This is a genomic window from Cerasibacillus quisquiliarum, assembly GCF_014202495.1.
GTDB classification, from domain to species: Bacteria; Bacillota; Bacilli; order Bacillales; family Amphibacillaceae; genus Cerasibacillus; species Cerasibacillus quisquiliarum.
Genome location: NZ_JACHHA010000005.1, coordinates 1 through 57,671 on the forward strand (window position 1 = coordinate 1; position 57,671 = coordinate 57,671).

General features: G+C 34.5%; 58 protein-coding genes and 2 pseudogenes (1 of these 60 running past the window's edge). 25 read left to right on the top strand and 35 right to left on the bottom strand.

Annotated elements, in window-relative coordinates; all coding sequences use genetic code 11:
* Window positions 1-216: 216 nt before the first annotated feature.
* From HNQ35_RS07115 to HNQ35_RS07145, 7 genes are all read right to left on the bottom strand, one after another.
* Window positions 217-951, bottom strand: a complete 735-nt coding sequence (locus HNQ35_RS07115; protein ID WP_146935989.1) for an AAA family ATPase — start codon at window positions 949-951, stop codon at window positions 217-219.
* Window positions 952-966: 15 nt separating this feature from the next.
* Window positions 967-1,683: a hypothetical protein gene (locus HNQ35_RS07120; RefSeq protein WP_146935991.1), complete on the bottom strand. Its 717-nt coding sequence runs from the start codon at window positions 1,681-1,683 to the stop codon at window positions 967-969.
* 164 nt (window positions 1,684-1,847) lie between these two features.
* On the bottom strand, window positions 1,848-3,254 hold the full coding sequence (gene lpdA, locus HNQ35_RS07125; protein WP_146935993.1) for a dihydrolipoyl dehydrogenase: 1,407 nt from the start codon (window positions 3,252-3,254) through the stop codon (window positions 1,848-1,850).
* A 4-nt stretch (window positions 3,255-3,258) separates the two neighbouring features.
* Entirely contained in the window at window positions 3,259-4,527 is a 1,269-nt protein-coding gene (locus HNQ35_RS07130) for a dihydrolipoamide acetyltransferase family protein (RefSeq protein ID WP_146935995.1), read from the bottom strand.
* A 26-nt stretch (window positions 4,528-4,553) separates the two neighbouring features.
* Window positions 4,554-5,531 (bottom strand): alpha-ketoacid dehydrogenase subunit beta, encoded by a 978-nt coding sequence (locus HNQ35_RS07135; protein WP_146935997.1) that lies wholly within the window; start codon window positions 5,529-5,531, stop codon window positions 4,554-4,556.
* Between the two features lie 3 nt (window positions 5,532-5,534).
* Window positions 5,535-6,578, bottom strand: a complete 1,044-nt coding sequence (pdhA, locus tag HNQ35_RS07140; protein WP_146936372.1) for a pyruvate dehydrogenase (acetyl-transferring) E1 component subunit alpha — start codon at window positions 6,576-6,578, stop codon at window positions 5,535-5,537.
* Window positions 6,579-6,942: 364 nt separating this feature from the next.
* Window positions 6,943-7,605, bottom strand: coding sequence for a YkyA family protein (locus HNQ35_RS07145; RefSeq protein WP_170226603.1), 663 nt, complete (start codon window positions 7,603-7,605; stop codon window positions 6,943-6,945).
* Window positions 7,606-7,782: 177 nt separating this feature from the next.
* On the opposite strand from HNQ35_RS07145, the gene def reads away from it, so the two are divergent.
* From def to rnjA, 3 genes are all read left to right on the top strand, one after another.
* The gene (def, locus tag HNQ35_RS07150; RefSeq protein WP_146936001.1) at window positions 7,783-8,334 is read left to right on the top strand and encodes a peptide deformylase; all 552 of its coding nucleotides are present in this window, start codon (window positions 7,783-7,785) and stop codon (window positions 8,332-8,334) included.
* 583 nt (window positions 8,335-8,917) lie between these two features.
* Window positions 8,918-9,127, top strand: a complete 210-nt coding sequence (locus tag HNQ35_RS07155; protein WP_146936003.1) for a DNA-dependent RNA polymerase subunit epsilon — start codon at window positions 8,918-8,920, stop codon at window positions 9,125-9,127.
* A gap of 4 nt (window positions 9,128-9,131) precedes the next feature.
* On the top strand, window positions 9,132-10,799 hold the full coding sequence (gene rnjA / locus HNQ35_RS07160) for a ribonuclease J1 (protein ID WP_146936005.1): 1,668 nt from the start codon (window positions 9,132-9,134) through the stop codon (window positions 10,797-10,799).
* 114 nt (window positions 10,800-10,913) lie between these two features.
* On the opposite strand, the gene HNQ35_RS07165 is transcribed toward rnjA, so the two are convergent.
* From HNQ35_RS07165 to cbpB, 5 genes are all read right to left on the bottom strand, one after another.
* Window positions 10,914-11,582, bottom strand: a complete 669-nt coding sequence (locus tag HNQ35_RS07165; RefSeq protein WP_146936007.1) for a potassium channel family protein — start codon at window positions 11,580-11,582, stop codon at window positions 10,914-10,916.
* A 100-nt stretch (window positions 11,583-11,682) separates the two neighbouring features.
* Window positions 11,683-13,506, bottom strand: coding sequence for an ABC transporter ATP-binding protein (locus HNQ35_RS07170; RefSeq protein WP_246118045.1), 1,824 nt, complete (start codon window positions 13,504-13,506; stop codon window positions 11,683-11,685).
* A gap of 16 nt (window positions 13,507-13,522) precedes the next feature.
* Window positions 13,523-15,274, bottom strand: a complete 1,752-nt coding sequence (locus HNQ35_RS07175) for an ABC transporter ATP-binding protein (protein WP_146936011.1) — start codon at window positions 15,272-15,274, stop codon at window positions 13,523-13,525.
* 351 nt (window positions 15,275-15,625) lie between these two features.
* Window positions 15,626-17,113: an MDR family MFS transporter gene (locus HNQ35_RS07180; RefSeq protein WP_307724216.1), complete on the bottom strand. Its 1,488-nt coding sequence runs from the start codon at window positions 17,111-17,113 to the stop codon at window positions 15,626-15,628.
* A gap of 76 nt (window positions 17,114-17,189) precedes the next feature.
* Window positions 17,190-17,645 (bottom strand): cyclic-di-AMP-binding protein CbpB, encoded by a 456-nt coding sequence (gene cbpB / locus HNQ35_RS07185; protein ID WP_146936013.1) that lies wholly within the window; start codon window positions 17,643-17,645, stop codon window positions 17,190-17,192.
* A 236-nt stretch (window positions 17,646-17,881) separates the two neighbouring features.
* Here cbpB and HNQ35_RS07190 point away from each other — a divergent pair, with 236 nt between their 5' ends.
* Together HNQ35_RS07190 and HNQ35_RS07195 are read left to right on the top strand one after the other, a co-directional pair.
* On the top strand, window positions 17,882-18,736 hold the full coding sequence (locus HNQ35_RS07190; protein ID WP_146936015.1) for a metallophosphoesterase: 855 nt from the start codon (window positions 17,882-17,884) through the stop codon (window positions 18,734-18,736).
* A 104-nt stretch (window positions 18,737-18,840) separates the two neighbouring features.
* Window positions 18,841-19,308 carry a YkyB family protein gene (locus HNQ35_RS07195; RefSeq protein WP_146936017.1) on the top strand — a complete coding sequence of 156 codons (468 nt, stop codon included), beginning with the start codon at window positions 18,841-18,843 and terminating at the stop codon, window positions 19,306-19,308.
* Between the two features lie 81 nt (window positions 19,309-19,389).
* Here HNQ35_RS07195 and HNQ35_RS07200 read toward each other — a convergent pair whose 3' ends face one another.
* Entirely contained in the window at window positions 19,390-19,701 is a 312-nt protein-coding gene (locus HNQ35_RS07200) for a hypothetical protein (protein ID WP_146936019.1), read from the bottom strand.
* 125 nt (window positions 19,702-19,826) lie between these two features.
* Here HNQ35_RS07200 and HNQ35_RS07205 point away from each other — a divergent pair, with 125 nt between their 5' ends.
* Window positions 19,827-20,723 (top strand): DMT family transporter, encoded by an 897-nt coding sequence (locus HNQ35_RS07205; RefSeq protein ID WP_146936021.1) that lies wholly within the window; start codon window positions 19,827-19,829, stop codon window positions 20,721-20,723.
* A 42-nt stretch (window positions 20,724-20,765) separates the two neighbouring features.
* Here HNQ35_RS07205 and HNQ35_RS07210 read toward each other — a convergent pair whose 3' ends face one another.
* Window positions 20,766-20,903: an FbpB family small basic protein gene (locus HNQ35_RS07210; protein WP_146936023.1), complete on the bottom strand. Its 138-nt coding sequence runs from the start codon at window positions 20,901-20,903 to the stop codon at window positions 20,766-20,768.
* Between the two features lie 77 nt (window positions 20,904-20,980).
* A complete protein-coding gene (locus HNQ35_RS07215) occupies window positions 20,981-21,175 on the bottom strand; it encodes an aspartyl-phosphate phosphatase Spo0E family protein (RefSeq protein WP_146936026.1) in 195 nt (64 codons plus the stop codon).
* A 215-nt stretch (window positions 21,176-21,390) separates the two neighbouring features.
* Here HNQ35_RS07215 and lepB point away from each other — a divergent pair, with 215 nt between their 5' ends.
* On the top strand, window positions 21,391-21,906 hold the full coding sequence (gene lepB, locus HNQ35_RS07220) for a signal peptidase I (RefSeq protein ID WP_371862297.1): 516 nt from the start codon (window positions 21,391-21,393) through the stop codon (window positions 21,904-21,906).
* Window positions 21,907-22,122: 216 nt separating this feature from the next.
* On the opposite strand, the gene HNQ35_RS07225 is transcribed toward lepB, so the two are convergent.
* The 5 genes and pseudogenes from HNQ35_RS07225 to HNQ35_RS07245 form a co-directional block, all read right to left on the bottom strand.
* Window positions 22,123-22,275, bottom strand: a complete 153-nt coding sequence (locus HNQ35_RS07225; protein ID WP_146936030.1) for an EAL domain-containing protein — start codon at window positions 22,273-22,275, stop codon at window positions 22,123-22,125.
* A pseudogene (locus HNQ35_RS14495) lies at window positions 22,250-22,390 on the bottom strand (EAL domain-containing protein); the annotation flags it as partial. The gene HNQ35_RS07225 and the pseudogene HNQ35_RS14495, both read right to left, overlap by 26 nt.
* Window positions 22,391-22,602: 212 nt before the next feature.
* Entirely contained in the window at window positions 22,603-22,746 is a 144-nt protein-coding gene (locus HNQ35_RS07235; protein WP_170226605.1) for a hypothetical protein, read from the bottom strand.
* Window positions 22,747-22,765: 19 nt separating this feature from the next.
* Window positions 22,766-24,130 (bottom strand): TrkH family potassium uptake protein, encoded by a 1,365-nt coding sequence (locus HNQ35_RS07240; protein WP_146936032.1) that lies wholly within the window; start codon window positions 24,128-24,130, stop codon window positions 22,766-22,768.
* Window positions 24,131-24,230: 100 nt separating this feature from the next.
* Window positions 24,231-24,638: a YwpF family protein gene (locus HNQ35_RS07245; RefSeq protein WP_146936034.1), complete on the bottom strand. Its 408-nt coding sequence runs from the start codon at window positions 24,636-24,638 to the stop codon at window positions 24,231-24,233.
* A 164-nt stretch (window positions 24,639-24,802) separates the two neighbouring features.
* Here HNQ35_RS07245 and HNQ35_RS07250 point away from each other — a divergent pair, with 164 nt between their 5' ends.
* From HNQ35_RS07250 to spoVAE, 4 genes are read left to right on the top strand one after another with little or no spacing between them, the layout of a single operon-like run.
* Window positions 24,803-25,249, top strand: coding sequence for a YhcN/YlaJ family sporulation lipoprotein (locus tag HNQ35_RS07250; protein WP_146936036.1), 447 nt, complete (start codon window positions 24,803-24,805; stop codon window positions 25,247-25,249).
* 14 nt (window positions 25,250-25,263) lie between these two features.
* Window positions 25,264-25,737 carry a stage V sporulation protein AC gene (gene spoVAC / locus HNQ35_RS07255; RefSeq protein ID WP_146936038.1) on the top strand — a complete coding sequence of 158 codons (474 nt, stop codon included), beginning with the start codon at window positions 25,264-25,266 and terminating at the stop codon, window positions 25,735-25,737.
* A gap of 3 nt (window positions 25,738-25,740) precedes the next feature.
* Window positions 25,741-26,757: a stage V sporulation protein AD gene (spoVAD, locus tag HNQ35_RS07260; protein ID WP_146936040.1), complete on the top strand. Its 1,017-nt coding sequence runs from the start codon at window positions 25,741-25,743 to the stop codon at window positions 26,755-26,757.
* Entirely contained in the window at window positions 26,754-27,104 is a 351-nt protein-coding gene (gene spoVAE / locus HNQ35_RS07265; protein WP_146936042.1) for a stage V sporulation protein AE, read from the top strand. The genes spoVAD and spoVAE overlap by 4 nt, the downstream gene beginning before the upstream one ends.
* Before the next feature lie 27 nt (window positions 27,105-27,131).
* On the opposite strand, the gene HNQ35_RS07270 is transcribed toward spoVAE, so the two are convergent.
* The gene (locus tag HNQ35_RS07270; protein ID WP_146936044.1) at window positions 27,132-28,949 is read right to left on the bottom strand and encodes a M3 family oligoendopeptidase; all 1,818 of its coding nucleotides are present in this window, start codon (window positions 28,947-28,949) and stop codon (window positions 27,132-27,134) included.
* A 145-nt stretch (window positions 28,950-29,094) separates the two neighbouring features.
* Between HNQ35_RS07270 and HNQ35_RS07275 the strand changes: the two genes are divergently transcribed.
* Complete coding sequence (locus HNQ35_RS07275; RefSeq protein WP_146936046.1) at window positions 29,095-29,631, top strand: YceI family protein; 537 nt, start codon at window positions 29,095-29,097, stop codon at window positions 29,629-29,631.
* A gap of 42 nt (window positions 29,632-29,673) precedes the next feature.
* Here the strand turns inward: HNQ35_RS07275 and HNQ35_RS07280 are convergent, their stop codons facing one another.
* Window positions 29,674-30,519 carry a VanW family protein gene (locus HNQ35_RS07280; RefSeq protein ID WP_246118047.1) on the bottom strand — a complete coding sequence of 282 codons (846 nt, stop codon included), beginning with the start codon at window positions 30,517-30,519 and terminating at the stop codon, window positions 29,674-29,676.
* 249 nt (window positions 30,520-30,768) lie between these two features.
* The gene (locus HNQ35_RS07285) at window positions 30,769-31,977 is read right to left on the bottom strand and encodes an NAD(P)/FAD-dependent oxidoreductase (RefSeq protein ID WP_146936048.1); all 1,209 of its coding nucleotides are present in this window, start codon (window positions 31,975-31,977) and stop codon (window positions 30,769-30,771) included.
* Between the two features lie 888 nt (window positions 31,978-32,865).
* Between HNQ35_RS07285 and uraA the strand changes: the two genes are divergently transcribed.
* Window positions 32,866-34,161 (top strand): uracil permease, encoded by a 1,296-nt coding sequence (gene uraA, locus HNQ35_RS07290; protein ID WP_146936050.1) that lies wholly within the window; start codon window positions 32,866-32,868, stop codon window positions 34,159-34,161.
* Window positions 34,162-34,206: 45 nt separating this feature from the next.
* Here uraA and HNQ35_RS07295 read toward each other — a convergent pair whose 3' ends face one another.
* The 3 genes from HNQ35_RS07295 to dacB form a co-directional block, all read right to left on the bottom strand.
* Window positions 34,207-36,807 carry a YhgE/Pip domain-containing protein gene (locus HNQ35_RS07295; protein WP_146936052.1) on the bottom strand — a complete coding sequence of 867 codons (2,601 nt, stop codon included), beginning with the start codon at window positions 36,805-36,807 and terminating at the stop codon, window positions 34,207-34,209.
* A gap of 146 nt (window positions 36,808-36,953) precedes the next feature.
* Window positions 36,954-37,526, bottom strand: a complete 573-nt coding sequence (locus HNQ35_RS07300; RefSeq protein ID WP_174771660.1) for a TetR/AcrR family transcriptional regulator — start codon at window positions 37,524-37,526, stop codon at window positions 36,954-36,956.
* Window positions 37,527-37,635: 109 nt separating this feature from the next.
* Entirely contained in the window at window positions 37,636-39,057 is a 1,422-nt protein-coding gene (gene dacB / locus HNQ35_RS07305; RefSeq protein WP_246118048.1) for a D-alanyl-D-alanine carboxypeptidase/D-alanyl-D-alanine endopeptidase, read from the bottom strand.
* 146 nt (window positions 39,058-39,203) lie between these two features.
* Between dacB and HNQ35_RS07310 the strand changes: the two genes are divergently transcribed.
* The 7 genes from HNQ35_RS07310 to HNQ35_RS07340 all read left to right on the top strand — a co-directional run bounded on the left by HNQ35_RS07310 (window position 39,204) and on the right by HNQ35_RS07340 (window position 46,964).
* Complete coding sequence (locus HNQ35_RS07310; protein ID WP_146936054.1) at window positions 39,204-39,725, top strand: NfeD family protein; 522 nt, start codon at window positions 39,204-39,206, stop codon at window positions 39,723-39,725.
* A 48-nt stretch (window positions 39,726-39,773) separates the two neighbouring features.
* Window positions 39,774-41,330 carry a flotillin lipid rafts scaffold protein FloT gene (gene floT / locus HNQ35_RS07315; RefSeq protein WP_146936055.1) on the top strand — a complete coding sequence of 519 codons (1,557 nt, stop codon included), beginning with the start codon at window positions 39,774-39,776 and terminating at the stop codon, window positions 41,328-41,330.
* 163 nt (window positions 41,331-41,493) lie between these two features.
* Window positions 41,494-43,458: an acetate--CoA ligase gene (gene acs, locus HNQ35_RS07320; protein WP_146936056.1), complete on the top strand. Its 1,965-nt coding sequence runs from the start codon at window positions 41,494-41,496 to the stop codon at window positions 43,456-43,458.
* 136 nt (window positions 43,459-43,594) lie between these two features.
* Window positions 43,595-44,086 (top strand): DUF3231 family protein, encoded by a 492-nt coding sequence (locus HNQ35_RS07325; protein WP_246118049.1) that lies wholly within the window; start codon window positions 43,595-43,597, stop codon window positions 44,084-44,086.
* Window positions 44,087-44,124: 38 nt separating this feature from the next.
* A complete protein-coding gene (locus HNQ35_RS07330) occupies window positions 44,125-45,330 on the top strand; it encodes an MFS transporter (protein WP_146936387.1) in 1,206 nt (401 codons plus the stop codon).
* Window positions 45,331-45,459: 129 nt separating this feature from the next.
* The gene (locus HNQ35_RS07335) at window positions 45,460-46,197 is read left to right on the top strand and encodes an ABC transporter ATP-binding protein (RefSeq protein WP_246118051.1); all 738 of its coding nucleotides are present in this window, start codon (window positions 45,460-45,462) and stop codon (window positions 46,195-46,197) included.
* Window positions 46,194-46,964: an ABC transporter permease gene (locus HNQ35_RS07340; protein WP_146936058.1), complete on the top strand. Its 771-nt coding sequence runs from the start codon at window positions 46,194-46,196 to the stop codon at window positions 46,962-46,964. Before HNQ35_RS07335 ends, HNQ35_RS07340 begins: the two co-directional genes overlap by 4 nt.
* Window positions 46,965-47,020: 56 nt before the next feature.
* On the opposite strand, the gene HNQ35_RS07345 is transcribed toward HNQ35_RS07340, so the two are convergent.
* From HNQ35_RS07345 to HNQ35_RS07355, 3 genes are all read right to left on the bottom strand, one after another.
* Window positions 47,021-47,125 (bottom strand): YjcZ family sporulation protein, encoded by a 105-nt coding sequence (locus tag HNQ35_RS07345; RefSeq protein ID WP_146936059.1) that lies wholly within the window; start codon window positions 47,123-47,125, stop codon window positions 47,021-47,023.
* A gap of 115 nt (window positions 47,126-47,240) precedes the next feature.
* Window positions 47,241-47,606, bottom strand: coding sequence for a DUF4363 family protein (locus HNQ35_RS07350; RefSeq protein WP_170226607.1), 366 nt, complete (start codon window positions 47,604-47,606; stop codon window positions 47,241-47,243).
* 10 nt (window positions 47,607-47,616) lie between these two features.
* On the bottom strand, window positions 47,617-48,345 hold the full coding sequence (locus HNQ35_RS07355) for a DUF421 domain-containing protein (RefSeq protein ID WP_146936061.1): 729 nt from the start codon (window positions 48,343-48,345) through the stop codon (window positions 47,617-47,619).
* Window positions 48,346-48,465: 120 nt separating this feature from the next.
* Between HNQ35_RS07355 and HNQ35_RS07360 the strand changes: the two genes are divergently transcribed.
* Window positions 48,466-49,251: a DUF2268 domain-containing putative Zn-dependent protease gene (locus HNQ35_RS07360; protein ID WP_146936062.1), complete on the top strand. Its 786-nt coding sequence runs from the start codon at window positions 48,466-48,468 to the stop codon at window positions 49,249-49,251.
* Window positions 49,252-49,298: 47 nt separating this feature from the next.
* Here the strand turns inward: HNQ35_RS07360 and HNQ35_RS07365 are convergent, their stop codons facing one another.
* Window positions 49,299-49,559, bottom strand: coding sequence for an LSm family protein (locus HNQ35_RS07365; protein ID WP_146936063.1), 261 nt, complete (start codon window positions 49,557-49,559; stop codon window positions 49,299-49,301).
* A gap of 181 nt (window positions 49,560-49,740) precedes the next feature.
* On the opposite strand from HNQ35_RS07365, the gene HNQ35_RS07370 reads away from it, so the two are divergent.
* From HNQ35_RS07370 to HNQ35_RS07385, 4 genes and pseudogenes are all read left to right on the top strand, one after another.
* On the top strand, window positions 49,741-49,857 hold the full coding sequence (locus tag HNQ35_RS07370) for a YjcZ family sporulation protein (RefSeq protein WP_146936065.1): 117 nt from the start codon (window positions 49,741-49,743) through the stop codon (window positions 49,855-49,857).
* Between the two features lie 21 nt (window positions 49,858-49,878).
* Entirely contained in the window at window positions 49,879-50,013 is a 135-nt protein-coding gene (locus HNQ35_RS07375) for a YjcZ family sporulation protein (protein WP_146936067.1), read from the top strand.
* 82 nt (window positions 50,014-50,095) lie between these two features.
* Window positions 50,096-50,179: pseudogene (locus HNQ35_RS14500) on the top strand (YjcZ family sporulation protein); the annotation flags it as partial.
* 187 nt (window positions 50,180-50,366) lie between these two features.
* Entirely contained in the window at window positions 50,367-51,311 is a 945-nt protein-coding gene (locus HNQ35_RS07385; RefSeq protein WP_146936071.1) for a c-type cytochrome, read from the top strand.
* 39 nt (window positions 51,312-51,350) lie between these two features.
* Here HNQ35_RS07385 and HNQ35_RS07390 read toward each other — a convergent pair whose 3' ends face one another.
* The 5 genes from HNQ35_RS07390 to HNQ35_RS07410 form a co-directional block, all read right to left on the bottom strand.
* Complete coding sequence (locus tag HNQ35_RS07390) at window positions 51,351-51,797, bottom strand: CBS domain-containing protein (RefSeq protein ID WP_146936073.1); 447 nt, start codon at window positions 51,795-51,797, stop codon at window positions 51,351-51,353.
* Between the two features lie 75 nt (window positions 51,798-51,872).
* Entirely contained in the window at window positions 51,873-53,093 is a 1,221-nt protein-coding gene (locus HNQ35_RS07395) for an MFS transporter (RefSeq protein ID WP_260173510.1), read from the bottom strand.
* A 29-nt stretch (window positions 53,094-53,122) separates the two neighbouring features.
* Window positions 53,123-54,364 (bottom strand): metal-dependent hydrolase family protein, encoded by a 1,242-nt coding sequence (locus tag HNQ35_RS07400; protein WP_146936077.1) that lies wholly within the window; start codon window positions 54,362-54,364, stop codon window positions 53,123-53,125.
* A gap of 38 nt (window positions 54,365-54,402) precedes the next feature.
* A complete protein-coding gene (locus tag HNQ35_RS07405; RefSeq protein ID WP_146936078.1) occupies window positions 54,403-55,575 on the bottom strand; it encodes a hypothetical protein in 1,173 nt (390 codons plus the stop codon).
* A gap of 277 nt (window positions 55,576-55,852) precedes the next feature.
* Window positions 55,853-57,671: the 3' portion of a UPF0182 family membrane protein gene (locus tag HNQ35_RS07410; protein WP_146936080.1), read on the bottom strand. The gene runs 923 nt beyond the window's last position; the window shows 1,819 of its 2,742 coding nt (coding positions 924-2,742); the start codon falls outside the window, past its right edge — the gene reads right to left on this strand; its stop codon occupies window positions 55,853-55,855.

Here is a 57,671-nt window from a genome sequence, read left to right on the forward strand (position 1 = left end):
TTATTTTATTAGTTTAACTGATTAGGAGGCTATTTTAATAGAAAAGTGTTCAATTCTATCAAGCAGAAACTGTTGATTCTATTCTAGCAGTTACAAATAATTAATATAAACCAACTATGTCGAATCAAACTTTATTGTTTTTGATATGTAAAAAGCTATTTAAACAAAAAGTGCTTGTGAAACTTGAGGTATTTTTATTTATAGCTAGATTATTCATTACAGTACATCCTGCTCAACCTCCCCTAGATAATTATCTATAAAATTACGGAAAGCTTTATCCGGATTTGAATGATTGAACTTCTTCAGGAACTCATCATATGTACCAACAAAATTTATCTTTCCCCTATGAAGTAGATGAATCTTACAATTCATTTCACTTAAATCATGCAAAACATGTGTTGACATAATAACTACTTTATTTTTATTTTTACTTAGATTCATAATACTATCCAATATATCAACTTTAGAGTGCGGGTCAACACCTGATGTTGGCTCGTCAAATAAGTAAATTTTTCTCTCCAATTTCATCGCTAATGTAAACGTTAGCCATCTTCTTTCACCAATAGACATATCACCATAATATGTATTTGATAAGTATTCTAATTTTTCTTTGAAATATTCATCATCAAAAAAATCGTGATGTTTTTTTGATTGATATCGATAATCACCTTTTAGAAATAATCTTATTAAATCTTTTCCTTTTAAACCCATAGGAAAAAGCATTCCTTGTGTCATATACATAGTGTCTTTAATATTTACCCCATGTACAACACCTTTATCTACTTTTTTTAATAATATTCCCGATATAATATCAAATAACGTTGTCTTTCCGGACCCATTCACTCCCAGTAAAACGTTTACCACTCCAGGTTCAAATGTAGTAGATATATTTTTTAGAACATACCCCCTCGTCTCATTGTATTTAAAATATAAATTATCTAATTTGACCATATAGTTACGCTCCTTTTAGTTTTTTCTAGGAATAATGGACATATTTTTTAAGGAGAAAAAACCTATGATTAAATAGATTAAAGTTGTTAAAGCATTAATGATTACGATTTCAAAACTGAAATCATTTAACATGTTTAAAATATTCGATAAGTACACAACGGGATTCAAGCTGTACATAAAATATAAAAAATATGAATGTGTTTCTATTCCGAAATTTGCCAAATACAAAAATAAAATAAGTAATATCGTACCTATAGGTGCAATATTATTTGCGTTTACGGGAATGATTACCATCCATAACATTGAAAAGCATATTGGTATGAATGCAATTAACATAGTCAATAAGCCTTTTAGAAATAGCTGAGAGAAATCGATTTTATAAACAACGGATATGATTAAGTTAAATACTGTGGTAAGTACAACTATATATAGTAATTGAGATAGCAATTTACCAAATATAATGACATGTTTATTACCACTTAGAAATGTAAAGCTTTTAAGAAAACCTGAATCCCGATATTGAATGATAGCTAACAGGACACCGCTTAGCACGGTTGTTAAAAGCATGAAACCCCAATAAATATGAATAAAATTTAGCATCTCTATATCCATATTATTATTTTTAAATGCATTAAAACGAATAAAGAAAAACAAGATGGGGAGTGCTAAAAACCAAAAAAATCCAATTTTGTTATACACATTTTGTTTGTTAAATATGTATACGTACTGCATGAGCTGCCTCATAAAATCCCCCTTATCATTCTATATAAGTTTATTAACATATGAAAACATCGTATCAAATGTATACATGATAGGCAATTAAATTCAAAAAATTACTATAATAAAAATGCATATAAAAAAACAGAGAGCCGTTATGACCCTCTGTTTATGATTGTTTATAGCATATGTGTTGGTTTGCCAATTGCGATATCTGCAGCTTCCATTGCGATTTCACCTAATGTTGGGTGTGCATGAATTGTAAGTGCAATATCTTCTGCTGTCATTCCTGCTTCAACAGCTAATCCGAGTTCAGCAATCATATCACTTGCGTTCGGTCCTGCAATTTGTGCACCAATTACAAGTCCGTCTTCTTTTCTTGTAACAAGCTTTAAGAAGCCATCTGTACTATTCATTGATAGTGCCCGACCATTAGCAGCAAATGGGAACTTAGATGCTTTTGCATCAATTCCAGCTTCTTTTGCTTCTTTTTCAGTATAGCCTACACTAGCTAACTCTGGGTCTGAGAAGACAACTGCCGGCATAGCTAAGTAATCGATAGCAGATTTTTCACCACTAATTGCTTCAGCTGCAACTTTACCTTCATAAGATGCTTTATGTGCAAGCGGTGGACCTGCTACAATATCTCCAATCGCATAAATATTACTTACATTTGTACGACATTGCTTATCAATTTTAACGAGGCCTCGATCATCTAGTTCAATACCTACTTGCTCAAGACCAAGTTCATCTGTATTTGGACGACGACCAACTGTGACGAGAACATAATCGGCTTCAACCGTCTCTTCTTCACCTTTTACCTCATATGTGACTTTAACGCCATCCTTTGTCTCTTCAACACCTTTAGCCATTGCTTCTGTAATGATAGAAGCACCTTTTTTCGTTAGACGCTTTTTAACGAGCTGGCTCATTTGCTTTTCAAATCCGCCGAGGATATTCTTCGTTCCTTCTAAGATGGTAATCTCTGTTCCAAAGTTCGCAAATGCTGAACTTAATTCAGTACCGATATAACCTCCACCAATCACGACCATTTTTTTAGGTATTTCTTTCAGAGCTAATGCTCCTGTAGAATCAAGAACACGCTCAGAAAATTTAAAGCCTGGAATTTCAATCGGTCTAGATCCTGTTGCAATAATACAGTTATTAAACTTGTATGTTTGTGAGTTCTTATCATCCATTACTCTAACTGTTTTGTCATCGACAAAATAGACTTCACCTTTTACAATATCAACTTTATTACCTTTTAATAAGCCCTGCACTCCAGAAGTGAGTCGGTTGACAATGTTTTCCTTCCATTCTTGTACTTTAGAGAAGTCTACAGAAACTGTTTCAGTCGTAATGCCTAATTCACTATTTCCTTGGGCTTGTTGCGCTGTATGACCAGCTTGAATCAATGCCTTAGATGGAATACATCCTACATTTAAACAAGTTCCTCCTAAAGCATCTTTCTCAACAATTGTTACCTTTTGTCCCATTTGAGCTGCGCGAATTGCTGCTACATAGCCACCAGGGCCCGCCCCAACGACCAATGTGTCTACTTCAATTGGAAAATCCCCTACTACCATAAATCTACGCCTCCATCATAATTAGTTGTGGATCGTTTAATAAACGTTTGATTTGATTTAGAGCCAATTGAGCTGTCGCGCCATCCACAATACGATGATCAAAGCTCAATGATAATGCAAGTACTGGAGCAATCACTATCTCTCCATTACGTACAATCGGTTTCTCCTGTATACGGCCGATTCCTAAAATAGCTGCTTCAGGATAATTTAATACAGGTGTAAACCATTGCCCCCCTGCAGATCCGATATTCGTAATTGTACTTGAGGCTCCTTTCATCTCCTCAGATGTAATTCTACCACTTCGTGCCTTTTCTGCCAATTCATTTATCTCTTTTGATATATCAAAGATAGATTTACGATCAGCATCCTTAACTACAGGAACGAGTAAACCACGATCAGTATCTGCAGCTATCCCGATATTGTAATAGTTTTTATATACAATTTCTTCTGTTTCATCATCAATCGCCGCATTTAAGATTGGGAACTTCTTAAGTGCAGAAACGAGTGCTTTCACAACATATGGTAAGTATGTGAGTTTAATTCCTTGTTCACTAGCTACTTCTTTAAATTTGCGTCGGTGTGCAACTAACTCTGTCACATCAATATCATCCATTAATGTAACATGAGGTGCCTTCGTTTTAGATTGTACCATTGCCTGAGCTATTGCTCGGCGAATACCACTCATTTTTTCACGTGTTTCTTCATATTGACTTGTTGTGGCAATTGGTGACTTTTCTGTTACTTCAGGAGCTTCTGTATCCTCTATTTGTTCAACTTCTGTTGATACTTCACCACTTATAAAACGATCAATATCCTCTTTCAAAACACGTCCATTTTTTCCTGTTCCTGTCACTTGACGAATATCAACATCATGGTCTCTAGCATACTTACGAACTGACGGCATAGCGATTACGAATTTAGTTTCTCCTACCGATTCGTCCTTTGTTTCTTCTTCATCAACCATTTGCTCTTCAGAAGATGCTTCCATGTCTGATTCCGTCTCTTCTTCTGAAGGCTCTAATTCATCTTCATATCCTTCAGCATCAATAGAAATAAGTGTATCACCTACAATTGCGACGTTTCCTTCATCTACATGGATTTTTAAAACCGTTCCCTCTACAGGTGAAGGAATTTCAACGACCGCCTTATCATTTTGCACTTCACATAAGACATCATCTTCTTTTATTTCTTCGCCTTCTTTAACAAACCATTTTACAATTTCACCTTCATGAATGCCTTCTCCAATGTCTGGTAATTTGAAATTAAATGCCAATAGACTCAACCTCCTATTCCGATTTTTTAATAGTTAAGTACATATTTAACCTTATCAATAATATCTTTATCATCCGGTAGCCATAAATGTTCGGCCTCTGCAAACGGATAAATCGTATCTGGCGCTGTTACTCGCATAACAGGTGCTTCAAGATGTAAGATAGCTCTTTCTTGAATTTCTGCAACGACATTAGCTGCAACACCCGCTTGTCGCTGTGCCTCTTGAACGACGATAGCACGATTTGTCTTCTTAACTGATTCGACAATTGTTTCATAGTCAATTGGTGAAACAGTTCGTAAGTCAATAACTTCGGCATTAATGCGATCTTTTTCTAGTTGTTCGGCTGCTTTTAAGGCAGAATGGACCATAGCTCCATATGCTATAATAGTCACATCTTTTCCTTTTCTCTTAACATCTGCTTTACCTAACTCAATTGTATATTCACCTTCAGGAACTTCCTCTCGAAATGAACGATATAACTTCATATGTTCTAAGAAAACAACTGGATCGTTATCACGGATAGATGAAATTAGTAATCCTTTCGCATCGTATGGTGTTGATGGTATAACAACTTTTACACCAGGTTGCTGAGCAATTAATCCTTCTAATGAATCTGCATGTAATTCAGGTGTATTAACTCCCCCACCAAATGGTGAGCGAATTGTAATCGGTGCGTGTTCCGTATTACCGGAACGAAATCTCATTCGGGCCATTTGTCCGTTGATTGAATCCATTGTTTCATAAACGAAACCGAAGAACTGAATTTCTGGCACAGGACGGAATCCTTCTAATGCTAAACCAATCGCTAAACCGTTAATTGCAGATTCCGCCAAAGGTGTGTCAAATACACGTTGTTCACCAAATTCAGCTTGCAATCCATCTGTTGCACGGAAAACACCACCGTTTTTACCGACATCTTCCCCAAACACCAACACATTCTCATCATTTTTCAACTCAATTCGTAATGCATCAGTGATTGCTTGTATCATAGTCATTTGTGCCATCGTTTATTTCGACTCCTTTGCCTTATATTCTTCCATTTGCTCTTGTAAATTCAGCGGAAGTTCCTCAAACATATTCTCAATAAAATCTGTTACTTTTTGCTTTGGATATTGGTCTGCCTTTTTAATCGCTTCTCGAATATCTTCTTTCGCTTGTTCAATAACTTGATTCTCTTCTTCGAGTGTCCATAGGCCTTTTTCTTCTAAGAACTTACGGAAGCGTACAATAGGGTCTTTCTTTTCCCATTCAGAATCTAATTCAGATGTTCGATAACGTGTCGGATCATCACCAGCCATTGTGTGCGGACCATAGCGATAAGTAATCGTCTCTATAAGCATTGGACCTTCACCTTTTATCGCTCTTTCACGAGCATGCTTTGTAGCGGCATACACTGCTAGTGGATCCATACCGTCAACTTGAATACCTTCAATACCAGCTGCAACTGCTTTTTGTGCAAGTGTTTTAGCTTTTGTTTGCATTTCTCTTGGAACCGATATAGCAAAGCCGTTATTTTGAACGATAAAAATACAATTAGCATCATAGACACCTGCAAAGTTGATGCCTTCATAGAAGTCCCCTTGTGATGTTCCACCATCTCCAGTATACGTAACAGCAACTGCATCTTTTCCACGTAACCGCATGCCAAGCCCGACGCCAGCTGCTTGAATATATTGTGCACCGATAATGATTTGCGGACTCAATGCACGAACTCCTTCTGGCATTTGGTTTCCATGAAAATGACCTCTAGAAAATAGAAACGCTTGGTATAGTGGTAGGCCGTGCCAAATTAACTGAGGTACATCACGATATGCTGGTAATAGAAAGTCCTCTTTTTCCAGCGCAAAATGACTAGCAATTTGCGATGCTTCCTGTCCAGCTGTCGGAGCATAAAACCCAAGACGTCCTTGACGATTTAAAGCAATTGAGCGTTGATCTAAAATCCGTGTATAGACCATCCGGCGCATCAATTCTTTCAATTCCTCATCAGATAGATCAGGCATATCATCCTTTTCAACAACTTTTCCTTCTTCGTTTAGAATTTGAAACATTTTAAACTTCTTCTCTACTTTGTTAAGTACATGTTTCACTACCTTCACCTCTTCCTTTCTTATCAGTTTTTGTTTAGTTTACCCAAAAAAGCAATCTGTACTTCTACAGTTTCATCATATCGGAAACTGTTATATAAAAAAATAAAAATCTATTAGTACAACATTTCTAATTTAATTCTACATCATTCATTAGTTGCGGGTCAAATACTTTGTTGTATATTGCAATATAAACATAAAATTAAACCTAATCCGTCCTTGTTAAATCAACTAATTAACCTGTTATAGTTATTATCCAATCTGTACTATCTATTGTTTTAAAATGAAAAACAGCGTTAAATCAAAAATTGATTTAACGCTGTTCTTCTTAATTTTTATCCTTGTATGTGACATTCAAATCTGCATCTTCATAAAATCGACGTTTTAACTCATTATACTCCTCGGTTTTTTTATTGAATGTTTTGTTCGCTTTGATAATCGATTCATAATGTTCGTTTAATAATTCAATCTGTTTTGATAGCTGTTCTTGTGTTGATTCTTCATCAACAAGCATACGATACAATTGTTTCTCTAAGTCTAAAGATTCTTTATATGTTTTATAAATTTCATCGTATGCTTCGTAACGCTCAATCATTTTATCATATAGCTGAGTGATAGAACGTGCTAATGCTTTATCTGTAAGGTCATCTTTAAGTGAATGTATTTTAATAAATTCTTCTTTTGCTGTTTGAAGGCTATCATTTTCTAATTCAATTAACTCAATACGTTGATCAATGAGTTCATTGGCTTCTTTAGAAAGCGCTTTAATTTCATCTAATTCATCTGAAGATAAATCAATTATTTTTTCGTAAATACCTTGTTCCTTTTTTTCTAGATCAACCAATTCTTTCTGTTTCTCTGAAAATTCTTTTTCTAATGCGACTGTTTCTTCTAGATGACCATAAATTTTCTTTTGAACCGACTCACCACATGCAGTCAACGTAAACATAATACTGACTAGGAGAATTAAATAGTAGATTTTTCTAATCATTCGCTCTCTCCTTTCACCAAAATAGCTAAATGTATAATGTGTACCAAGTATATCACAAGAAACATATGTTAAGATATATGTAATTATGACATGAATCATGTTTAATCCTTTCATTTATGTTAAACTATTAACTAGTATTTAATGTAAAGACTGTTATATGTAGTGGAGTGACGATTAATGATTACGATGAAAGATATTGTACGGGAAGGTCATCCTGCTTTAAGAGAAATAGCTAAAGAAGTTGCGATGCCACCTTCCAAAGAAGACATTCAAACATTGAAAAAAATGCTTGAGTTCTTAAAAAACAGTCAAGATGAGGAGCTATGTAAGAAGTATAATCTAAGACCAGGTGTCGGCTTAGCCGCCCCACAACTCGGTATAACAAAGCGAATGATAGCTGTTCATTTTGAAGATATTAATGGTAAAATGTATAGTTATGGTTTATTTAATCCGAAGATTATGAGTCATTCAGTAGAAAAAGCTTATTTAATTGCTGGTGAGGGGTGCTTATCAGTAGATCGCCCAGTTGAAGGCTATGTCCCAAGGTATGCACGGATTACGATTAAAGCGATCGATTTAGAAGGGAATGAAATAAAACTACGCCTAAAAGATTATGCAGCAATTGTTTTCCAACATGAAATCGATCATTTAAATGGGATCATGTTCTACGATCATATTAACGAAAACCAGCCTTTTCAAGCTCCTGAAAATGCTAGAGCAATTGGATAATCCAAAAAACGCTTCAACCATTTGGTTGAAGCGTTTTTTAGTTATTGGCCAATCCGATGCATAAAAATTCACTTTATGCAAAACTTAAACAAAAACAAGCATATTGGACAGGAATTTTCTTGTTAAAAGTCAATCTACATAAGTTTTTGCATAACATGGAGTAATATGTTTTAAATTAATTCGAGTATAACCCTTTTCTTATTTCAAAAAGGATACTATAATGAAGTTAAGTAGGAAAGGATCGGTTGAACGTCAAATGCTTTTCTTAATACTAGAAAGGAGTTGCCCGATTATGTTGAAACGTCTAAGAGAAAAGCTAAAAGAACGTTTAAAAGACTTACTGGGCAGAGGACGTGTACCAACAACATATAAGAATAACAATGGCCAATCATCGTAATGAACTCGCCATTTATTAAGTGATATTAGTAGTCGGACCAACATTATTTTAAAATCTCTCATAACGGAAATAATACGGAACAACGGAATTTAAATAGTTATCGAGCGCTTGATAACTATCATCTTTACTGAATTTTTTAGATGTATGGAAAATATTGTAATAAAATGATTAGGAGCGATAAAAAACATGATTTTTAAAGTATTATATCAGGAATATCCTGACGAGGTACCAACTCGCGAACGTACAAAAAGTATTTATATAGAAGCAGAATCTGTTCGAGATGTACGTCAAAAACTACAAAATAAACCGATAAATATTGAATATATCCAGCCCTTAACTGAAACACACTTAGCCTATGACCAGCAATCTGAAGACTATAAATTGGAGAAGGTTTAAATAAATGAAATTCGTCAAAAATGATCAAACAGCGATTTTTGCATTGGGCGGGCTAGGAGAAATAGGAAAAAACACATATGGGATACAATTTCAAGATGAGATTATTCTAATCGATGCAGGAATTAAATTTCCTGAAGATGAACTTCTTGGTATTGATTACGTTATCCCTGATTACACGTATCTTATTCAAAATCAAGATAAAATTAAGGGTTTATTTGTTACACATGGGCATGAAGACCATATAGGTGGGATTCCTTACTTACTACGCGAAGTAAATATTCCAATATATGCAGGTCATCTTGCTATGGGTCTTATCAAAAATAAATTAGAAGAGCATGGTTTATTGCGTCAAGCTAAACTGACGACAATCCATGAACATGATATCATTAAATTCCGTAAAACATCTGTTTCATTTTTCCGTACAACTCACAGTATTCCAGATTCCTATGGGATTGTGGTTAAAACACCACCTGGAAATATTGTTCATACAGGAGATTTTAAATTTGACTTTACCCCTGTTGGTGAACCGGCTAATCTAGCTAAAATGGCACAAATCGGAAGTGAAGGTGTACTCTGCCTTCTTTCAGACAGTACAAACAGTGAAGTACCTGGATTTACAATGTCTGAACGCGTGGTTGGCGAAACGATCCATGATATTTTTAGTCGTGTAGAAGACCGAATCATCTTTGCTACCTTTGCATCAAACACTTATCGTTTACAGCAAGTCGTTTCAGCAGCAGTGAAGAACAAACGAAAAATAGCTGTATTTGGTAGAAGTATGGAGGCTGCCATTAACCTTGGACAAGAACTTGGTTATATACAAGCTCCAAAAAACACATTTATTGATGGAAATCAAATTAATAAACTCCCAGCACATAAAGTGACAATCTTATGTACTGGTTCTCAAGGGGAACCAATGGCAGCTTTATCACGTATAGCGAATGGGACACATAAACAAATTAAAATTATTCCTGGTGATACGGTGATTTTTTCATCATCACCTATTCCTGGAAACACAATAAGTATTAACCGTATTATTGATAATCTTTATCGGGCAGGGGCAGAAGTCATTCATCACAAAGTAAGTGATATCCACACATCCGGACACGGTAGTCAAGAAGAATTAAAGCTCATGCTTCGTCTAATGAGACCAACATTCTTTATGCCTATTCATGGAGAATATCGTATGTTAAAAGAACATACGAAGTTAGCTGAAGCTTGCGATGTTAAACCGGAAAATACCTTTATAATGGATAATGGTGAGGTCCTAGCCATAGGAAAAGATACTGCAAAAGTCGTTGGAAAAATTCCAGCTGATTCCATTTACGTTGATGGTAAAGGTGTTGGTGATATTGGTAATATTGTCCTTCGTGACCGTAGAATCTTATCTCAAGAAGGACTTGTCATTGTCGTAGTGAGCATTGATATGAAGGAATTTAAAATCGCCTCTGGTCCCGATATCATTTCACGTGGGTTTGTTTATATGCGTGAATCAGAGGATTTAATCAACCAAGCTCAACAGCTGGTTGAAGACCATTTACAAAAAATCATGAAACGACGTACAACAAAATGGTCAGAAATTAAAAACGAAATTACCGATACAATTGCACCTTTTTTATTTAAAAAGACGAAACGTAAACCGATGATTTTACCAATTATTATGGAAGTCTAAAAAGACTTAGCAAAATACCAATAAATATAAAAAAGAAAGTTAGGTCGTCCATTTCGAATAGATCGGCCTAACTTCTTTTTTTAATGTATGATTGACTCATATTGACAAGCTTTTTTAATCATCTTCAATGACAAGTTCTTTTTCAAATCGAGCAATATCTTTGTCCGATCCGATTACAATTAACACTTCTTGTTCCTGTAAAACTTCATCAGCTCGGGGTGAGACATTAATATCATTTCCTTGACGAATTGCGACAACGTTACAGCCATAGTTAGCGCGAATATCTAAGTCAACTAATGATTTTCCAATCATTTTATGACTTACTTTTACTTCGACAATACTATGATCTTCTGACAGTTCCAGATAGTCTAAAATATTATTTGAGATGATACTATGGGCAATCCGTCTTCCCATATCTCGTTCGGGATGAACGACATGATGGGCACCTATTTTATTTACAATTTTTGCATGATAATCATTATTAGCCTTGACTGTTATTTTGTTTACACCAAGTTCCGATAAAATGACTGTTGTTAAAATACTTGCTTGAATGTTATCTCCTATTGCAACAATGACATGATCAAAATTCGTAATACCTAATTCCTTTAACGTCGCTTCGTCGGTAGAGTCCGCTATGACGGCATGTGATGCAACATTTTTAAACTCATTCACCTTATCTTCACTAATATCAATTGCCAAAACATTCATGCCTTCTTTACTCAATTCGTAACAAATACTGCCGCCGAATCTTCCTAGGCCAATAACGGCAAATTCTCTCTTCATATAAGTTCCCCCAAATCGACGTACTAACTACTTTGATAGTGTATCATATTGTATAAAAAAGCGTCATGTTTTTTTACCTATAAAGAGAATGATGCTTTTTTTATGCTTGCAACATATCAAATTGTGATTTTACTAATCTAAAGTACTCACCACGTTGATCCATTAACTGTTGATGGTTACCACTTTCTAGAATATGGCCATTTTCTAATACGTAAATTTGATCTGCTTCACGAATCGTTGATAAACGATGAGCTATGATAATCGCTGTTCTTCCTTTTAATAGACGTTTTAAAGCTTGTTGAATCATCACTTCAGTCTCTGTATCAATACTTGCTGTCGCTTCATCTAAAATAAGAATTGTCGGATTTGCTAATAAAGCACGTGCAAACGATAATAACTGACGCTCTCCTGCCGATAAGATACTTCCTCTCTCTTCCACCTCAGTATCATATCCATATGGTAATCGTTGGATAAAATTATGCGCACCTACTACTTTAGCCGCTTTAATCACTTCTTCATCTGTCGCAGTTGGTCTGCCAAAGCGAATATTTTCCATTATTGTACCAGAAAAAATAAATGTTTCTTGTAAAACAACACTAATATGAGAACGCATTGAGCGTAAATCGGTATCTCGTAAATCATGACCATCAATTTTTACTGAGCCTTTCGTCGGATCATAAAATCGACTAATAAGATTAGCAATCGTCGACTTTCCGCTACCTGTATGACCGACCAACGCAACGGTTTCCCCCGCTTTTATGTTTAATGATATATCTTGTAGTGCAATCCGTTCGTCATCATAAGAAAATTGAACGTTGTCAAATGTAATATGACCGTCCATGTGGTCAAACTTATAGGCATTTTTCTTATTATGGATAATTGGTTTCTCATCTAAATATTCAAAAATTCGTTCGGATGATGCCATCGCCATTAATAATTGATTGTACATTTGTCCTAAACGAGAAATCGGCTCCCAAAACATGCCGAGGAAAAAAGCGAACGATACAAATGTTCCTACAAAAATATCTTGTTGTAAAATTAAGTAAGCACCATAAGTAATTAATATAACCGTTCCAATTGCGTTACTTAACTCTACTAGCGGGCGGAATTTAGCACTTTTCTTTGTCGCCAGTCGCCAACTGTTAAAATTATCAGTATTTACACGATTAAAATATGCGATATTTTCATCTTCCTGAGCAAAAGCTTGTGTAATTCGTATCCCTTGAATGCTCTCATTCAGGTGTGAGTTCATTCGAGACTGCTGAATTCTAACATGTTGCCAAGACCTACGAATATCCCTTCGTAATCTTGTTGAAATATAAAACATAAGAGGTAAAACAATCATAATAGCCAAAGCCAGTTTGGGACTTAAGGAGAACAAGATCATAATAATCCCTGCCAATGTAATAATATCCATGAGCAAATTTATTATCCCATTAGTAAATATATCTTGTAGTGAGTTCGTATCATTCATAATACGAACTAAAATCGATCCAGCTGACCTTGAATCAAAGAAGCGATGTGATAACTTTTGGACATGTGTAAACAAATGCTTTCTTAAGTCATAGATTACATTTTGGCCTAATAAATTAACCCATTTAATACGATATATATTTGCTATATAATTAATTAAATATAATAGAGTAATTGCTAACACAAGATATATTAAAAGTCTCGTATCTTTTTTCTCAACGATAATAATGTCAATAGCAACTTTACCTATTAAGATAGGAACTGCTAACCGAATAACTGTTGACAAAAGCATCATAATAAATGCTCCAGGTAAATATGTTTTCGTATATGGTTTTACATATGTTAAAAGGCGCCAAATCTGTTTCCAATTAAAAGGCTTTTCTATAACTTGTTCAGTAGAATAATGAAACCGCGTTAAATGTCTGTTTGTATTCTGCTTTTCCTGTGTCACCACTTTCCCTCCTATCTTACAAATCAATGATCTCACGAATAGCATGTTGATCTTGATATTGGATATCATAAATTCTTCTATATAACCCTTTGTGATTGAGTAATTCTTTATGTGTCCCACGTTCAACAATTTGTCCTTCTTCTAAGACGAGAATCTCATCAGCATGTTTAACTGAAGATATTCGATGTGCAATAATAAATGTCGTGCGATTTTTCATCACATTTTTTAATGCCTTTTGAATTCTAAATTCAGTTTCCATATCAACAGCAGATGTCGCATCATCAAGCACAAGAATACTTGGATTAATACATAAAGCTCTTGCTATTGCAATGCGTTGTTTTTGTCCTCCTGATAACCCCATCCCACGTTCTCCTAATAACGTATCGTATCCTTTAGGAAGCTTCATAATAAAGTCATGGGCCTCAGCAGATTTTGCCGCTTGTATAATTTGTTCTTCAGATATGTCGGGACGTCCATAAGCAATATTATCACGGATTGATGTAGAAAATAAAAATGTTTCCTGTAATACGAAGCCGATATGTTTCCGTAATGTTTTTAGTTTATAATCAGCTATAGGGCGTCCATCTATGAGTACATTACCTTCATTCTGTTCATAAAAACGAGCGATAAGTTGTGTAATCGTTGATTTTCCAGAACCAGTCGCACCAATTAAACCGATAATTTTTCCAGCTGGTGCATGGAAGTTAATATCCTTAATGGCGTATGTATGATCATTTGCATAATCTAATGACACATGATTAAATGTGACATCACCTTTAATAGGGACATCAATGGCAGTGCTTTTTTCTATAATGTCCTCTTTTGCATCTAAAATTTCACTTAAACGTTCCCCCGATGCTTTCGCCTGGGAAAATAAATTAACGACAAAACCAAGGTTCATAATAGGACCCATAATATACCAAATCAAGCTAAAAAACGCGACTAAGGCCCCTAGTTCGAGACGATTATTAACAACTAAATAACCACCAAATGCTAACAACAAAACAACACTAACATTCCCGATAAACTCCATTAAGGGAAAGAACTTTGCCCAAATATTAGAAGTTTTAAGATAACTATCTTTGTAATTGGTATTGCTTATCGAAAATCGATCAATTTCATATCCTTCTTTTGATAGTGATTTAACTGTATTCATTCCAGTTATATTTTCTTGTACACGAGTATTTAATCGCCCGAAAGAACGTCGCAAACCTCTAAATGCTGGATGAACCCTTTTATCAAAACGATATACAACAATGATTAGAAAAGGCATGGCTACCATCGTTACTAGTGTTAAAGGGACTGAATAATAAAACATAAGCGCAAAACTCATTACCAAAAGTAAAACCGTACGAATTAATTCAGCCATACCAAATGAAAGGAAGAAGCGAAATCCTTCTACATCCGCTGTTAACCGTGACATTAGGTCACCTGTTTTTGCATTATCATAATACTTAAACGATAATACTTGTAATTTCTTATATAGAGCATTTCTCATATCATACACCGCTGTTATTCCAAATAAATCGCCTAAATATTGTTGATAATAAGTCGCAATCCCTTTAATGATTTGCAATATAAGGAACACAAGAGCGATATAAGGAATCATTTCATATTTATTTTTGGCCACAACTTCATCAATCGTTAACTGTAAAATAATTGGGTAAATAAGTGTAATAGATGTAACAAATATTAAAAAAAATAAGGACCAAAAAAAATATTTCCTATAAGGCCAATAAAATGCCTTTAACTTTTTAAATGTGACCACTTAAGTTCCACCCCTTGCTCAATTATATACTCTTAATTTTCCTTCTGTCACATGAACTTTCATCACAATAATTTCTCTAAAGATAAATATCTCATATATTGAGAAAAAATTTAATTCACCTTTCTTTCATGTTTTAATATTCAAGTGTCTTTCAATGTTATAACACTTTTTATTTAAAATAAAGTCTTTTGACTATTTTTAAATATAAATATAAAAGCTAACACAGAAATGAAAGGTAGAATAAAAAGGAGTTCAGCTAATAATAAATCTAAACTCCTCTTATTAAATCATATTCTTATTTCAAACATGTGCTTTACATGTTGCGCTTTCTTCCGCTTATATTAACATGTTTCATATTGATTCATTTTTTTCTTTTTTCATAAACAGAATCAAGAAGAAACTTAACAAAGCAAGCAAAAATAAACCAGTATATACAGTGTGAAGACCTAGGGCAAGACCTTCACGTAAAGTTTTGATGATAGACAGTGGTAATTTGTCACTTTGAACAGGATCTAACAATTGATTAAAAGCATCAAGGGAAACACCCTCTCCTAACTCATTATGTTGAATATGACGATATATCTTATAATTTAATATGGCACCAAGAATGGCCACTCCAATAGCACTGCCAAGTGAACGCATAAATATATTGCTTGCCGTGGCAATTCCGCGAATTTTCCAAGGTACGCTGCTTTGAATCAATACGATAAATGTCGTACTTGTTAATCCCATTCCTACCCCGATAAAAAACGAACCGATCCCAGCCCAAATTGGACTTTTTATCGGAGTTAATAAATAGAAAAATATACTTCCAATGATTAACGAAATTCCACCTAAAATAGCTGTTTGGCGATAGCTAATTCGAAGCAAAAGCCGTCCAGCAATGGTCGAGGCAATCGGCCATCCAATTGACATGACTGTTAATGTAAAACCCGCAACAGTTGCCGATTGATTCATAATCCCTTGGACATATGTAGGTAAATAACTTGACACACCGATAACAATCATACCTGTTATTAAAGCCGTCACATTAGCAATTCTTATAGGACTACTTTTCCATAACTCTAAGGGCATAACTGGAGTTATGGAATGCTTTTCGAAAAATAAAAACAAAACAAAACTTAAAACAGTTACAGCAATAAGTACTTTAAATAAATTTGGTCTAGATAAGTGGCTTGCTTCAGTTAATAGAACCATAAGTGAACTTACCGAAATAAATAATAAAAAGGTGCCGAGATAATTTATTTCGCGACTCTTCTTCTCAATATGCTCATGTAGAAAAAGTAAAATGCCTATCATAGCTAATATACCTAGCGGAATATTCATCCAAAAAACATAGTGCCAATGGAGAACATCAACAAATAAGCCACCTAATAAAGGACCAGAAACAGCTGATATTCCCCATACACTGGATAAATAGCCTTGAATTTTGGCACGTTCTTCTTTATTATAAATATCTCCAACAATCGTTGTTGCCATAGGCATTAATGCACCAGCACCAATCCCTTGGATAAAACGAGCACCGATTAGCATTTCCATAGTAAAGGCAAATCCTGACAAGGTCGAGCCGATTAAGAAAATAATCACACCGCCGACAAATATCGGTTTTCTCCCATACACATCAGCTAGCTTACCAAATATTAATACCGTCGAAGCATTCGTTAATAAATAAGCTGAAAATACCCAACTATATAGCGAAAATCCGCCTAAATCAGCAACAATACTCGGCATAGCTGTTGCTACAATTGTTCCTTCTATCGCTGCCAGAAACATACCAAGCATAACAGAAGCTAGTACGAGTGGACGGTTGAGTTTCTTTGTTTTCCTCTTTTGATTCATTCTCATCCCTGCTCTAACATCATCATAATTACTGTACACGAAGTCAAAAACATCCTTTTAAAAGGATGTTTTTGACTTATTGGTAGGTCGTTTGGTTAGCTAAATAATAATTATTTCTTGCTTGTTTTAAAATGGCTCTTCGGGTTAAAATACCGTCAAAATATTGTTCATTATCAACAACACATACGAATGGATCATTTATAACCGCTTTCAATCCATCTATGTAGGAGTGATGTTCATGTAATACGGGTATATCTGTATCCATAACCTCTTCAACAGTTATCTCGGAAAGTCTTTCGAATTCAAAGCGTTCCAGACCAAGGGTTTCATTTAAAATGATTGATTTACCAATAATTCCTTTTAATTGATAAGAAGAATTTAATACAGGAACGGCTGAATAGCCAGTTTTAACGAGGACAAGTAATGCGTGTTCCAATGGATTGTTTGTCTGTACGTGTGCCACCTTTTCAGATGGAATCATTAAATCTTTAACTGTTACTTGTGACATTGTTTTATCTTCCATTGAATCCATTTTCAATTCCCCCTTTATAAAAATAAACATGAGTTAAAGAGGTTATCACCCCCTATAGTTTATCATAATAATCATATTAACCAAATGTTATTCACCTTAAATTTCCTAAAATTATTAGATTACCCAAACCTTTTTAAGAAGTTCTCCTATAATTATAATCCAATATCATGTATAATCTTAAAGGAGTCATCTTGTTTTTTACAAACGAAATTTTATTTTTAAATGAGGTTAATTTGATGAATAGACGAACATTTATTAAGCGAATGATAAGTAGTGGACTATTATTAATTGGTTTAAGCAGTGGTTCTTACTATTATGCTAAACATATTGAACCAAAACGTTTACATATTCAATATGAAACAATTGCATCTCCTAAGATACCACAGGCTTTTAATCAATTTAGAATTATTCAGTTTTCTGATACACATATCGGTTTTCACTATACAACAGAACAATTTAGTCAATTGATAAAAAATATAAATCAATTACATCCTGATTTAATTGTTTTTACAGGGGATTTTGTAGATCGGCCGCATCAGTTTCATTGGAATAACGAACTAAAAGAACTATTAAAATCACTTGAGGCACCTCATGGTAAATATTGGATTTACGGGAATCATGATCATGGGGGCTATGGAACGGATATTCTTAAAAACTTTATGGAAACTGCTGACTTTCATTTACTACAAAATTCACATACGCGCATAAGCGTGAAACAAGAAGAAATTATTTTAGCTGGTATTGATGATGCCATTTTGGGAAAGCCGGATATAGATGGTACATTAAAAAGTGTTGATTCCAATCTGTTTACAATTCTACTTGCACATGAACCTGATCTTGCTAAATTTGTAAAGCACTATCCTGTTGACGTACAGTTGTCAGGACATAGTCATGGTGGGCAAGTACGACTACCTTTTTTCGGCCATCTTTATACACCAATTTATGCAAAGAAATATACGATAGGCCGATATCAAGTGACTGATGATTTCACATTGTTTGTTAATCGTGGGATAGGGACAACACGGCTTCCCTTTCGGTTTTTATGTACGCCTGAAATCCACGTATACCAATTAGAGCATAAAGCAATTTGAATGAATCGTTTGCGATAAAGCATTGTTTGCGATACGATATTGTGTATAGTTTATATAATAATTTAAAACTTTCAAGATAATTCAGCAACTAAGGGGGTGACTCCATGACGGAAGAGGAGCAAGTAAATGAACTTGCACAAGCTATTTACACGATTAATCGTCATGCTAAAACAGCACTTGAACCACAGCATTTATATTATATAAAGAAGGAATCGATTCATAAATTATTAAGAGAAAATAAAGCGAAAAAAATTGGACTACACTTTTCCGATAATCCTAAATATAGCAGTCAACATTCAACCCTGTTAATAAAAGTTTCTGATTACTATTTTCACATTCCACCATCGAAAGAAGACTTTAATGAACTAAAACATTTAGGTAAATTAGATCACAGCTATCGCAATCCACGAACAAAAATGTCATTATCAAAAGCAAAGCGTATTGTATATCAATATATCAATTGGAAACCTAAACAAAATAAAAAAACAAAACATAAACATTACTCCTCTTATTATACACCTTCTTCTCTCGGAAAAATGGAATGGTCCCCTACTAGAAGAAACCGAAGATAATCATTTAAACGGGAAGATTAAACTTCCCGTTCTATTATAGATTATAATTCATGATTTATCATCAAATACTTCTCTCAATTATTATCCTAATCGCTTACTGATTTCCTTAACTATATAAATGATTAATAAAACGCCACCGAATAATGCAACGACTTGAAATGTAAACTTCAGTTGACTAAAAATAATGTCCTGCCAGCCTTCCATCCATAACCCTGCACCAAAATAACATGTAAAAAATAATAAACTACTTAAAATATAATGAAGTAATCGCTCTAATTGAAGCGACAAGATGATATTTATAAGTGGCTTAACAATAAAATAACTTATAAGTAACCCAAACAATATAACACTATAAATAAGATGATCATCACTAAAAAAGTTCATATCTAACATATACTAATCTCCCCAATCTTGCTACAAGTGTAAGCATAAAAAATTTCTTTTATACATATTTTTTGTAATTATTTACCTTTTTGATAAGATTAAAATAGATTGTTTCTTTAGAAATGGGGGATTGAATGAATCGTAAGGCATTTATATGTATTATTTTAGGAGCAATACTTTGGGGGACAATTAGTTGGTATGTGAAAAATCTCTACGCTCTTGGATTTACGGCAATGGAAGTCGTATTAATTAGAGCTTTGACATCAAGTATTATACTTGTGGTCATGATGTGCTTCTATTCACGGAAGGAATTAAAGCTACATAAATGGACGGATTTAAAATATTTTATTGGTACAGGTGTTATTAGTATCATCTTTTTTAATTATTCCTTATTCAAAGCTATGGAACTATCCACGATACCTATTGCATCTGCTTTACTTTATACAGCGCCAGCCTTCGTAACAATTTTATCATTGTTTTTATTTCAAGAAAAACTAACAAAGCATAAACTCATTGCCTTAGTCATCACTTTAATTGGTATTTGCTTTGTTGTCGGATTATCACCTTTTGAAATAAGTTCTGTGACTCCAATGAGTATCCTTTTTGGCTTAGGTGCAGGTTTTGGTTATGCATTATATAGCATCTTTAGCAAATTTGCTTTACAAACATACTCAAGTTTAACGATCACAACCTATACATTTTTAATAGCAAGCTTAACACTTCTCCCTTTTTTTTCGATTGAAAAATTACCACTATTATTACAAAAAGAAGTGCTCTTTTACGGATTTGGTCTAGGATTATTTCCAACCGCTGTCGCCTATATGATTTATACAATTGGGTTACAATATACTGAAGCATCAAAGGCCTCGATACTAACGACAATTGAACCAGTAGTAGCAACTTTAATTGGCATCTTTATCTTCCAAGAGCCTTTTTCTTTCATTCAAATGGTCGGTATGATTTGTATTCTTAGTGCTGTTATATTAATCCACTACTCTTCAATTGAGAAAACAGAAAGACTTCCACAATAGATTAGTAATTGAAGTAGGGAGATACCCCCTACTTCTCATTAGTTATTCATCATGATCTGTTCTATTAGCTAATCTTTCATCCATACGGCGCTCTATCTGCTCAATTTTATCTGCATCTGCCATTAGTTCTTGCTTATACTTTTCAACCAATTCTTCATAACTTAATCTATTATTTTTCATTTTCTTTCATCCTTTCATGTTTCTGATTAAAGTATTCCCAATATTTTAGTTTTTGAAACATGATAATTAAATATATCTTAATACTCTGTGGAAGAGTAACCTTCAAGATATTCTTGATTGACTGAGTAACATGAATACACATTTAGTAAGTGGTCTAACGTTTTACTAAGTGCTAGTAAATCTGGACATGTTAACCCACGATGACTTACCATGTTCTCCATCTCCTCTCTTAGCTCCTCAATCTTTTCTAAAAGATGACATGTCGTACACATACAAAATCCCTCCTTAAATAATGAGAAAGATTAGACGGCAATCTAACAAATAGAAACGAGAAACAAGCTATGGTATGATATACTGGTAAGAAGTATGAGTCATTATCTCTTACCCTTATTTTAAAACTTTAAAACTTTTTATCGAAGATTAATTTTGACTATTTAATGAATAATGGACATAGTATTATGTGAAAGGGATGTACCAATTGTCAAAGATGAAACTAAAGGAAGAATTTATTGGCTGGCTAAAAGCCTTTTTCATTGCTATACTCGTTGCACTATTTCTTAGAACATTTATTTTTGCAACTTCTATTGTTGACGGTGATAGCATGTTTCCTACCTTAGAAGACGGTGAGAGAGTTATCTTTAATAAAGCCATTTATATGATTGGAGAACCTGATCGCGGAGATATAGTCATCATTCAACGTCCCTTTAAAAATTACGTGAAACGAATTGTTGGTTTACCTGGAGAAACAATCGAAGTAAAAGAACATACATTATATATTAATGACAAAGTTTATCATCAAGACTTTCTTTCTAAAGAAATGCAACAAAAAACGAGTGATTTCGGTCCTGTAAAAATACCCGAAGAAAGTTATTTCGTATTAGGTGATAATCGGGCTAGAAGTAAGGATAGTCGAAACGGATTAGGTTTCATTAGTAAACAAGAAATTATAGGTAGATCCGAATTTATTATTTATCCCTTTAGCGAATGGTCATTTACAAAATAAGGTCCATACCGTTAGACATGTATGGACCTTGTTTTATTATTCGTGGTCAAATAGACAGCTCCCAGCATTAAACACTAAAATACCTACACAAACAGCACCCATAAAAATCTCTAACATATATGTGCACCTCCTAATATCAACATATCACTTTCAAACTGATTAATTTATCAAGCTCCCTTATATCATATCAAGGAATAGAGATTTGATAAAGTATTATTAAAGATGATAAATCTTATCTTGCAAAAATTGTTTCACTTGTGGTGCTGGCAATGGTTTTGAAAAATAAAAGCCTTGAATTTCATCACAACTTTCACGTTGTAGAAAGCAAACTTGCTCTTTTGTCTCAATGCCTTCTGCAATAACCTTCATATATTAATCCTGTTTTTTCTGCCAATGGGATACATTCACCCCGAGAAATCATTCCTTTTATTGGATGACGCCAGCGGATTAGGGCTTCAAGACCAATGACACGATTTGTCTTTAAACATTTTTGGGGTTAATAATGTCGTTCAAATTGATTTTCTTTTAAAGCCTTTCGCAATTCATACTCCATCGTTAACATCTTACGAAAACTTCTTTTAAAGAATTATCGAATAAATTAAAATGGTTCGGTTGGTTACCTCCTTTTATGTTCTCATACGATCCGTCGATTTAAGTGATGCAACATCTTTTTAAAATCAAGATAATGATTAATTGTCAAGTGGTCTCTTTCGCTATATTTAAAAAGCGATAAGCATGTTTATTTCCACTCACTATTTTCCCTTCATAGTCTAAGAATATAATCGCATCAGATACATGATTAAGCATATGATCATGGATAGGTTCTAATTTATTGGACAATTGTATTCCCTCCTCTCACTTATCCAATAATAATTCTCTCTTTCGGAAAACGATAATTTCTCTTCTGTTTATTCGAATGAAACATGAAAAGTACCGTCACAATGCCGACTCTACCGATAAACATTAGAATCATTAATATGATTTTACTAATTGTTGTTAAATCCCCAGTAATACCTAAACTTAACCCGACTGTACCGAAAGCGGAAGTGATCTCAAAAAAGAGCTCTGTCACATGAAAAGGTTCAATAACGACAAGGACAATTAAAGTAATATATACAATCATAACGGCAAGTAATGTGACAATGACGGCTTTAACAAGATCTTGGCGATGAATTTCTCTTCCAAAAAGATGAATATCATTTTCCCCTCTTGCATATGTCGCGATAAAAATAATCACTAATGCAAATGTTGTCGTTCTAATCCCACCTCCAGCGCTACTAGGCGATGCACCGATAAACATTAAAAACGACATAAATAGGTGGTTTGCTTCTGTCAATTGACTAACATCCATCGTACTTAACCCTGCTGATCTTGTTGTAACAGATTGAAAGAACGCATAAAAAAATGTTTCATGCCATGACTTTCCTGCAAAGAAATGCGTTACATCAAATAAATAAATGAAAATTGTCCCTACGATAATAAGAATAAAAAAAGTTATGGTTGTTAATTTGGTAAACAAACTAAACCGAAAAAATTGGCGTTTTTGTTTTTTTGCGAAAAGATATTCTTTTACTTCTATTAAAACCGGAAAACCTATTGCTCCGAGTATGATTAAAATAATCGTATGAAATTGAAAGAAATAGTCATGACGATAAGGAATGAGTGAATCACCTGTGATATCAAATCCACCATTAGAGATTGCACTTATTGTACTAAAAAAACCATGTAAAAAAGCTTCTTGAACAGGAAAATACTTAAGATAATATATACCTAAGATAACAAAGCTTATGAATTCAATTACAAATAAGACAAGGAAAATTTGTTTAACAAGACGAACCATACCAGCTAATTGTGTTTGATTTTGATCCGCCATGATAAGTCGTCTTTCACGAAAACCAATTTTCTTCCCTAAAATTAACCAAATAAACGTTCCTAATGCCATAATTCCTACAGCACCAAGTTGTAATATAAGTGCAAGTAAAATATAGCCTACTACATTAAATGTTTCTGCAATAGATATAGGTGTTAAACCTGTAACACTAATGGCACTTACCGCTACAAAAAGTATATCAATAAAAGCCGGATTCATTCCTTCTCTATATGCAAATGGAAGAGATAATAATAAAGTCGATAAAATAATAGCTAACAAATAAAATAGTAAGATGATTTGAAATGGTGATAATTTATTCATCCATCTGACGAAAATATTTTTTGATTGAAACATATAAGTATCTCCTTCTTAATATCGGCAAAATTTGATAAATCTTTACATCACCATATTTAGTTATCATTTTCCTTTAGATGAAGTAAAGAATATAGATACTTTAAAGACTCTTTTTAAATTGTTGCAATAACTCATCACCTTTATAACCTTCTTTAATTAACCGTTCCAATGTATTTTCTACATCACTCAATCTTTCATCTACAATCGTTCCGATAAATAGAACATTCATTTTATCATCCATTTCATTCATGCCGATCATTTTTGTTGTAAATCGGGCAGGTGGATTCGTTTCCTTTGTTATTTTTACTTCTAACTGAATCGATTCCCTAGACTCAAAACGCTTAAAAAAATCTATATAATCTGAACTAACAAAGGCTTCTATTACCCAACGGTTTAATTCATCTTCTCGATTAATGATGAGACCATCAATAAGGTTTATTTTATGTCTTTTCTGTTTATCATTGACATCCTCTATAACAACCAATTTCTTTAATTTAAATGTTTTCATTTCACTCACCCCATTAAGGTTTTATTCTATTGTAACATGATGTCTACAGTATACATTGATTTGTATATAAATGTTAAAAGAATCGCCGTGTATATTTCAATAAAAATGAACAAAAATAACAGATAAGTATAACGAATGAATGTATTCGAGAATAGGTGATACAAATGCTTAAACTTAAAAGCAGCATCTTTTACTTTTTAATTATTTTTTCCTTAATTGGTTGCCAAACAAATAATCACACATTAAAAGAGCCATCTTTTACAAAAATATCAACAACAGATCACGATCAACATCTTTCTAATCAAATTAAAGAATACTTAGCATCTGATAAAAATTTATCAATGATTAATGCTGTAAACGCAGGAAAGGACGTTATTGTCACGATAGACATTCCACATATAAAGCGTTTTAAGTTGGCAACCATTCGAAAAAAGTTAGAGAAAGATATTAAAGAGGAGTTTAACTTAAATAATGTTAGAGTCTCTACAGATCAAAAAATCATAATAGAGCTCGATAAACTTGAAAATCGAATTGAACGTAGTGAAATGACTGCGGAAGAGATAAAAAGCGAAGTAGACAGAATTATAAAATTATCAAAAGAAGAAACATAGTTGAGGTGTAGAACATGACACATAAAAATAATAATAAAAAGTTTGAAAAACAGCACTATCAAAAAATACAACAAAAAAAAGAAATTAAACGTCCTGTTATTCGTAATTGCTTTAAGGCCTTTTTTGTTGGTGGATTCATTTGTCTCATTGGACAAGTAATTACAACTTTCTATATTTATTTCTTTGATTTTACAGAACAAACTGCCGGAAATCCAACTGTCGCTACAATCATCTTTTTTACAATGCTCCTGACTGGCTTTGGCTTATATGATAAGCTCGGTCAATTTGCAGGGGCAGGATCTAGCGTTCCTGTTACTGGCTTTGGTAATGCTGTTATCTCTACTGCTATTGAACATCGAACAGAAGGATTTATTTTAGGTGTCGGAAGTAATATGTTTAAACTCGCTGGACCTGTAATCGTATATGGCGTGTTTTCAGCTTTTTTGATTGCCATTATAAAAACGTTATTTATGAAATGGATGGGATAATGTATGCTTTTAGGAAAAAGGACTTGGATGTTTACAAATAAACCTGTTATTATTTCAACTGGCACGGTTGGAGGACCGATGGAAGCAAAAGGAAAGATTGCCGATTCTTTTGATTTACTACATGATGATCAATGGTTAGAACAAGCTTCATTTGAAAAAGCTCAACAACTTTTATTAGAACAAGCAATAGATATTACGATTAATAAAAGCCCCATTGAAGAAGAACAAGTAGAGTTTTTTTTAGGTGGCGATTTAATTAACCAAATTACACCGACAACCTTAGCTCTAAATTCTAAAGATCTAGGTTATTTTGGATTATTTAATGCATGTGCCACATCTACAGAGGGATTAGCATTAGCTGCTCTTATGGTTAATAATCAGGCTGCAAACTATGTGATTACTGGAACAGCAAGTCATAATGCAGCGACTGAAAGACAATATCGTTATCCAACTGAATACGGAAGCCAAAAACCCCCTACAGCTCAATGGACGGTAACTGGTGCCGGTTGTGCATTAATTGCTCAAGAGGGCACAGGGCCTGTCATAACTTCAGCAACCATTGGGAAAGTCATTGATATGGGATTGACAGATCCATTTAATATGGGAGGAGCTATGGCTCCAGCAGCTGTTGATACAATTATGACCCATTTAAAAGAACGAAATTTATCACCATCATACTATGATCTTATTATTACTGGTGATCTTGGAAAAGTCGGTCGTGAAAGCTCGCTCGAACTACTAAATCAAAAAGGCATTCATATACGTAAAGAGCAATATGTCGATTGTGGTCTATCTATTTATAAAAGAGAACAACCTATATTAGCAGGAGCCAGTGGGACAGCTGCTTCTGCTGTTGCAATTTACGGATATTATCTTGATCAAATTAAAAAAGGAAAGATTAAAAAAATCCTGGCCGTCGCAACTGGATCATTACACTCTCCGTTAACTGTTCAACAAAAAAATTCAATCCCTTGTATTGCTCATGCAGTCGCCATTGAAGCAGGAAGTGACAAATTATGATATTCTTATGGGCATTTCTTGTTGGAGGATTCATTTGTGTAATCGGTCAAATTTTAATGGACGTTTTTAAATTGACACCTGCACACACATTAACCTCTTTAGTTGTACTCGGAGCAGTGATGGATGGCTTTAATCTATATGAACCATTAATTGATTTTGCTGGTGCAGGCGCAACTGTTCCTATTACAAGTTTTGGAAACTCACTCGTTCATGGGGCAATGGCAGAAGCCGAAAAACACGGGCTCATCGGCGTTGTAACGGGAATGTTTGAAGTAACAAGTTCAGGGATTTCAGCAGCTATTATTTTCGGTGTCATCGGAGCACTTCTATTTAAACCAAAGGGATAACCTGATTTAAAGGTTATCCCTTTTGTGTTATTCACTTATTGCCAGAAATTGTTCTAAATCTTGTACACATAAATCGATGGCTTTTTCCCAAAAAACTGGCTGCGTCAAATCGACTTGTAAATGTTTGAGCGCTAAATCTTCTACATTCATACGACCTGTATCACGTAGTAATTGTATATAACTCATCTCAAAATCATCTCCCTTTTCTTTAGACTCGGCATATATGCCGAGACTAAAGAGATAACCAAATGTATATGGGAAATTATAAAATGGCGTTCCCGTTATATGGAAATGAAGTTTTGATGCCCAAAATGTTGGATCATACTCTTCCAAAGCATGACAATAAGCTTCTTTTTGAGTCTCAAGCATGAGTTCATTTAACCTTGATATAGGTACAAATCCTTGCATTCTTTCTTCATAGAAGCGCTTCTCGAATAAGAAGCGGGCGTGAATATTCATGAAAAAAGCAATCGTACGTTGTAATTTATCTTCTAATAAGAAAAGTTTCTCTTTTTTTGTATTCGCATTTTCTACTGCGGCATCAGCTACAATCATTTCGGCTAAAGTTGACGCCGTTTCCGCAACATTCATCGCATAACGTTGATTCATTGCAGGTAAGTCATTCATCACATGTTGATGGAAGGCATGACCTAATTCATGTGCTAACGTAGCTACATTTGACATTGAACCTGAATACGTCATAAATATACGCGTTTGTTTACTTTCTGGAAAACTTGTACAAAATCCGCCCGGTCGCTTTCCTGGTCTGTCTTCTGCTTCAATCCAACGCTTTTCAAAAGCCTGTTTAGCAAAATCAGCCATTTGCGGACTAAAGTTTCGAAAATGCTTCATTATAAATTCGGCACCTTCTGTAAACGTAAATGTTTGATTCGTTTCAGCTATAGGAGCAGCTAAATCATAAAAGCTCAGTTTCTTCACACCAAGTAATGAAGCTTTCTTTTCAAAGTACGTCACAAATACTTGCTTTTTATTCGTAATCGCTGTCCACATCGCATCTAATGTTGCCTTTTTCATTCGATTTATCATAAGTGGCTCTTTTAGAATATGATTCCATTGACGATGTTTATAAACTTGCAGTCGAAAGCCAGCTAAATGATTTAACGTATGACCAATTAAATCCGAATTTTTCTCCCATTCTTGTTGTAATGTACGGAAAGCATTCTGACGGATCTTTCGGTTAGAATGGGACAATAAATTTGTCGCTTGACCTACTGATAGGTGAGTCTTCTTACCGTCAGTTTTAAATGGAATAATCATTTTTCCTACAATTGTTTGGTACATATGATTCCATGCATGATAACCGTCTACAGCTAAATCATTTAATAATATTTCTTCTGACGATGGTAAACTGTTCTCTGCTATTAAACGTCTCTCATTTAAATAAAATGAGATCTCTTTTAAATGAGGGTGCTTTATTAAAGCTGACCATCTATTCTCATCAATTTCATTTAATTTCTGTTGCCAAATCGTTTGTATACCGTCCATTTTAGCTTGTAATTCACTACGTTTCGTTAAAAGCAAAGATGCCTTTTTATCATTTACATTTTGTGCGCTTAAACAACTAATAAAAGCAGATGCTTCACGCATCCTTTTCATCAATGGATCCATTAATTTAACAAGTTTCACCAATTCATCTTCTAATAATATTGGGTCATTTACAGGATCAAATTTATTTACTTTATTACTAAGAAACATCATGTCTGTCTCAATCTCTTGTATAAACTTTTGAAAAGTTTCAGAATCACTCCCACCCGGAAAAATTACATCTAGATCCCATGTCGGATCATATTTTTCTCCTGTCAATTTCTTCACCTCTTTTTTCATTGGTTATCTTTATTATAACGCTTACATCACATTAATAGTATCATCCGCTCTTTTTATAAATAATTTACTTGACATTACTTGTTTATCATTATATACTTACTTATGAAAAGTAAGTCAAGTACAATATATAAGGAGTGGGATGACGATGAGTCTTTCAACATGGAAAGTAGATACAGCACATAGTTTATTAGAGTTTTCTATCCGTCACATGATGATTTCACGTGTTAAAGGAGTATTTAATGACTTTGACGCGACAATCGAGGCAAATCCTGAGGACCTAACAAATGCTAAGATTGAATTTTCCATCGATATTAATAGTATTGATACACGCAATAAGGATCGTGATGATCATTTACGCTCACCAGATTTTTTTGATGCTGAAACATATCCGAAAATGACTTTCACAGCGACATCTATTAAGAAGACTGGTGAGAATCAATACGATATTACTGGTGATATGACAATTCGTGATCAAACAAAGCCAGTTACATTTGACATCACCTTTGAAGGTAAAACAAAGGACCCTTGGGGAAATGAAGTGGCTGGTTTTAGCGGGTCAACAACAATTAATAGAAAAGAATTTGGTCTTACATGGAACAGCGCACTTGAAACAGGTGGAGTCATGGTTGGAGAAGATGTAAAAATTAATATCGAAATAGAAGCACATAAACAAGCGGAATAACAATCGATTATTAAAGCAGGGCAACTTAACCCTGCTTTTTATTTATGATGAAGTTGAGTATATTTGAATTCGCAATTTTCCATTTGTAGCCTGTGCCCGAATTAATATAGGGTGTCTATACTTGTTTTTAAAAACAAAATCCGGCCCCCACCAACTAACCATAGCGTCTTGCCCAGGTGGTACATACGGCACTTCTCGACTATGTGAATAACGCTCAATGATTTCAATACCTTTTAAATTTACAGCGTTAAATAAAGTTGAAGACACTTGACAAATCCCTCCACCTATACCTTCAGATAATTCGCCCTTCACAATGACAGGTGCTTTTTTATAACCACGCTCTTTCGTTCGTTCTCCTACAATTTCATTAAAGGAGAATTCTTCGTCTGGAAATAACACATAGTTATTAATGGCATTTGTTGCTAATTCGATATTATGTGTCCTTTCTTTATGACCTACATCGTAGTAAGTCACGTAGCTAGTGAGCTCTTTTTCACTTATTTCTGCTAAAAGCTCTTCATCCACTCTAGGAAATACTGTCTTCATAGGTATATTAATCTGTGCTTCTTCCTTTGAATAGAAGTGTTTCTTAAACGTCGATATAAACCGATCAATGTCTAACGTTTGTCCATTAGTCCCTGGCATAATTATATTATTCTCATTAAAATAGGCATTTTTAGCTTCTTTAGTCACCTGTTCTTGAACTCGACTGATGACCTGTTTTAATAACGCCATATCTATAAAATATCCACTCGTTTCAAGTGTAAACCGATCATAAATGAGTGTTTCATGAACCAATCCTTTATCGTCTCTGATGACTAATGATTGTGCTTTAATCAAATGTGGAAGAGAGAAAGTAATCAATAGAAATAATAACATCTTTTTCATCTCAGTCATCCTTTATCATTTATCATAATATACTTAGTATCCTTCTTATATAAAATTACATACAAAAAAAACCGCCTCAATTAAACAAGGCGGTTTTTCATAATATATTAGCGAAAATCTCTTGTATCTTCAATTTTTCTACTTACAAACATATATCCAGCAATTGTTGCTACACCAAGTAATAAATAGAAAGATCCTCTTTTCATGTTTATTCCTCCCTTTTTGGGCCTTTTCTTTATCATGTTTTAATTAAAATGGACGTATTTTTCCTTTTTTCAAGAACATGTTTAATCCACCAATTAAAAATAAAGCACGGTTATCAACTACTTTTTTCATTGTAGCTGCAGGCTTTCCGGATAATTTTGTTCCATCTAAAATAGTCGCAATACCGTCAGTTACACCTAGAGAAGCAACTGTTCCTTTATTGTCAAAAACAAAGTTTTCTAATGGCGCATTTTTTAGTAAAGCCACGACGTTATTTGCACATGTTTCTGCATGTTGCATAGCCGCTTGAGCAGTTGGTGGGAATGGACGACCTGTTTTTTCATCCATGACCCAAGCACAATCACCGATAACGAAAATATTCTCTTCTCCTGGTGCACGTAAATCACCGTCTACAGTCACTTTTCCACGTGTAATTTCAAATCCAGATTCAGCTAAAACTGGGCTACCAGTTACACCACCAGTCCAAACAATCGTTCCCGCTTTAATTAACTCATTATCTTCTCCAACAATAAAGCCTTCTTCTGTACATTCATTAATTTTAGTACCTAAGCGGAACTCGATACCACGCTGCTCTAACGAATGAATTGCGTAGTCGACTAAATCTTTGTCGAACATTGGTAAAATAGACGGTGCAGCCTCAACGTTGATAACACGTACATTGCGTCGCTCTATATCATATTTTTTACATAGTTGTGGAACTTTTTCTGCTAATTCTCCAACAAATTCAATGCCAGTAAATCCTGCTCCACCGACAAGAATCGTTAAATCATCTGTGTTCTTTTCCTCACTGTTTTTATACTTAACAAATTGATATTCAATATGTTCACGAATTAATTGTGCGGAATCGATATCTTGGATGAACATAGCATGCTCGTCCATTCCTTTAATACCAAATGTATTTGTCACAAATCCTAATGAAATAACGAGATAATCATATGTTAATTCACTATTTTCTAGAATAACTGTTTGATTATCTTTATCGACTTTCACAACTGTATCGTAAATTAAACGGACTCTATTTGGATTAATGACATCACTTATAATTGTACGCGCTTGGTTGTGATTAATAGTACCAGCAGCTACTTCATGCAACCACGTTGTTTGATAATGATAATTATGCTTGTTCACTAAAACAATCTCAGCTTCTTCTGGACTTAGTTTTTGAGTTAATCTTTTTGTTGTCATCATACCAGCGTAACCAGCACCTAAAATGACTATTTTCGGCTTACTCATGAAAAAATCCACCTTCCTTTGATGAAGCAATACATTGTCCCTGCTCGCTACATCATTTAATTAATATCATTTTTACATTAAAAACCTATCTTTTATAATATCAAATTTTTAGTAAAATCGCTAATTATATTGTTTACTTTTTCACAAAGTTTTTTTCCTGTTTAATTTGAATATTCGACTGTAAGTTTATGGCTTTTATTTATTCAATTCATTAGCGACAACAGATTATTTAATTTTCTATTATTTGGCCCAACCTCTTTCTCTTATTGGTTAATTTCATTTTCTCATTGATCATTAGATAAAAGTTTGAATTCGATCACGTTTTTAAATGACTCGTGGCTATCGCTTTCATTTTTTAGTCCCTTCATAGCGCTCACATTTGAACGGAAGTGAAACTACCTATTTTCCGCTTAATAAACACTCTAGATAACAACAAGAATAATGATAATATGAAACCCTTTATAAGTAATAACTTTTATTCATTTATTTTAGGCTCTATTATCAATATGACTCTTTTCTTTTTATTGTATACAATGCTACCTATTATTTTCAAATATTTTCCAATGTACGGTATCATTTATTATTTTTATCTAATCAGATCATTTTATTCGATATTATTGCATCACATAATAAAAATAAATCATCGAACAATGATTAAATAGTTCCTAATTTATACGTTTTATGATATAGTTATAAACAGTTCAAACGGTTACCTTTAATTCAGTCCTGTGAGACTGGCAAGGTGAAAAAGTAGATATGTCATTCAATTCTACAATGGATGAATCTATTTACTCATCTAAACACAGATCCCTTGCCAATTGGTAAGGGTTTTTTTATGGCAAAAAGTGGTAACCATTGAGCATAATTCATCATAAAGGAGTCCATCAAATGACAAACTACAAAGAAATTCAAGTAGATGAACGACCACCACTTTTACAGAGTATACCACTTAGTTTACAACATTTATTTGCAATGTTTGGATCAACCGTCCTTGTTCCAGTATTATTCGGTATTAATCCCGCAACTGTACTGTTAATGAACGGGATTGGAACATTAATTTATCTTGCAATTACAAAGGGAAAGATTCCAGCATATTTAGGATCAAGTTTTGCCTTTTTATCTCCTGTTTTCGTTGTACTCGGGCATTATTCAGGTATTGAAGGTTACAGCTATGCTCTTGGGGGCTTTCTTGTTGTTGGAATCGTTTTGACCATTGTTGGTTTATTCATTAAGTTTGCCGGAACAAAATGGATTGACATCTTGTTCCCACCAGCAGCTATGGGTGCGATTGTCGCAGTCATTGGATTAGAACTTGTACCAGTTGCTGCAAATATGGCAGGATGGATTGCTCCACCAGATATAAATCCCGAAGCGTGGACAATGGATTCTGATCATGCAATAGTTGCTTTACTTACTTTGGTCATTACCATCATTAGCTGGGTTACATTACGTGGTTTTTTAAAAATCATCCCTATTCTAATTGGTATTATTTCTGGATACCTTATCGCACACTTTGGATATGGAATGGTAGACTTTTCAGCCGTACGTGAAGCTAATATGTTCTCATTACCACAGTTTTATTCGATGAAAATAGACTGGTCAAGCATGATAATTATCTTACCTGCCGCTCTTGTCTTAATACCTGAACATATTGGTCATCTTCTCGTCACAAGTAATATCGTTAAGAAGGATTTAGTAAAAGATCCAGGACTTGATCGTTCGTTTATCGGTAATGGTGTATCCACTATTTTATCTAGTTTTTTCGGTTCGACACCAAATACAACTTACGGTGAAAATATTGGTGTATTAGCCATTACAAGAGTTTATTCAACATGGGTTATTGGTGGTGCAGCAGTGTTAGCGATTTTTCTCTCTTTCTTTGGGAAATTAGCGGCACTCATTTCATCGATTCCACAACCTGTTATGGGTGGCATTTCAATTCTATTGTTTGGTATCATTGCCGCGAGTGGAATTAGGATGTTAGTAGAAGCAAAAGTCGATTATAATAAAGCACAAAATCTCATACTAACATGTGTTGTACTCGTAATTGGAATCAGTGGTGCTTCTATTCGTTTAGGTTCAAGTGGAGTAGAACTAACAGGAATGGGGCTAGCAACAATCGTCGCTATTGTTCTAAGCTTATTCTTTAAAATTCTCGATTTATTGCATTTATCTAATGAATAATAAGAAGCGTTGTGGTTCATCGATGAACCACAACGCTTTTAAATATTACTCATTATAAATAGATTCAGCTTGTTTGTCTTTGACATATCCATGCTTTTTCTCTTTAACGAGGAAATACGTATACGTCAATGCCATCGCAATTACAATATAGATAAACAGAATACCTACATTTTGCCACATAAAGCTGTAGTCCCCACTAGAAACAACAGCCTTAAATGCCTGAACACTATATGTCATTGGCAATAAGGAGTTGATTGGATGCAAGACATCCGGGATTAACTCCAATGGGAATGTTCCCGCACTTGTTGTTAATTGCAATATGAGTAGAACAATTGCAATGAATCTTCCAGGATCTCCTAATGTTGTCGATAGGAATTGCACCAATGTCATAAACACAAGACTTGTAATTATCGTTACGAGTACGAATAACGCTGTATTTTTCACTTCAAGACCTAAACCATAAAGTAAAATCGCGTCTAAAATAAGCGCTTGGATCGTACCTACTACTGCTAACATACCAAATTTACTCATGAATAATGTAAAGGCATTTTTAGGCTCAATCACTGGATCATTAAGGTTGACGACAATCGAAATGAGCAGAGCTCCTACAAATAATCCTAATGAAATGAAATATGGTGCAAATCCTGTACCATAGTTCGGCACACGATTTACTTCTTGCTTATCCATTTCAACAGGATTTCCCATCATATCGTATGTCGATTCATTTGATTCAACAGATCCAACCTCATCTGCCGCCTCACTTAGTTTATCATGTAATTCTTTCGTACCATCTTGTAATTCCGTTGTACCGTCAGCTAATTTACCAGATCCGTCAGCTAATTGATGTGAAGCATCATTAAATTGTGTTGAACCATCTAATAATTGATTCATGCCATTAGATAGCTCGTTTGCACCTGAAGACAGTTTCCCAGCTCCACTATTTGCTTCAGACATTTTACCAGTAAACTGCTCCATACCTGATACGTATTGTTGCTGACCATTTGCTAATTGCTGTGAACCATCTTTTAAATCTTTCGTTCCTTTTGCTAACTGATTCACACCACCTGATAAAAGTTGCTGACCATCGTTAATCGCTGTTAAACCACCGTTTAATTGATTAAAGACAGGATCCACTGCCTTAGCGATTTCTTTTTCTAATCCATTTGTTGCTCCGCCCAGCTTATCATTGACAGCTGTTTTATATTGATTAAAACCATCACTTATTGTCGGCTTCATTTCCTTTACTGTCATGTCAACAGCTTGATTTACACCACTTTCAATGCCAGGTTCCATTTTCTCAGGTAAATTTTCACTTAAACCTTCTTTAATTTTTGGTTCCATATTTGCTTTTAATTGACCAGCTAATTGTTCCTTTGTTGGCATATTGTTATTTAGTTGAGCTAACATAATTGATTTTTGTTTCTCGTTAATCACACCATTTTTTTCCATTGCTTCAAAAAACTTTTCCATTTGTCCAGCTTGTTCAGCAACAATCTTCTCAGCTATTTCTTGTGATAATTGCGTTGATAACTCTTTTGATATACCTTCCGACAATTCCTTCGCAAGACCTTGAGTGAGACCTTCTGCTAGTTCTGGAGCCATTTTATTTTTTAGACCATTTTCTACTCCTGAAACAATCCCGCTTTCTAGTTCATTTAATCCTTCCATCATGGCCTTTGAGCTTGCTTCAATTTGATTGCCAATTTGGTCAGCCATTTGTTTTGGCAATTGCTGTTGAAATTGTGTTAAGCCTTGTTGAACTTTATTTGTTCCAGAGATAAGTTCAGGAATGTTTTTGTTTAACTTATTCACACCTGCATAAGCTTCATTCATTCCATTGGCCAACGCTTGAGAACCAGCTTTAACATCCTTTGATGCGTTTAATAATTGACCACTTGCATTTGTTAACTGACCCATTCCATCAACTAGTTCGTTAGAGCCTTTCGCTAAGTCTTTGGAGCCATTTGTGGCGGTTTGTACGCCTTCTTCAAATTCAATTGATTTTTCAGCTAGCTTCACTAAATTATCCTTTAAATCTTTGGAACCATCTTTTAATTTTATAGCTCCATCATCTAATTCGCCACTGCCATCGCTAGCTTTTTCAAATCCATCGGCTATATCTTTTAACTTATCGAACATCGTTTCAGCATAAGTTTTAGATACTTCCGCCGCAATTTCACTTTTTATTTCTTTTACCGCCGACTCACCAATCTGTGATGAGAGAAAGTTAAAACTTTCATTCGGAATGTACTTTAATTCTAGTTTCTTCGGATGGTCATCTAATAACGTTGTTGCATTTTTTGAAAAATCAGCTGGTATTTCAACGAGCATATAATATTTTTGATCTTTAAGATCACGATATCCTTGCTCTTTTGATACAATATCAAAATTTAATTCTTCAAGGTCATTTAAATTGTCGACGAGCTCATTACCGATTTCCAAATATTCCCCTTCGAATTCGGCTCCCTCATCTTCATTAATTAAAGCAATTGGTAAATCAGCCGTATGATCATAAGGATCCCAAAACGCCCATAAAAACATACCAGCATACATTAATGGTACAAAAAGCACAGCCGTTATTGAAATAAGTAATTTTTTATTTTTAAAGACATTTTTCCATTCCGAGATAAACAACGATCTCCTCATATATCCAAACCCCTTCTTGACAGTTGACCAAAATAGCCACTTAGTCAATTTTGTCGAAAAAAATATATAATTCCCTCATTAAACCAACAAATCCTTAATGACTATTATATTCATTTAGTCATTTCGCTGCAAAATAGACTGGATTATCATTTAGACAATCCATTCATTAAATACAACTGAAAAAACTGTGAAATTTCTTTTTTCTCTAAAGGTTTACGCGTCTTTTCCCAATCAAAGATAAGTGCCACGTATAGCTTTAAAATAACAAAAGCAGTTAATTCAGGGTCACATTCTTTGATTTCGCCGGATTCAATGGCACTGTTTATTATACCTTTCATGTAATTAACGATTGCATCTTCAAGCCTTTGTACTACTTCTGCTACTGCAGGTGTCCCCATTTCTTTTTCTTCTTGAAGTAATTTAATCATTAATTGGTGCTCTGTACGAAATTCCAGCAACGTATAAAGCACTCGATCAGCATTAATAAAGAAAGGTTGAGAATCATCAATGACTTCTTCAGCTGCTGCCTTCATTTCTTTAATCAAAGATGACACAATTTCATGAAAAAGTTCTTCTTTATTTTTATAAAATGTGTATATTGTTCCCTTTCCAACATTGGCTAAACGAGCTACTTGATCCATTGTCGTCGCTTTATATCCAAATGATGAGAATGATTTTGTTGCTGCATCTATGATGAGCTGTTTTCTATCAATATCCAACGATACACTTCCGCCCCTTTTTGACAAAATGACTAAAATGGTTTTTTGGTCATTAGATACAGGATTATAATAACACAGATGTTTTTACTATGCAAGTGTTTTTTAATATTTATATGTCAATATTTTTTAGATGTCTAATTAATATATTTAATATATCTTCCTCTACTCTTTTACCATCCTCTTCATCTAAAAGATTATTTAATAAAATAGAAAATAAATACAAATTATTATTTACCGGTAAATAGCCAGATAATGAACTCACACAATTTAGTGTCCCGGTTTTTGCAATAATTTGTGCTGAAAAATTTCGATCTATTAATGTGCCAACTTCCATTCGATCTCGTTTACCTGATACAGGTAGTGATTCTAAAAACGTTGTAAACCATGGTTTAGACTGAACATTAAACAATAAGTGAATAAGTTCATTTGCTGGAATACTTGTAATATGAGATATCCCGGATCCATCTTTTATTATACATGTGTTCGTATTTACTCCTAATAATTGTACTTCTCTTTTTAAAACTTCTAACCCTTTCTCCCAAGAGCCGTGGTGATGAACAACTTTCCCCATTTCTTTTACAAACATTTCTCCTAAACCATTATTACTTAACTTCATAAAAGGAATAAGTAACTTTTTCAATGGTGGTGATAGCTTTTGATACAATAACTGAGCTGTTTCAGGCGTTTTATCTCTTCTCATTTGACCTGTCCATTTAATACCATGCTTAAACAGTGTTTCTTGAAATAGTTTTAACGTATAATAACTAGGTTCCCAAACAGCTATCCATTCATGTCGTGGTTCACTATCAATATATACTTTCCCTTTAATAATGATCGTATTACTTCCGTGTTTTCTTTCAATAATTAAATCATCTTCTTCAACTGTTTCATCAGTCGTTACTGCTTGGTTAATAACTTTTACATAATTCGTATGTGGATAAAGCGTTAGAAACGGACGATCTCCAATGCACTCTCCGGCTTTAATTGTCAGTTTTACAGAACCTGTGTCATAATCAGCTGTCGGCGATACAGTTAATGCTGAAATTTGTGAACCGTAATACCATTGTTCATCGCTCCAAATCATATCCGTTGATAATCGTATTTCGTCATACCATGTATCGTCTGCTATTATATGACCAAAAATTTTCTTGATACCTTTATCTTTTAATTGAAGGACAAATTGATCAAGATCAGTTGGTAATATTGTCGGGTCACCTTGCCCCTGTAAATAAATATTTCCATACAATGTATCATGATGAACATCACCATCAGTTAACATCTTTGTTTTAAAAACATAATCCTCACCTAGTACTTCAAGTGCACTAGCAGCTGTTAATAACTTCATATTTGATGCTGGTTGGAGACGTATATTTCCCATATGTTCATACAGAATTTCTCCTGTTTGTCCCAAAGCAATACTTATTCCAGCTAATGCACCAGACATTTTTTCCTCTGTTTCTAGATAATGCTCTAATTCTTCGATTAGTTTCTCCATTTTTTCTTTACTAACATTAACCGTCTTGTTTGTCATCTTTCTTCCTCCCTCGTAACCACATTATACCACTCTTTAAAGTATTCAATAAATACATTATATAAGTTTTTTAAATAATATTTTCATTTATTGAAACTTATTGTATAGTTAATACGTAAATATAAATAGAGGAAGGAGTGATGCTTTTGACATTATTTGGTTACCCTGTTGAACATATTTACCTATGGTTGCTTGTCATTAATGGGATACTGATTATTTTATATCTATTTTTTGGAGATGTAATAGAAGCCATTGATGAAACAACTTTTATAAAACCTGTGCTTATTTTAGCTTGGATTATTTTCTTTTCCGCTTCTGGACTTATATTTGAAAAATTATCTTTCATATCTAGTGTATTTGGAATGATTATCTCAGCAATCGTTGCTTTTCTGTTAACAGTACTTCTCAATGTTTTTGTATTCATTCCTCTAGCAAATGCTGAGCATTCACTCAGTTATACAGAAGAATCATTAATAGGCAGGGTTGGTCGGATTATTATTTCTATCCCAGAAGATGGATTTGGAGAAATATTTATTGAAAGTAAAAGTGGCATGATTACAAAACCAGCAACAAGTATAGAAAATATCCCTATATCTGAAGGGGAAGAAGTCCTTGTATTAAAAATTGAAAAGGGCGTTTTATATGTCGTTCCATATGAATATGAATGAACTAATCATTAATTTTTCTATACAGACTATAAAATAGGAGGCAATAAAATGTTTGATAGCGTATGGTTAGTGATAGGAATTGTTATCTTTTTACTCATTGCTTTAATTGCTGTATTTATTTCAAAGTATCGCACTGCTGGTCCTGATGAAGCTCTCATTGTTACAGGGAATTATCTAGGTGGTAAAAATGTACATAAAGATGAAGCAGGCAACAAAATAAAAATTATTCGTGGTGGTGGTACATTCGTCTTACCTGTCTTTCAACAAGCAGCTCCACTTAGCCTATTATCTAGTAAGCTCGATATATCATCACCTGAAGTGTATACAGAGCAAGGTGTTCCAGTCATGGCTGATGGAACGGCTATCATTAAAATTGGTAGTTCAATCGAGGAAATTGCAACAGCAGCTGAGCAATTTTTAGGAAAACCGAAAGAAGAAAGGGAAAATGAAGCACGTGAAGTATTAGAAGGACATCTTCGTTCCATTCTTGGTTCGATGACCGTTGAAGAAATTTATAAAAACAGAGAAAAGTTTTCTCAAGAAGTCCAACGGGTTGCATCACAAGATTTAGCCAAAATGGGACTTGTCATTGTATCATTTACAATTAAAGATGTGCAAGATAAGAATGGATACTTAGACTCTCTTGGTAAACCACGTATTGCGCAGGTGAAGCGTGATGCTGACATTGCAACAGCTGAGGCGGAAAAGGAAACACGAATTAAACAAGCTGAAGCAGCAAAAGATGCAAAAAAAGCTGAGTTAGAGCGAGCGACTGAAATTGCAGAAGCTGAAAAAGAAAACCAATTAAAAACGGCTGAATATCGCCGTGAACAAGATAAGGCAAAAGCTCGTGCTGATATGGCCTATGACCTAGAGGCAGCTCGTGCCCAACAAGAAGTCACCGAACATCAAATGCAAATACAGATTATTGAACGTCAAAAACAAATCGAATTAGAAGAAAAAGAAATTCTTCGTCGTGAAAAACAATATGATTCTGAAGTTAAGAAAAAGGCTGATGCTGATCGCTATGCTGTTGAACAATCTGCAATGGCTGAAAAAGCAAGACAAATTGCAGAAGCAGATGCAAATAAATATCGCATTGAAGCCCAAGCAAAAGCTGAAGCTGAAAAAATTCGTATCGATGGTATTGCAAAAGCCGATGCTGAAAGGGCACAAGGAGAATCAGAAGCCGACATTATTCGTTTAAAAGGTTTAGCTGAAGCTGAAGCAAAACGTAAAATAGCAGAAGCTTTTGAGCAATATGGTCAAGCCGCTGTATTAGATATGATGCTTAAAATGCTTCCAGAATATGCAAAGCAAGTCGCTAGCCCTCTTTCTAATATTGATAAAATTACTGTTGTTGATACGGGTAGTAGTGATTCACAAGGTGGTGCCAATAAAGTCTCAAGTTATGCGACAAATTTAATGGCAACATTACAGGAATCCTTAAAAGCATCCTCAGGTATCGATGTGAAGGAATTATTGGAGAACATCTCTGGAAAAAACAGAATCGAATCATTAGCTGAATTATCAGATGATATATCATTTTCCAGCGACGATGTTACAAAAGAACTTGCATCTGACATAGATGAAAAAGATAAATAATGAGTGTGGGACATTGTCTTGTCCTACACACTCATTATAAAAATGACTTAATTCCGAATTTTAAATCTTAATGATTGAAAACGCATACATATTTATTTACTATTAGTAATAACAACTTGGATAATCACATTTGTCAGATTCGTTTTTAAAAGGAGGATGAGAAATGGAGTTATCTGGAATTCATCAAGTAGTTAAAAATAGTCAATTAATTTATCCTGATGAAGAAAAAGCACGTGCAACAAATATCGGAAGTATAAAGGCATTCGAAAAGTTATTAAAAGAATCACAAAAAGACCCTGTACAGTTTTGGAATAATGTGGCGAAAGAGTTAGAATGGTATGAACCGTGGACAAAGACGATGTCTGGTCAATTGCCTGATTTCCGTTTCTTTGAAAATGGAATTAGTAATCCGTGCGTCAATCTACTTGATCGTCATATAAACAATGGTGCAGGCAATCGAACAGCACTCATATGGGAAGGTGAAAATGGTGAAACATCATTTTATACCTACAATATGCTTCTCGCTGAAGTTAGTCGGTTTGCAAATGTATTAAAGTCATACGGTGTTACAAAAGGAGATAGTGTCGCGATTTATTTACCAAATTTAGCCGAAGCTTTTATAGCCATTTTAGCGTGCTTCCGAATCGGTGCTGTTTACAATGCTATTTTTTCTGGCTTTTCGCAAAAATCTTTAAAAGACCGACTAGTCAGTTTTGAACCAAAAGTTATCATAACGGCTGATGCTAGTCAACGACGTGGTAAATTAATTCCACTAAAAGAAAAAGTTGATCAAGTCATATCAGACATACCATCTATTCAGGCGGTTATTGTCGTTAATAGAATGGGAACATCTATTAAAATGGTAGAAGGCCGTGATATATACTGGCATGAAGCAATTGCAAAAGAAAGCATACATTGTGAACCGGAAAAAATTGAAGCAAATGAACCAGGTATTGTATTCTATACGAGTGGAACGACCGGTAAACCAAAAGGTGTCGTTCATTCAGGAATGGCCTTTGTAATACAAAATTATATTTATGCTAAATATCATATGGATCATCATCAAGATGACGTTTTCTGGTGTACAGCCGATATAGGTTGGCTTACAATGCATATTTGGGGTATTGCTGGTGCATTAGCTAATGGAGTTACGACAATCATCTATGAAGGCGCACCAGACTACCCAACACAAAGTCGGTTTTATGAAATAATAGAGAAATACCGGGTGAATAAATTGTTCACTGCTCCAACTGTTCTTAGAATGTTAAAAAGTTTAGGCGACGAAATGATTGATGAACATGATCTCTCTTGCCTTGATGTTATTTCACTTGTAGGAGAGCCTTTTGATCCTGAAACATGGCATTGGACTTACAAAAAGCTAGGGAAAGAACGAATTTATATTAACAATACGTGGGGACAAACTGAAACAGCTGGTACCCCACTTGCTGGTGCAGCCTGGCTAACGCCTATGAAACCAGGTTCCGCTGGTGTAGCATTTTTAGGTGTTAATATGGATATTGTTGATGATTTAGGTGACCCTGTTAGACCTGGAACTCTAGGCAATCTTATTATTAGAACACCTTTTCCAATGCTCTGTCGTACATTGTGGAAAGAACCTGAACGTTATTATGGTTCATATTTTAGCCAAGTTGATAGGGCTTATTATGCAAGTGATCTCGCTTTAGTGGACGAAGATCAGCACTTCTGGGTTGTCGGGCGTTCCGATGATGCCTTTAATGTTGCTGGACATCGATTAAGTACAATGGAAATGGAAAGTGCTGTTCTAGAAGTACCAGGTGTTGCAGAAACAGCTGTTATTGGTGTCCCTGACGAAATTAAAGGTGAAGTTCCTCTTGTTTTTATCCGCTTAAACGAAGACGTCAACAATCTTAAAGAAATACAGGAAAAAGTAAATGAAAGTATTATAAAAGAAATTGGAAAAATAGCTCAGCCAAAAGATGTTGTTATAGTTGATGCACTACCTAAAACAGTAAGCGGTAAAATTATGCGTCGTTTACTGCAAGAAGTTGTATCTAGTGGCACTGTTAAAGGCGATATTACAGGACTAGAAAATCCAGAAGCAGTTGATCAATTAAAAGAAAAATTAAATATGAAATTAAACCAATAAAGTTGATTGCACTTTTAATCCGTGGGGTTATTCCCACGGATTTTTCGTTAAGCATGATTCACATGACATAATTTCTTTTATTTAGGATAACCTAATGAAAACATGGCACATTCATTTTATGAGGAGGAATGATGAAGTGAAAATAACATGGCATGAAGAACCATTTCACTCCGGTGAAATATATCATCTTTGGCAATATTTATATGACTTAAAATTATCTGGCGTTATATTACAAGTATATATGAATCATTCAAATGATAAGAAGTTAAAAGATTTTATAGATAATTTATTAGAGCATGGTTATGAGGAAGAACATGGAAAAATTGAATTTATATTAAAAGAAATCGGTGTTCGTCTTCCACCGGCACCTCCGGATCGTCCACATGTCGATGTTAAGGATATTCCTGCGGGCGCACGTATGAATGATGATGAAATTTCCCGACTCATACTAGATGAACTACGTCAAAAAATGATTCAATGTAGTTATTTAATTAGCCTGTTAACAAATGAATCAATTATCGAGCTTTTCGCTCATTTTCACACCCATAAAATTAATGAAATGAATAAACTAATTTTATTAATTAAAGAAAATGGCTGGTACATTCAGCCGCCTACCCATGTTAAATAGGAGTGTTATGATTGTCAGCAAAGTCAAATAAAAGTTTAATGATAGCAATCGGTTCCATTCCATTAATTATGACATTAGGAAATTCTATGCTTATACCGATATTACCCGCTATGAAAAAGCACTTAGAACTTACTCAAATGCAAGTTAGCTTAACGATTACAGTATATTCGATTGCATCAGCTATTTTCATTCCGATTCTTGGTTATTTATCTGATCGATACACACGTAAAATCATTATCATTCCTTCGTTAGTCTTATTTATCATTGGTGGATTAATATCCGGGTTTGCTGCAGCAATGTTTTCTAATGCATATGCTTGGATTATTATCGGACGCATTTTACAAGGAATCGGAGCTTCAGGTACTGCATCGATTGCTATGGCCTTAACTGGAGATTTATTTAAAGGTCAGGAACAAAGCCATGTCTTAGGTATTTTTGAAGCATCGAATGGCTTAGGAAAGGTTCTATCTCCAATACTCGGTGCTTTATTTGGACTGATTGTTTGGTATGCCGTATTTTTTGCTTTCCCTATTATGACCGTATTCTCTCTACTGCTCGTCATTTTTTTCGTTAAGGAAGAAGGCCTTCGCTATCCGCCACCGCCTTTCAAAAAGTATGTCCGTGATTTATTATCTATTTTCCATTTAGAAGGAAGATGGCTTTTTGTTACTTATATTGCTGGTGGAACATGTCTATTTACATTATATGGCATCCTATTTTATTTATCAGATATATTAGAAAGCCACTATCAAATTGAAGGCGTTATCAAAGGTCTCATCTTAGCCATTCCACTTCTTTTCATGGTTAGTACAGCTTATATGACAGGAAATAAAATCGGGAAAGATTTCCCACTAATGAAACGGCTCATGCTGGTCGGTTTTATACTTATGACTAGCGCCTATCTTCTATTAGCATTTTTTAAAAACCTTATTATTTTTGTTATTTTACTTGCTTTAAGTGGATTTGGAGTCGGCTTAAGTTTACCTTGTATTAATAGTTTAATTACCGGATCTGTTGAAAAGGAAAACCGTGGTTTTGTCACATCATTATATAGTTCTGTCCGGTTTATCGGTGTCGCTATCGGTCCTCCTATTTTTGCCCGTTTAATGGAATGGTCACATATAGGTATGTTCATTTCATTAACAGTACTTACCTTTGTTGTTACTTTGCTCATTCTATTTTTAATTAAAGTAACGGATAAAGAGCCGACGCAACACCATCCTATAAGATATACCTATTATTAGCCATCGAGAAACATCAATGGTTTCTCAATGGCTTTTTCTGTTTATCTATTCTGTAGGACTTATATAATTTTTTTTGATATGATAAGTACATCGAACGATTTACATCATAGTAAAGGAAGTGTGCATCATTTGGATCACATATTAAATGAAGATGCAGCAATTTATTTTGAACATGTATCGTATAAGAGAGATAACAACACCATTTTATCTCATATTAATGGGATGTTTCCAAAAGGAAAAATTACAGCTCTTGTTGGACCATCTGGAGCTGGTAAAACTTCGTTATTAAAACTATGTAATGGATTAAAATCACCAACTTCTGGGAACATATACATCAATAATAAAAACATTAATTCTTACGATCCTCCTTCGTTAAGACGATATGCTGGGATCGCTCTACAGCAAGCAACAATGATTGATGGAACTGTTAGGAAAAACTTAGCTTTGCCCTTAATATTACAAAATAAATCATTAACAGAAAATGAGGCGAAAGAACTTTTAAAACTCGTTGGGTTAGATACTGACATGTTGTCACGTCATGTGAATGATTTATCTGGCGGCCAAAAACAGAAATTATCCATTGCTCGCACCCTTGTTAACCGACCACATATTCTATTGCTTGATGAAATCACTTCATCACTCGACCCTATTTCTGTAGAAGAAATTGAAAAACTAATCTATACAATAAACAAAAAATATCGTACAACAATTATATGGATTACTCATGATATAAATCAAGCACGTCAAATGGGCGATTATGTATGGGTTATGATGCAGGGACAGCTAATCGAAAGTGGGTCGATATCTTTACTTGATCATCCGAAAACAGATAAAGTGGCTCAGTTTTTGAAAGGAAGATCATCATGAGTTTTACTACATTAAGTTTTGCCCTTGTATTTGTCTTGATTCCGCTAATATTATCGAAGTATTTTAAACTTGGATTAGAAAAAGATACCTTGATAGCAACCATACGATCCATCATTCAACTCTTTATTGTCGGATACTTATTAAAATTTGTATTTGATTCGGAGCAATATATATATATCATCCTCATGGTTACAATTATGATTATTGCTGCAACCCAAAATGCAAGGAAAAAGGGTAAAATGATAAGAGGAATAACATGGAAGCTTGTTCTTACATTTACTTTAATAGAGTTAATCACCCAGTTTATTTTAATTGGCTTTCAAATTACCCCACCGACAGCACAATATATTATACCACTTAGTGGAATGGTTATTGGTAACTCAATGGTTTTAGCTATATTATTTTTAAATCGCTTTACAAGTGAGATAAAATCACAACAAGATCAAACAGAACTAATATTATCACTTGGGGGAAGTCCAAAACAAGCTGTTCAAAACCAGCTCGTCCAAGCTATTCGTGCCAGTACAATTCCAACGATTGAGAGTCAGAAAACAATCGGTCTCGTACAATTACCTGGGATGATGAGTGGTCAAATTATTGCAGGAGCTGATCCGTTACAGGCAGTCTTCTTTCAATTACTCGTCTTATTTTTATTATTAACAACAGCTGTTTTTACGAGTATATTACTCGGGTTTCTCTCATACCCCACTTTATTCAATGAAAGCATGCAGTTTTTGGATGAGGAATTAAAACAATTAAGTGACTAGTTAAATAAGTAAGTCGGATAAGATGTGAAAAATCTTTTCCGACTTACTTTTTATATTTAGTAATTTACAAAAGAGACGCCTACTATAATGAGTAAAACAAAAAGTACAACGATTAAAGCAAAGCTATTATTAAATCCCCCATAACCTCCATCATAAGACATTGTTTGGCTCCTCCTTCATTATTTTTTCATAGGATGTGTTTTTCCTATATTGTTAATATATGTATCATTGTTGATTAGGGGTAGGGTTTTAGAGGAGTTTATTTGTATCATTTTTTTATCTTCCTAATTCATCCCATAAATATTCAATTTCTGCTATCTCTGCTAATATACTGCCCTTTTCTCTAGCTTCTATAAAACCATGAATGCGTACAAATATACGACTAATTAATCGCATCTCCTCTCGTTCTGAACTAAATTGAATCCTTTTTGATACCGTTTTCCATGCCTTTTTCGCCTTTATCAGATGGTCTTCTGCCTTATCCCACTGTTCATTTCGTACATCTTCTTTTAATACATGCACATGGTGTAGCACATCATCATGACCTAGAAAAGGCTTTTTTAAAAGAATCCCAGTCGTCATACTAAGTATAAATATTCCAATTAAAAAAACTGGAATAAATATAAAACCTAAACCTTTCATCATTTATCACCTACTCTAAATCATTGTAGTCACTGACATCTGTTGCTTGTGAAAGATGATCACGATAGCCATCAATATAAAATGAACCGTTTTTTTGGTAAGTAGCAAGAAAAACATCTTTGGAAGACGTAAAACCATATAATCTAATCTGGTTTTCTAACCACTCCATGTTCTTGTTGACTTGTTTTAAATTGCTCTTTAAGACACGACCATCATATATTAATTCAACATCTACTCCCTTTGATTTAGGTGGAAGATTAAGATCTTTAGGTGTAACAGGTTGATAAGGAGACTTCTTCAAAACAGAGAGTTTACCATTTGTCTCTAATATAGCAAAGGCAACTTCATTCATATCAAAAATACCTTTATCCCTTAATTGATCTGTTAAATCAGCAGCTCTGTAGCGCAGTTTTTTCATCGTGCCTTCCATGATTTGACCGTTCATAATGACAATTGCTGGTTCTCCATCAATGTATTTAGATAATTTGTGACTTTTAACTGTCACCCACTGTAGTATAAAAACAAATGATGTCCAACTAAACAGACCGACCCAATGTGGCCACGCTCGACTTGTTAAATCGGTTGTTAACGTTGCAGCAATCGAACCAATTGTTATGCCTAATATGTAATCAAAAAATGTAAGGTGACTAACTTGTTGTTTTCCAAGAGATCTCGTGAATATTAATAATGAGAAGAAAGCAACTATTGATCTGATAAAAACAACTAGAGTATCATTCATTTATTACACCCCAAGAACGACATATTTATCTTTAGAATGTGCCATTTCTAATCATTTATACACATCAATCAATACAAAGCATATATATAAGCGAAACATTAAAAAGAGGGGAATGACAAGATGACAGTTGTTCAAACTGACCAATGGCTATTACAAACGAATAGCAATCCATTACAAATCTGCCAAAAGCTAAAAACATCATTTAGTGGTTTTTCTACAGAAGATATTTATAATCTTTTAACCTCTTATGGTATGTTCAGAAAACCTATGAAAGACTGTTTAGAGTATGTAACATCATGGCGAAAACAAAACCTTTGGAACATGATTCGTAAACAATTTTCAAAGTTACGTCAAAAATGGAATGGACCGGATATACCTATCTATATCTTTCCTTCAGATCCTTTAAATAAACAATTACGCATATATCATAATGGAAAATCTGGGCTTGCATTTCGGAATCAAATTTTTTTATTTATTTCACCTAAAACAACCAAACAAGAAATCATTGCCTTATTTACCCACGAATACAACCATGTATGTCGTCTCACGCAATATAGAAAGGAAGAATCTGAATATACATTATTAGATACAATTATTCTTGAGGGATTGGCTGAGAATGGAGTTCGTGAACAATTAGGGAATGCTTATTTAGCAAATTGGACGAATAAATACCATGCCCATCAACTAAAAAGATTTTGGAAACGCATGATTTTACCAGCTATTTCGATTCCGATTCATCATCGAAAACATGACGTGTTATTATATGGATCATATTTATATCCAAAAATGTTAGGGTATGCTGTAGGATATGACGTTGTTTACCAATATTTAACAATAAATAATTTAACAGTTAAGGATATCATCCCTCTATCGTCAGAAACAATTGCTCAACTGAATGATCATTAAAATAAGAAACAGACGGATAATCTAACCGGCTGTTTCTTATTAATTATTTAAAAGAAAAAAAATGGTGGAATTAATAATAGAGTAGCAATTGAGCCAAGAGCGATTCCGATAGCAACTCCTTCTCGAAAACGTCTTCTCGGAAAATAATAGCCATATCCGAATCCTCTTCTCTGATTTAAAGGTTGCACATAAACATATCGAGAGTCAACCTCCCTTATAACTCCTCTATATTCTAATCCATCATGTGTTCGAATAAATACTGTTTTTCCGTGATATTTCTTACATAGTGAATAATAATATTGCGACATTTCTTCACCTCCAATAGATCAAACCTGTTCCATTATATGAAAGATGAAAATATGAAGAATGGATGTTATCACTAGAAGGGAAGAAGCACACCTAATTAGGCGAAATCTGGGGTAATGTCTAGGTCACATTATGCATTTAACTCATATATTATATTGTAATCGACCAGGAGGTGTTGTGAAAATGGGTAAAAATGTGGGCGGATCTGATTATGGATATGGAAAAAGCTTTGCACTAATCGTCGTACTGTTTATCCTACTTATTATCGTAGGGGCAGCTTATGTTGGGTACGGCTATTAAGATATCTAGGAGGTGAATATAATGAGTTATTATCAGTACTGTGGACATGGATATAGTGAACCGGTTTCTAAATGTAGCAATTATGGAAATGGGTTTACACTAATAGTCGTGTTATTTATTTTGCTAATTATTGTCGGTGCGACATTTTATTGCTAAATATTAAGAAACAAGGAGGAAAAGTTTTATGGGATGCTGCTGGAATTACAGTTATGGTTATAGTGCACCAGTAAGTCATTACGGATATGGAAATGGAACAAGTTTTGCATTAATCGTCGTACTATTCATCCTACTTATTATTGTAGGTGCTGCATGGTATTACTAAACAGAAAGGAAGCGACATTGCAACTATTGTCGCTTCTTTTTTACATATTTAGTATGAACCTTTTGTGTCGTTCTTTTTACAACTTTTTGAAAGCCCTTACATTTACCTTTTTTTATCTAGGCTGCATACAAATAAATTCTTATAATTAAAGTAGGATCAAATCACATAATTAAAAAGGAGGATTTAAATGATAAAGCAAAAAAGATTTTGGGTAGGTCTATTCTTAATTATTTTTATTGTTGGAGCTTGTTCGAATACAAATGACGGTAATCTAATGACAAAAGAAAATAATACTAATGAAAAAGGTGAAACAGAAGAATTGGCTTATAACCCACCTTCCCTTGATGATTTAGACCCAGATAATCCAAAAACAGATTATATTAAATATGGTGAAGAAATTTTTAATGAGACACATGTTGTGCTTGATGATTATGTAGGGAATAAATTATCATGTCAAAGCTGTCATGCTGATGGTGGACTATCTAACGCATCATCTATGGTCGGGGTGACAACACAATTTCCACAGTATAGACCACGTGAAGGTGTTGTCTTTACATTGGAAGACCGTATTAACGGATGCATGCTGCGAAGTATGAATGGTAAAAAAATTCCACAAGATAGTAAAGAGATGCGCGCCTTAGTTAGTTATTTGACGTATATTTCTGAGGGTATTGAAGTCGGAGAAGAAATTCCATGGAGAATGTTAAACACAATGGAAGAAATACCTGAACCAGATGTCGTTCGTGGTAAAGATTTATATCAGGAAAAAAACTGTCTCTCTTGTCATGCTGTTGATGGATCTGGGACAGGTGCTAATACAGGGCCGGCATTATGGGGTGATAACTCATTTAATGATGGTGCTGGTTTAGCTCGGATGGTTAAAATGGCTGGCTACTTAAAGAACAATATGCCACCAGGTGATGAATATGAATTATCAGATCAAGAAGCAGCTGATTTAGCCGCATTCATTTTATCTCATGAACGACCTGAATGGAAAGGACATGAAAAAGATTGGCCCAAAGGAGGACGTCCAACTGATATAATAACGAAAGACCGACGGGAAAAAATTCGTGAAGGAACGTTCGATTGGTCTGAAATAGAAAATATTATTCCGGCGGAAAATAATGATTAAAACAAAGCCTATCCTCCTAATTAGGGATAGGCTTCATTTTTAAAATTGATTTTGTTGAGGTGTGGATGGTGTTGATATGCTTGCCAATGCAGCTCCAGCTTTCTGATCGTGCTCCTGATGCACAGCGAGGTCACCTAAAGAAACAACACCAACAAGTTGCTGATTTTCCAAGATAGGGAGTCGCCTAATTTGTTGCTTGGCCATTAATTGTGCAGCCTCTTCTATTCCCATATCAGGAGTCGCACTGACTATATTATTTGTCGACATAACATCCTTCACAAACGTATGTGGCTTATCGCCAGCTGCTGTAGAACGAAGTGTAATATCACGGTCTGTAATGATTCCTTGTAAATTTCCAGATTCATCAACAACCGGAATTGAACCAATATTATATTGACTCATTAATGAAGCGGCTTCCTGAATTGTTTGGGCACCATTAACTGTCACAACATCTGATGTCATAATATCTCGTAATTGATGTGTCATAACATAACCTCCCTTTCATTCAATAGGTTTGACTAATTCCATCTTAATATGAAAGGTAGATTTTTCATATAACTGTTAATCCAAACAACTCGTATCTTTTTGTGTTACTTTCGTCATGACAAATAATAATAGTCCACACATAAACATAACGAGTGCACTAAAAATAAATGGCATACCGAGATATTGGGAAACTATACCCGAACATGTTGATCCCGCCACAACACCCAAAGAGAAGAACGCATAGAAGACGCCATAAGCTTTTCCACGATTACTCTCTGTCGTAGCATCTGCTACCATTCGATTCATAGATGGAAATATCAGGGCAAATCCAAATCCATAAACAATCATTGCTATAAAACCTACCCAAAAATTGCTCATATAATTAACGACCACTAGTGAGGCACTTATTAAACCAATACCTGTTAAAACTAAGACAACAGGTGAAAATCGATCATATATACGATTAATTGGCGTCAGAAAGACAATTAATGCTGTTATTCCAAACGTGCTTAACAACATACCCGTTACTGCTGAACTTAAAGATATGTCCTCAACTTTAAGCGGGAGAGCAAATGCCAACGTTCCATTACTAACCATCAAGGCGAAAGCTGCTAAAGAAGCTTGCATAATAAAAGGATTTTTTAGTATTGGAAAAAATTTCCTTAACGATGCTTTTCCTCTATCTGTCTTAGTATACGTATCTTTAACATATTTAATGATTAAAACAGACGTCACCACAAATAAAATCGAAACAAATATAAACACGTGCTCTACTTTAGATTGTGCTGCCATAGCACCACCAAGGGCAGGCCCTAATATAGCTGCAATACCAATAGATGCACCTGTAAATGCCATCGTCTTTCCACGTGTTTGCTTTTTCGTTTGATCACCGATAAACGCAAAGGCTGCTGGGATTAATACACCACCGGCAAGACCATGTAAAAAGCGAATAGTTAATAACTGCATACCTGTTTGTGCCAATGGATAAAATAATAATATAATTGCTACCGATATAACACCTAATAATAACATCTGTTTTCTTCCAAAACGATCGATAAAGTGGCCACCTACGATGTTTCCAATCATATTTGTCAATGAATAGATAGCTACAATTGCACCTGTTAACATATGAGATGCACCTAAATCAATCGCATATGGGGTAATAATGGGCAACTGAATAAATGTATCTAAAAAGGACACAACAATAATAATATATAGCATTCTTGTCATCATGAATTCCTCACTTTCATCCCTTATTATATCGTAACTTAAGTTTTTTTCCGATAAAAAAAACAGCCTGTTATAATTCCAGGCTGTTTTTTATATTATCTTATATCTTTTTCAATTTTTCCGTTTTTAATGACTACTTTAATTTGATCATTATGTGCTAATGAATAAATATCTTCAAGCGGATTTTTCTCTACAATAATTAAGTCGGCTAACTTTCCTGCTTCCACAGTCCCTAATTGTTTGTCCCATTCAAGACATTGTGCAGCTGTTTTAGTCGATGCTACTATAGCATCCATTGGTGTCATACCCGCATCAACCATTAAACCTAATTCTCTTAAATTTGTACCGTGTTTCATCACACCAGCATCTGTTCCCATGGCAATTTTCACACCTGCTTGATATGCCTTTTGAAAGCTTATTTTATGCTGTTCAATAACTTCTTTTGACTTGTCGACAGCTGTTTGTGGCATTCCAACCTGTTCTGCAGTTTCTAAAACAGCAACGGGGGCCAGTAAAGTTGGAACTAAATATGTCCCATTTTCAAGCATCAGCTCTATCGCTTCATCATCCATAAAAATGCCATGTTCAATTGAATGTACCCCAGCTTTTACTGCATTCTTAATTCCTTCAGCACCTTGGGCATGAGCCATCACTTTTACATTTTTACGAAATCTCCCTTCTTCAACAATCGCTTTTAATTCTTCGAGAGAGAATTGCGTGAATTCTGGATGATCGGTTGGACTAAGGACACCACCTGTAGCATGTACTTTAATAACTTCTGCTCCTGCTCTTAATATTTCACGTGTTTTTTTGCGCACTTCCGCCACACCGTCACATTTTCCGCTAGGCATACCAGGATATCCAGATGGCATGAGATCTATTTCATTTCCTGATACAGTATAACCATCACCATGTCCACCTGTAATCGTTAAAGCGTTAATACTCAATTGCATGCGTGGACCAATAATTAATCCATCTTCCACTGCCTTTTTGACACCATAATCCGTACCAAGTGCATCTCGCACAGACGTAACACCCGCATGAAGTGTCGCCTTTAAATATTCTGCTGCTTTATAAAACATATATGAAAAAGGTGTCGACATTCGCTCTTCTAGTGGGGCATATTCCATTGTCATATGCACATGAGAGTCGATCATTCCAGGTAAAATGGTTTTCCCCTTAACATCGAGAACCTTTTCGTCTCCTCTTTCTGTATAATTTGTTTTAGATCCAGCATAAATAATTTTTTCATTTTCAATCACAACAACTGCATCCTGAATAGGATTATTACCAGTACCATCAATAAGTACACCATTTGTAATCATTGTTTTTGTCATTTTCATTCTCCTCTTTCTTTAATTAATTATGCATTGCATTAAAGTGTTTGGATGAAAATTCCCGCAATTACGACAGATGCCACTGTCACTGTTGTGAATCCACCAATTAACATAGGAGCCAATAATTCATTAAAAATAAGTTTTTCTTCTTCTTCATTTCTACCGGCACTGCGACTAACCTCTTCACATAATATATAATCTCCTGGGAAGCCAAATAATGCTGTAAGAGCGACAGGCATTCCTTTGTATGGACTCCATTTTACTAACTTTGATATGAGCCAACCACCAATCATAATTCCAAATGTACCTAATGCAAGTATTAATATAACTGGTGGTAAGTTGTTCCAAACTTGTTGCGGAGTGACACCTGCCATCGTTCCGATAACAACAAATATAATTCCAATCATCGTTAAAGTGAAAGAATTTGCTTTTTCTAATGATCGCGGTTCAAAAATTTTTAATTTTAAGCCGATAATTCCAATAGCTAATGCCCATAAACTATAATGCACTGGTGTTATTTCACCTAGAAGGACGGCAATGCCAGCTCCAACAAAAATAATAAATAATTTCAGTGTTGCACTTTCTTTTATCACTTTCCACGTGCCATTTTTTTCCTCCTGCTTTTCAATGAACTCTATACCACCACCCATTGGTACAAATGTTCCTTCATCTAGCTCTTTCTGTACGTCTTTCGCATACTTTCTCATAAAATTAAGAGCTATTGGCATGCCCGCAACACCTTGGAAAGCAACAATTAATGCTGGAATGACGACAAGACTTGTTAGGCCTAGCTCCGTCAATCTTTCTGATGTAATGATAAGGGCAATGACTCCCCCACTAATCGGGCCAATTCCTGCTACAGCAGTTGGATAATCATATATTAGAGGCACAATTAAAAGTATTAAAGCTCCAGCTACTATAATGCCCCCTAAAGCTATTAACACAGCTTTTACTTGACTTTTCAGTAAATTGATTGGAATCATAGTCCCCATATGCAAAATGGCGGGAGCAATTAATATAGCACCTAACGCTGCAAATTGCGATTTTTCCAAAATATCTTCAGGAAAAATGCCCGTCCATACCATAATGAGAAAGCCGACCATCGCTGTAAGTAACATCGGAATTCTCGCTCTTGAAACAATGGATAACCATTCTCCAAAAGCTATCAGAGCAAAGATACAAACAGTCGCAATAAGTGGTTGTTCGAACATATCCGTCTGCCTCCTATTAATATTTTATTTTTAACATCACTAGTTAAACAATGATAATGTTGAATAATATAACAATTCTAACTGAATTTGTAAATGGCTTTATTATAATTTTTATCTATTATCTAATTATTTTGCGAATTATGTAAGCGTATTCTATAGCAATCTGTCCATACTCTGGAATAAATATGTCTAAATTGTTAACTTTTATGTTTTATTTGAAAAATACGGTCATTTACAAAAAACACACCTTCCAATGTGAAAGGTGTGTTTTAAAATACTAATTTATTTGTTCTAACTGGGCTTCAATTTCTGTCATAATTTTAGCAGCTTTTTTCCAGTCTCCATTACTTAATGCCGTTCGATAGTCATCGAATAATTGAGATATTTCTTGAAGGATTGTTTCAGAATCCATTAACGATTCTTTTTCTCTCTTGTCTTGTTCTTTCTTCGTTTCTTTTTCTGATTTTGTTTCCACTTTGTGATTTGGGTCAACCAAGCTTAATATTTTATTTAATGATTTTTCAAACGTTTCTTCCATGACAATATGTTCACCATAAGCCATTACAACTTGCTTCACTTCAGGAAGTGATGTTTCATTTGAGGATTCAATGTAAATAGGTTCGACATATAGTACCGTATCCTCGATTGGGATAGCTAATAAATTACCACGTATCACTTTGGATCCACCTTGAGCCCATAAATTCAATTGTTGCGAAATGACACTATCCTGATTAATTCGATTTTCTATTTGCTGTGGTCCGTAAATATTTTTCTGTTTAGGGAAACGATAGACGAACATCTCACCATAATGTTCACCATCATTTCGTACACCAATCCACGCAATCATGTTCTGCCTTTTCTTCGGCGTATAAGGCATCATTAAAATAAATTCTTCTTCATTTTGATCAGGTAAAGCCATCGTTATGTAATATGGATTCATTTCAATATCTTTGTTGAAGTACTTTTCCGTTGGAAACTGCCAATAATCTTCACGATTATAGAACACTTCTAAGTTTGACATATGATACGTGCCATACATTTTCGCCTGAATTTTGAAGAGTTTCTGTGGATATCGAAAATGTGCTTTAACATCTTCTGGGATATCTTTTGTAAATAACTCAGGGAATATACGTTCATATGTTTTTAGTAGTGGATCATCGGGATCAGCAATATAAAAGTTCACTTCCCCCGAGTACGCATCAATCATAACCTTAACGGAATTACGAATATAATTCTCATGTTTGGTATGTGGTTCGGAATATGGATATCTTTCTGCTGTTACATAAGCATCAATCATCCAAGCTAATGAACCATCGTCACGGATGAATATATAAGGATCTTCATCATATTCAAAGAAAGGAGCAATTTTATTCACTCGATCCATAATGTTGCGTGTCGCTAACAATTGGCTATCTTTCGTTAATTGGTCTGATACGAGCATGCGAAATGATCCTTCACTTATTGCAAATAAAACCTTATTTAATCCCTTTAGTGGAATACCCAAATCAGCTTCGTATCGATGTGTTTCATTTTCTTCTCCTTTCGGAAAATCAAATTCATCCACTTTAGAATTGACGATGACGTTCGGATAATCCTCTTCACCAAAGTATATTTGTGGCCGTTTAATTTCAAACGCCCCTTCAGGTGGTAAGTTTTTCACCATATATTCTGGTTGGCCTTGCTTCGTTACTTTATTTACATGACTCATCGCTATTCCATAGCCATGTGTATATCTTAAATTTCGATTAACCCATGTCTTAGCTTGTGATGGTAAATCATCCATACTTAATTCTCTCGCACCAATAAAAACTTGCTCATACTTTCCGTCAATTTTATAACGATCAATATCAACATTATTGAATTTATAATATGTTCTAAACGTTTGAATTTGATTATAAATATCTAATAATGGACGTGAATCATTTAAACGTACATTGTTTAAAGTCAACTCGTTTCGTTTTACCATATCATCGGTTAATGAGTAATTCCCTGGATGCTCCTTCACTTTAATATCATCAAGTCCATAGGCAGCACGCGTAAACGTTAAATTATGCTTTAGAAAAGGTTCTTCTCGAACAAACTCATTTGGTGACACG

Excerpts from the sequence above, each read along its gene's own strand:
- HNQ35_RS07190 (WP_146936015.1), top strand. The coding sequence starts at position 17,882 with ATGAATAGACGAACATTTATTAAGCGAATGATAAGTAGTGGACTATTA.
- HNQ35_RS07405 (WP_146936078.1), bottom strand. The coding sequence starts at position 55,575 with ATGTTCGAACAACCACTTATTGCGACTGTTTGTATCTTTGCTCTGATA.
- floT (WP_146936055.1), top strand. The coding sequence starts at position 39,774 with ATGTTTGATAGCGTATGGTTAGTGATAGGAATTGTTATCTTTTTACTC.
- uraA (WP_146936050.1), top strand. The coding sequence starts at position 32,866 with ATGACAAACTACAAAGAAATTCAAGTAGATGAACGACCACCACTTTTA.
- acs (WP_146936056.1), top strand. The coding sequence starts at position 41,494 with ATGGAGTTATCTGGAATTCATCAAGTAGTTAAAAATAGTCAATTAATT.
- HNQ35_RS07400 (WP_146936077.1), bottom strand. The coding sequence starts at position 54,364 with ATGACAAAAACAATGATTACAAATGGTGTACTTATTGATGGTACTGGT.
- HNQ35_RS07270 (WP_146936044.1), bottom strand. The coding sequence starts at position 28,949 with ATGAAAAAAGAGGTGAAGAAATTGACAGGAGAAAAATATGATCCGACA.
- HNQ35_RS07390 (WP_146936073.1), bottom strand. The coding sequence starts at position 51,797 with ATGACACATCAATTACGAGATATTATGACATCAGATGTTGTGACAGTT.
- lpdA (WP_146935993.1), bottom strand. The coding sequence starts at position 3,254 with ATGGTAGTAGGGGATTTTCCAATTGAAGTAGACACATTGGTCGTTGGG.
- HNQ35_RS07210 (WP_146936023.1), bottom strand. The coding sequence starts at position 20,903 with ATGAAAAATAATAGATTAAGTTATGAAGAATTGGTTGAAAAGTATAAG.
- HNQ35_RS07330 (WP_146936387.1), top strand. The coding sequence starts at position 44,125 with ATGATAGCAATCGGTTCCATTCCATTAATTATGACATTAGGAAATTCT.
- lepB (WP_371862297.1), top strand. The coding sequence starts at position 21,391 with ATGAAACTAAAGGAAGAATTTATTGGCTGGCTAAAAGCCTTTTTCATT.
- HNQ35_RS07370 (WP_146936065.1), top strand. The coding sequence starts at position 49,741 with ATGGGTAAAAATGTGGGCGGATCTGATTATGGATATGGAAAAAGCTTT.
- HNQ35_RS07120 (WP_146935991.1), bottom strand. The coding sequence starts at position 1,683 with ATGCAGTACGTATACATATTTAACAAACAAAATGTGTATAACAAAATT.
- HNQ35_RS07375 (WP_146936067.1), top strand. The coding sequence starts at position 49,879 with ATGAGTTATTATCAGTACTGTGGACATGGATATAGTGAACCGGTTTCT.
- HNQ35_RS07275 (WP_146936046.1), top strand. The coding sequence starts at position 29,095 with ATGAGTCTTTCAACATGGAAAGTAGATACAGCACATAGTTTATTAGAG.
- HNQ35_RS07135 (WP_146935997.1), bottom strand. The coding sequence starts at position 5,531 with ATGGCACAAATGACTATGATACAAGCAATCACTGATGCATTACGAATT.
- spoVAE (WP_146936042.1), top strand. The coding sequence starts at position 26,754 with ATGATATTCTTATGGGCATTTCTTGTTGGAGGATTCATTTGTGTAATC.
- HNQ35_RS07385 (WP_146936071.1), top strand. The coding sequence starts at position 50,367 with ATGATAAAGCAAAAAAGATTTTGGGTAGGTCTATTCTTAATTATTTTT.
- HNQ35_RS07205 (WP_146936021.1), top strand. The coding sequence starts at position 19,827 with ATGAATCGTAAGGCATTTATATGTATTATTTTAGGAGCAATACTTTGG.
- HNQ35_RS07345 (WP_146936059.1), bottom strand. The coding sequence starts at position 47,125 with ATGTCTTATGATGGAGGTTATGGGGGATTTAATAATAGCTTTGCTTTA.
- HNQ35_RS07240 (WP_146936032.1), bottom strand. The coding sequence starts at position 24,130 with ATGTTTCAATCAAAAAATATTTTCGTCAGATGGATGAATAAATTATCA.
- spoVAD (WP_146936040.1), top strand. The coding sequence starts at position 25,741 with ATGCTTTTAGGAAAAAGGACTTGGATGTTTACAAATAAACCTGTTATT.
- HNQ35_RS07180 (WP_307724216.1), bottom strand. The coding sequence starts at position 17,113 with ATGAATCAAAAGAGGAAAACAAAGAAACTCAACCGTCCACTCGTACTA.
- HNQ35_RS07165 (WP_146936007.1), bottom strand. The coding sequence starts at position 11,582 with ATGAAGAGAGAATTTGCCGTTATTGGCCTAGGAAGATTCGGCGGCAGT.
- HNQ35_RS07295 (WP_146936052.1), bottom strand. The coding sequence starts at position 36,807 with ATGAGGAGATCGTTGTTTATCTCGGAATGGAAAAATGTCTTTAAAAAT.
- HNQ35_RS07215 (WP_146936026.1), bottom strand. The coding sequence starts at position 21,175 with ATGTGTACGACATGTCATCTTTTAGAAAAGATTGAGGAGCTAAGAGAG.
- HNQ35_RS07355 (WP_146936061.1), bottom strand. The coding sequence starts at position 48,345 with ATGAATGATACTCTAGTTGTTTTTATCAGATCAATAGTTGCTTTCTTC.
- HNQ35_RS07280 (WP_246118047.1), bottom strand. The coding sequence starts at position 30,519 with ATGAAAAAGATGTTATTATTTCTATTGATTACTTTCTCTCTTCCACAT.
- HNQ35_RS07285 (WP_146936048.1), bottom strand. The coding sequence starts at position 31,977 with ATGAGTAAGCCGAAAATAGTCATTTTAGGTGCTGGTTACGCTGGTATG.
- HNQ35_RS07350 (WP_170226607.1), bottom strand. The coding sequence starts at position 47,606 with ATGAAAGGTTTAGGTTTTATATTTATTCCAGTTTTTTTAATTGGAATA.
- spoVAC (WP_146936038.1), top strand. The coding sequence starts at position 25,264 with ATGACACATAAAAATAATAATAAAAAGTTTGAAAAACAGCACTATCAA.
- def (WP_146936001.1), top strand. The coding sequence starts at position 7,783 with ATGATTACGATGAAAGATATTGTACGGGAAGGTCATCCTGCTTTAAGA.
- HNQ35_RS07115 (WP_146935989.1), bottom strand. The coding sequence starts at position 951 with ATGGTCAAATTAGATAATTTATATTTTAAATACAATGAGACGAGGGGG.
- HNQ35_RS07155 (WP_146936003.1), top strand. The coding sequence starts at position 8,918 with ATGATTTTTAAAGTATTATATCAGGAATATCCTGACGAGGTACCAACT.
- cbpB (WP_146936013.1), bottom strand. The coding sequence starts at position 17,645 with ATGGATTCAATGGAAGATAAAACAATGTCACAAGTAACAGTTAAAGAT.
- HNQ35_RS07365 (WP_146936063.1), bottom strand. The coding sequence starts at position 49,559 with ATGTCGCAATATTATTATTCACTATGTAAGAAATATCACGGAAAAACA.
- HNQ35_RS07200 (WP_146936019.1), bottom strand. The coding sequence starts at position 19,701 with ATGTTAGATATGAACTTTTTTAGTGATGATCATCTTATTTATAGTGTT.
- HNQ35_RS07195 (WP_146936017.1), top strand. The coding sequence starts at position 18,841 with ATGACGGAAGAGGAGCAAGTAAATGAACTTGCACAAGCTATTTACACG.
- rnjA (WP_146936005.1), top strand. The coding sequence starts at position 9,132 with ATGAAATTCGTCAAAAATGATCAAACAGCGATTTTTGCATTGGGCGGG.
- pdhA (WP_146936372.1), bottom strand. The coding sequence starts at position 6,578 with ATGTTTCAAATTCTAAACGAAGAAGGAAAAGTTGTTGAAAAGGATGAT.
- HNQ35_RS07250 (WP_146936036.1), top strand. The coding sequence starts at position 24,803 with ATGCTTAAACTTAAAAGCAGCATCTTTTACTTTTTAATTATTTTTTCC.
- HNQ35_RS07360 (WP_146936062.1), top strand. The coding sequence starts at position 48,466 with ATGACAGTTGTTCAAACTGACCAATGGCTATTACAAACGAATAGCAAT.
- HNQ35_RS07225 (WP_146936030.1), bottom strand. The coding sequence starts at position 22,275 with ATGAAGGTTATTGCAGAAGGCATTGAGACAAAAGAGCAAGTTTGCTTT.
- HNQ35_RS07245 (WP_146936034.1), bottom strand. The coding sequence starts at position 24,638 with ATGAAAACATTTAAATTAAAGAAATTGGTTGTTATAGAGGATGTCAAT.
- dacB (WP_246118048.1), bottom strand. The coding sequence starts at position 39,057 with ATGACAAACAAGACGGTTAATGTTAGTAAAGAAAAAATGGAGAAACTA.
- HNQ35_RS07340 (WP_146936058.1), top strand. The coding sequence starts at position 46,194 with ATGAGTTTTACTACATTAAGTTTTGCCCTTGTATTTGTCTTGATTCCG.
- HNQ35_RS07145 (WP_170226603.1), bottom strand. The coding sequence starts at position 7,605 with ATGATTAGAAAAATCTACTATTTAATTCTCCTAGTCAGTATTATGTTT.